Consider the following 57,671-nt stretch of genomic DNA (forward strand, 5'->3'; position numbering starts at 1 on the left):
TATGTAGAGCGGGCACATCCGCCGCCGCGCCGGATGCGAAAGCCCTGCCAGAAACGGCTCAAGCCATCGCTCCAGATCGCTCCGCCAGTCTTCGTCCACCGCCATCGCCGTTGATCCGTCAGCCTACACTGACACACGAGAATCAACGACGATTCCAGCCGGTTCCTTCAACCTGCCAAAGTAGTGCTAATTGGCGATTTTCCCGTCGCTGCCGTTCGAGCGAACAAGTCTGCGAGCGGGGTGCCAGCCTCTGGCTGATCCGATGATTCTGCCCCCCACCACGATAATTGGCCACCTTCGAAGACTGCAGCGCTTTGGCCTCCTAGGCCGCCGAAGTAGTCTGTCTCGATATAGAGCGCAGGGCCCTGAATCTCCTCGAGGATTCTTTCAGCCATCGTCGGCGTAAGGTAGGTGAATCCTTCGATCGCCGGTTCGACGGGATAGCAATCTCGTCGAGGCGTTCCTCATCTAGCGGGATAACGATGAGCCCACATGCGACTTCAGTTGGTGTAGGTGAACCGAACCGTTGCGCAAGGTTCCATAAAGCTTCAGGCGTGCCGATTAGCGCATTGATATGGTGTCACATTGGAACGCTTTGCCAACGATCGGCACGGTGGCCAATGTCCGCTTCCCACCATATTTTGACGATCGGCGCCGCCGCTTCCGGACAGTGCGAATGACCGGAAAGGGGACTTTCCAGCCCGTCCGCTGTTGGTTCGCAGGAGAGGAAAGCGGACCTCGCCGGTAGCACGTACGAGTCGATCTGCTTTTCAATCTTCGCCATTTTATAACGCCCGATGCCGCCCCAGCCACCCGCGCGGCCGCATTCCCCTTCACCTGCAGCTTTCGACCATAGCGTAGCGCTGTCGCGGGTGATGACCACCGCAGCGCAAGCGCGATCCCCGATCCATTCTCGCCCGCGGCGAAGAGATCCTGCGTCAGACCGACCCGCATCGAGTGCGACGATAAGGCCCGTACAGCAGCATAAGTTTCTCGACCGGCATCGCGACGCCGCCGGCATCATAGTTGGCCACCGCGACTCGCCGGTAGATCGCAGTCACCCCCTGCCGTGTTTGGGGCTCCGACCCAATGGTGTACCGCAACCGCCCCGGTGACGCGGGAGCGCCTTCCAACCGTCGCTGCCAGTGCCGGGTGTTACCCGGGATCGCATGATAGGGAACCGGCGCCACCGCAGCGCGGGCCCGCCGTCGATCAACCCCGACCCTGCGAAGCAGCGCCCCCCCCTACCCCGCTCGCAGCACGCCAAGCCGTGATGCGCCGCATCGTGTCCGGGGACAGCCATGCCCTGCTCCCCTCCCCTTCCTGGTCGGTCTTCGAGTGCGGGATCGCCAGAAGTCCGGCGCCGTCCGCCTGCTGTTCCACATCGGCGTCCTGAACCGCGGTCAGTTCGCTGACGCGCAGCCCCGCATCATAGGCAACCGAGATCAGCGCGGCGTCGCGCAAGCCCTGCAGATCGCCCCCGCATGCGGCGAGAAGGGCGGTGAGCATGAAGCTCCCTCCCCCACCCGCGTCCGGCTCGAAACGAATGGGCGCGGCCTGCCGCTGGTGCCCCCGCGGCGACGGCGGATGCCGCGCAGCGTGTTCCGAACCATCGGCGCCGTGACCTGCGAGACGAGGCCGAGCAGGCGGTGGACAGCGGCGATGCTCGCGGTCCGGCGTGCGAGCGTCGCGGGTGCGAGCCCACGGTCGTCGAGCGCCAGAAGATAGCGGACGATGTCCTCCGGATCCGCCGGGAGCGGCCGTCCCTTCGCCGCCGCGCACCACTGGCCGAAGCAATCGAGGTCGGCGCTCATCGCGACCTTGGACGCATCCGCCATGGCGCCGAGCGCGGCGTCGAAGCCGATCCGGCTCACCGGCGCGACGTCCGTCGGCGTGAGCGCGCCGAGCGTGCGCGTGAGCCTCTCATCGGCGGACAAGGGTTCGCGACGGCGGCGCCTGTGCGGAAGCGTCCCCCAATCCTGCCGGATCTCGACGATCGCTTTACGCGGGACGATGTCCGTTGCGTCCGGAGCACCGGCGGAAACGATCGACGACATACCGATTGAGCCGTAGCGCCGCGGCGGGTCTGCGACGAGCCGATCAGGATCATCAGTCATCGTCCGATTGCCCCTCCAGCCGCCGTGCGGCGAGCTTATCCGTTCGCTTCCGCGACTATGTAGTTACCATAATGTCCGACTATGCTGGGTTCTGCCGGAAAGGCGCGGCATTCGGTGTCCTCACGGATCACACGGTCACGGCGCCCGGGGTTCCTGCTGATTGAGGCGTGCATCGCGCTCGACGGAACAGCTGCTTCGTTCCAACTTGAGACAAAGACAATAATAATATTGCGCGCGAACCGGCATGGTTGCGGTCATGGCAGCCAACCCCGGACCGTCAGGACAGCGTCGGCGAAGGCTTCGGGCGCTTCCTGTGGAACGTTATGACCGGCATCGACCTTCCGATGCTGATGTCCGGCGACGAACATATCGGCATGGTGCGCCGTCCCGCCCGGCTTGAGCGGGTCCTTGGCGCCGTCCATGGTCACGGCGGGCACAACGATCTTCGGCCTAGTCGCGAGCAGGTCCTCCAGGTGTTGGTAGGTCGGCTCCCCGGCCGCCAGTCCGAAGGCGTGCCTATAGGCGTGGATCACGACGTCGACGAAGTCGGGATTGTCAAACGAGACCGCGGTCCGCTCGAACGTCTGCTGGTCAAATTTCCACCCCGGGGACCACTGCTCCCATAGCAGACGGCAGAGCTCCCGGCGGTGCAATGCCAGGCATTGCCGTCCCCGCTCCGTCTGGAAGAGATGCTGATACCAGACTACGTGCTCAAGGCTCGGCGGAGCGGGTCGCCTGAGATCCTCGATATCGATGATGTCGTATCCCGCCATCGAGACCAGCCCACCGACATGTTCGGGCCAGAGTGCGGTCGCGACACAAGACGCCAAGCCTCCCCAGTCATAGCCCGCCAGGATCGGTCGCTCGAGCCCAAGAGACGTCACCAGTGCGATCAGGTCGGAGCCAAGCGCGGCCTGCTGGCCGACGCGGGGGGCGTCCTGAGATAGGAAGCGGGTCGGTCCGAAGCCGCGTTGATATGGTCGGATTACCTGCGCGCCCGCGGCGGTGAGGATCGGTACGACCTCATCAAACGCGCGCACATCGTACGGGAATCCGTGCGACAGGATCACCGGCCAGCCATCAGACCGTCCGTCGATTTCGTAGGCGATCGCCAGCACGTCCAACTCGACGACGAAGCTCATGCTCGGCTGCCATCGAGGCTTGCCGAGCCTGCCTGCGAACCAGGCTGGCGGCACGCCGGCGCTGGGTGGTTCGACGAGAACTTCCGTGCCTCGATCAGTAGCGGCATGAGCTCCCACCCCCGAGCCGATAGCCGATACTCGACCCGGGGCGGGCACTCGCCGAAATCGATGCGTTCGATAAGCCGGTCCGTTTCCAACTCCCTGAGATGCTGCGTGAGCATTTTCTGCGAGACGTTCGGAATGTCATGCAGCAACTGTGAGGATCGAAGGGTCGGGTCTGCGTAGAGCCTGAACAGGATCGGCAGTTTCCAGCGTCCTTGCACCATCTTCAGCACGCGCGCGACATGGGCGACGGTCCCATCCGGGCCGAGACACGCGTCGCGATGCCCCGAAGCTACAGGCACCTTTTGGTGCGTACTTGTCTGGTTCATCCCGGCGACCAACCTGCTTTCTCATCAGCGGACAATTCAAGGCGTCTACAATGGATCTGCAACTTTCAGGAAGGGCTGCGCTGGTGACCGGCAGCAGCAAGGGTATCGGCGAGGGCATCGCCAAGGCTTTGGCGAGGGAGGGCGCCGCTGTCGTTGTCCATGGCAGGGATCGCTCCGCGGTTGACCGTATTGCGACCGCGATCCTGGAGGACGGCGGGTTGGCGTACGGGGTGGTTGGCGACCTCACGGACGACGTCCAGGTCGATCGCCTTGTCGAGGATGCGCAGGACCTGGTGGGACCAATCGGAATCCTCGTCAACAATGCGGGCGGCTCCGGATCGAAGAAGGACTGGAGCGCCACCGATGCCGGCACGTGGGCGGCGACCTACGACCGCAATGTCCTGGCGGCGGTGCGGGTGATCGCGCGTTTGCTGCCGGGGATGCGGACGGCTGGCTGGGGTCGCGTGATCAATATCTCCAGCGGCGCGGCCACGATGCCGCCTGCAGGCGGACCCGACTATTCGGCTGCAAAGGCGGGCATCAATGCCATGACGGCTTCGATGGCGAAGGCCTTCGCAGCCGAAGGCATCACGGTTAATGCCGTCTCGCCCGGGACGATACGGAGCGCCCGGCTGGACGAAGCGTTCCGGAGCGTCGCGTCTGACCAAGGCATCGCGGCGAAGGATGCGGCGTGGGAGGATGTCCAGCGCGGCGTGCTGCCGCTGTTCGCACAGGTCCCCACGGGCCGCGTCGGCGAGGTTGAAGAGCTGGCCGACGCGGTTGCCTTCCTCGCGAGCCCGCGCGCGGGCTACATCACCGGGGTCAATCTCCCGGTCGACGGGGGGTTCGCCTCGCTGGTCTAGCCTCGATAACCAGCACCGGCGACGGGTTTGGGGTGCCAGGATGGCGCGCGTTATCCGGTTTGCTGTCGGCATGTCCGCGGCGCTCGACAGCGGGTCGCCCCGGTGCGTAGAGCTGAACTCCCATCGCGATCTGCTCTGGGTCCTGGCGGACCAGGCAGATCAATGGCCTTCACCGCGTACTGCAACCCGCTTGCCGCCGTCGCGTGAATGATCGTCAGGCCCGGAATAGGCGTCGGCGCGCTGGCCGAGCGATCGCCGTTCGACTCCGCACGCCAATGCTCGGCGGAGAGACGGCTGTCTCCTTTGCGGACATGAATTCGCTGGACCTCACATGGAAGCTGGCTGGCGGGTATGGGCGAACTCGAGCGGATCGAACAACGCGCTCAATGTTCAGCCGCGCACCCATTCGACTCATACGAAGGGTATCTGTCGATATAACGTCCGCATCAGTTCCGGGATCGGCGGTCGTCCAGCATCTCTCGCGGCGAAGCGGGGCGCTGGCACCCGCAGGGCTTGGGAGACTGTCATGCCCCTGATCTTCGTAAACGCGCCGGTGGGCACGTTCACCGATGCCGCGCGTGACGCGCTGGCGGAGGAATTCACCACCATCGGACTGCAGTCCGAGGAGTTGCCTCAGCATCCGTTCGACCGGAGTACCTGCTGGATCTACTTCCGCGACTACCCTGCGGACCGGATCTATCACGGCGGGAAGCCTGGCGGCACCAAGCTGATCTCGCTTGAAGTCAACAGCTTCGCCGGGCTGCCGACCACGCGGGGGAAGCTCTCCCTCTATAAAGGGTTCACCGAGGCGATCCGCAAGCACGCCGGCATCGCCCATGGCGAGCGCGTGCCGGTCTACGTGGTCGTGCGCGAGGTCGAGACTAGGGACTGGGGCGTATTCGGCGAGACAATCACGATCGACGAGGTTCGCACGCCCCATCCCGACACGCCCGCCATCTGAAGGTCATGCCCCCGATCCCAGCCTCGAGGAAAACCATGAAGGACTTCAAGGAAAGGACCGTCGTCATTACCGGCGCCGCCACCGGCATCGGTTACGCGCTCGCAAAGCAGTTCGCCGAGCGCGGCGCGAAACTTGTGCTCGCCGCCCGCCGCCTGAACCGGCTCGAGGAGGCGGCGGCGGCGCTTACCGGAGCCGGTGCCGAGGTGCGCGTCCTCGAATGTGACGTGACCCGGCTCGACGACGTGGTGCGGCTCGCGGACGCCGCGTGGGCGGAATTCGGCCGCGTGGACGTCATCGTCAACAACGCCGGCGTGGGCCCCATCCGGTCGAAGGTCATCGATGCGCGGCGCGAGGACGTGCAGAGCGTCCTCGACGTGAACCTGTTCGGCGTCTGGAACTGCGTCTCGGAATTCGGCCGGCGATTCGTCGCCCAAGGCACACCCGCCGCGATCTACAACGTCGGCTCGGAGAACTGCTTCTTCAATGCGGTGCCGGAGGGCGCGGGCTACGTCGCTAGCAAGCACGCGCTCCTCGCCATGACCGTTGCGCTCTGCGAGGAGGTCCCCGACCACATAGAAGTGGCGCTGATTGCGCCGGGTCTGGTTCGTTCCGAGCTCAGCAGGGAGACGACCGAGGGTATGGACACCGACGCCTACGCGGCGCTGGTCCTGAAACAGATCGAAGCCGGCGAGTTCTACATCGTCTCCCATGCCTACAACCCGGTGCGGATCCACGAGCGCATCGACGCCCTCGACCGCGCCTATGCCGCCTATGCACCGCGTTATGACGGTGACGACGAGTTCGACGTCCGGACCCTCGGCGCGAGGCACGACTGGTACCCAGACCTGCCCGAGCCGTCGAAGCTAAAGGCATCGTGAGGCCGTCGCCGAGGAGAGGGCAGATGAGCGAAGTGATTCGACCGGCGGCCCATCTCACCTACGACGGCGCCGTCGTCGCCTTGAACGCCGCGATCGCAAAGGCCCGCGAGATCGGCGTGCCGGAGAATGTCGCCGTGGTCGATGCCAGTGGCAACCTCCTCGCCTTCGCCAGGATGGATGGCGCGCGGTTTCTAGCGCAGCATTCCTCGATCGCGAAGGCGCAAACGGCAGCGTCGCTCCAGATGTCGACGGGTCAGCTTCCCGCACAGTTCGGCGTTGATCTGGCGCTCGCGACCGGCAACAGGTCGATCAACCTGCCAGGCGGACTGACAATCGAGCACGACGGTGCGATCATCGGTGCGATAGGCGTGAGTTCGGGGCCGGATCCGGACGACATAATTGTTGCGGAAGCAGGTCGCGATGCCGTGCTCGCAGCGCTCAGCGGGTGACCGTCGGCGGGAGCTCGGTAACGTTGTTTTCGGCGAACCGCATCTCCCTGGAGAGAAGTACGATGAAGTCGATCACCACCCGGACCCGCAGCGGCAGGTGTCGCCGAGACGGGTAGTCGATGTAGATCGGATATCGGCGACAAGGGTAGTCCGGCAGGAGCTCCACCAGCCGCCCGGCCGCGATGTCCTCACTGGCGAGGAGCACGGATATGCAAGCGATCCCGTGTCCGGCCAACGCTGCGCGATGGACCGCGGCGGCATTGTTCGAACTGAATCGGCCGCGGACCGCAACGGAAATCTCCTCTTCTGCGGCTGGGTCGGCGTCGCGGAACCACCATGTGTCATCGTTGCCCTCGCGCTGGTGGACGATGCAGTTATGCCCGGCGAGCTCGCTTGGATGGGCCGGCGCGCCATGCGCCTCGATGTATCCGGGCGAAGCGACCAGCCTCGTGCGCGTGGAGCCGATCCTGCGCGATATGAGCGACGAGTCGGCGGCATCGCCGACCCTGACCTCCAGGTCCAGTCCGTCCTCGACGAGGTTGCCATAGTGGTCGCGCAGCACGAGATCGATCGAGAGGTCGGGGTGCGCGTCCAGCAGCCGGTCGATGTTCGCGCCGAGGAAGATTCCCAACGGCACGGACACGGCGACACGGACTTGGCCAACCGGCCTGCCGCGCGTCTGGGCGGCCCAGGAGAGGAGCGTATCGGCCTCGTCCACCAGCTCGCGCGCCTGGGGGAGCAGCTGGCGCCCTTCCCCCGTCAGCGTGACCGACTGCGTTGTCCGGTGCACGAGCCTGGTGCCCAGCCGCTCCTCGAGCGCTGCGACCTGGCGGGAGATCGCAGGCTGCGTCATACCGCGTTCTGCCGCAACGGCGGAGAACGAGCCGGTCTCCGCTACGCGGAGGAACGAGCGGAGCGTGGCGATCAGGTCCATGGCGGGATCGTTCGCGATCGGGGGGCTGACTGCGGCGGGAACCGCCCCTGGGTGACCGGCTGCGCCGCCGGATATCGTGTGCAACCTTCTTCCATGAGCAACCGCGGTTCTGTGGGTCGCCGTGGCATCGGGCCTGCGACATTCTTGGCCGAGGATAGGATGGGACCTGTGCAGTCAGAAGGCCCAAGGGGCCAAGACAGCAATATCCCGACAGGAGTGGGCAATTCTCCCGGCCACGAGGTGATCGCCGCAGGACATGCGCAGGATTGGGCCATAGACCGCGAGCTTCCGACAGCCCGTTGCGCCTCGAACGGCCCTCATCCGCCATCAGCAAGGAGCTACCTATGAGCAAGATCCTCCTCGTCACAGGCAGCAGCCGCGGTCTCGGACGCAATGATGTAGCTGACACCTCCTCCTTTCCGCGGTTTGCGACATGCTGCTGACTTCGCTTCTCGAGCCCTGGCAGCTGCCTGGATCGTGAACCTGTCGACCGGGCTGATCGGACTCTCGGCGCCCGGCCGGTCGGTCCAAGCATCCGTAAAGGGCCGATCGAGGTCATGTCGGTCTACATGGCGAAGGAACTCGGCACGGGCGGCATCGCGGTGAACACCGTGGCCCCGGAGCCATCGAGACCGATTTTTTTGGCGGCACGGCCCGCCCCCCTCCCCCGAGTACAAGGACATCTTCGCAGGCACGACGGCACTTACACATGGTAGTCAGCGCGACAACATCGGTCCTATCGTCGCTAACCTGTTCCCCGAGTCCAACCGTTGGATAAGCGCTCAGCGGATCGAGATGTCGGCCGCGGGGGTATCTGATCCGTCCGGGGTTGGCGCGTCCCCGACGACGCGCCGACCCCGGGTCTGTCTGAACCGGCGCCGGAGGTAACGACCGCCAGCGCCCAAACCGCAGCGGAGGAACTGATGGATCGAAACGCAGCTACTCCATGGCCGATGTCCGCGGCGGCGTCCGTAGTGGCAGTGCTGCTGGGGCTATCGAACATGCCGACGCCTTTCTATGTCCGTTGGCAGGCCGCAATCGGCTTTTCACCTTCCATGCTGACGTTTCTGTTCTCCGCCTACATTGTCGGGCTTTTGGCTTCGCTTGCGTTCACCGGCGGGCTCGTTGTGCGGCTGGGGTCGCGTTCGATCCTACTGCCGGGATGCATTCTCTCGATGGGAGCCTGCGCCTTGTTCATCGCGGCGCGCTCGGAGTGGGTGCTTATACTGGCGCGGCTCCTGTCCGGTCTTGGTGTGGGAATGGGAATCACGGCCGGTATCCCGTGGATAGTCGAGCTCGGTGGGAGGCGGTGGGCCGCGGTGTCTCTTCCGCTCGCCTCCGGCGCGGTGGCTGCGGGTGCGGGTCTCGGCCCGTTGCTGGCTGGCGCGCTCTCGCTAGTGATCGGGCGCCCGATCCAGACCGCCTTCGGCTGCGAGCTTGCGCTACTCTCGACTGCTACGATGGTCGTGGCCCTCCGCGTGGGCGGCGGAGGTCCACGCGTGCGCGGCGCTGTGAGTTCGCGACTCTTGCCCCGGGTCAACCCATCGGAGGTGCCGCACCTCATACGGGCAATCGCGGGTTTCGGCTGCGCTCTTGGGGCGACCGCTTTCCTGTTGTCTCTCGGCCCATTGGTCCTGAAGGTCGCAGCGGGGGTGGACGACCCATTGATGGCGGGCACTATGGCAAGCTCGATGTTCCTGTCCGGCGCGGCCGTCCAGATCCCCGGGCGCCATATGACCGCCAGAGGGCTGTCGCTTGTCGCGGGCGCCGCCATCCTTCTCGCTTCGACCGGCATTGCCATGTCCGTTCTCCTGGGATCACCCTACCCCCTCCTCGTGGGCGCGTTGCTCGCCGGGGCGGGCTACGGACTGGCGCAGCTCGCCGGGCTGCGACTGATCTCCAAGCAGATCGAGGACTGGCGGAGACCGGAGGCGAACGCGCTGCTCAACATCGGCGCCTACATACCCTGCGGTCTGCTACCCGTCCTCACCGGCCTCGCCGTCGATGGCTATGGCCTCGCTGCGGGAACGCTTTTCTTCGCGGCGCTCATCATGGCGGTCACAATTGCCGTGACGGCGATCGTTTGGAGCGGCGTGCCGTCCGCCGCATAGCGGTTGATGCCCTCATACAGAGCGTATCGGAGGATATAACGTCGATCTCAGTTCTGTCTGTCGAACGTCGCGATACCTTTGCGCCAGACTTTCAGCAGAGGAACTTCGATGACGACGATGCGAGCTATACAGGTTCGAGAGCCCGGCGCACCGTTTGAGCTGGTGCAGCTCGAGCGGCCGGTTCCGGGGCCCGGCGAAGTGCTGGTGAAGGTCAAGGCATGTGGCGTGTGCCATAGCGATTCGATTGCCAAGGAGGGATATGCGCCCGGCATTCCCTATCCGATAACTCCTGGGCACGAGGTGGCGGGCGTCATCGAGGCAGTCGGCGATGGCGTAGTTACCTGGACCGTTGGGACGCGCGTCGGCGTGGGTTGGTTCGGCGGTCACTGCGGTCACTGCGAACCGTGCCGCCGCGGCGACCTGATCGACTGCCAGAACATCCGGATTCCTGGCCTCAACTACAACGGCGGCTATGCCGAATATATGGTCACGCCAGCCAATGGCCTCGTCCGGATCCCTGACGATCTGGCGACCGAGGACGCCGCTCCACTGCTCTGCGCCGGCGTCACGACCTTCCATTCGCTGCGTGAGAGTGGAGCCCGCCCAGGCGATACCGTCGCCATCCTGGGCTTGGGTGGTCTCGGCCATCTTGGCGTCCAGTTCGCCCGGAAGATGGGCTATCGGACCGTCGCGATCGCTCGCGGCGCCGATAAGGAGGCACTGGCTACGGAGCTGGGCGCACATATCTACATCGACTCCGCTACGAAGAAGGCCGCGGAGGAACTGTCGAAACTGGGCGGCGCGAAGACGATCCTGGCGACCGTGCCCAATGCACAGGCGGCAAGCGAACTGATCCCCGGGCTGTCGGTCCGCGGGGTGATCATGATCATCGGTGTCGGCGGCGAGCCGATCCAGGTCAGCGCGCTCGACGTCATTGCCACCAACCGGGCGGTCCAAGGGCATGCGTCGGGCGCGGCGATCGACTCTGAGGACACGCTGAACTTCAGCGTGCTTTCGGGGGTCCGGCCGCGCATCGAGGTCATGCCACTTGATAAGGCAAGTGAGGCCTACGATCGGATGATGTCCGCCAAGGCCCGCTTCCGGATAGTACTCACGACCGGGAACTGACTTCCCCGATACGCTGGCCCGCCCCCACCCCGCCAGCGTCGCTGCGGGTGGCTCGCCTCCTGGCGCAATCGCCACCCGCGGCACCCCAAGCGGGGCAGACAATATTCTGTCGCGCCACCGGCGTCCGATCGACGCTCCCGCGCAGTTGGACGGAGAAGATCAATGCCAAGCTCGTCGCAACCTTCCCCCGCCGACGCCCAAGGCCATCGGATTGGCATCGCCGGTCTCGGCAAGATTGGTGCGGCGATGGCGGCGCGCCTTGCTGAGCGCGGCTGCGAGGTGATCGCGTGGAACCGCGATGCGTCCCGTGTGCAGGCAGCCGGTCTGGACTACGCAAACAGCCCATGCGCGCTGGCGGACGCCTGCCACGTGGTGATCACGAGCCTTTTCGACATCGATGCCGTCAAGGCGGTCTACGGCGGCTCCGATGGGCTCACCGCCTGCGCCACCGATACCCTTTTTATCGAGATGAGCACCGTCAGCCCCGCTAGTCAGCGCAGGCTCTCGCTGGAGGTGGCCGCCGCCGGAGGCCGCTTCATCGAATGCCCGGTCAGCGGCACCGTCAGCCCGGCGCGCTCCGGGCAGTTGCTCGGGCTGGCGGGCGGCAGCGAGGATGATGTCGAGGCAGCGCGTCCCACGCTGGCGCATCTATGCAGGCGCATCGTGCACGTCGGCGAAATCGGCGCCGGAGCCCGCACGAAGCTGGCGGTGAACCTTCCCCTCATCGCGTTCTGGCAGTCCTTCGGTGAAGCGATGGCGCTCATGCGCCACGTGAGCGACGATCCCGACTGGCTGGTCGAGCTCTTTGCGGACACAGCGGGCGCCCCCGCCGTCATGAAGGTGAAGGCGGAAGCTCTCGCTGCCACTTTGGGCGGCCACGACACGGTGGAGCCGGCCTTTGACATCGACGCGATGCGGAAGGATCTGAAGCTGGCGCTCGCCGAGGCGGCGGCAGGCTCGTTCACGATGCCAGTGGCGCGGTCGACGCTGACCGCTATGGACGAGGCGTCCGCAGCCGGCTGGGGCCGACGCGACTGCGCCTGGATGCCGGCGTTCTGGGCCGGGAAGGCCGTGCGCGACTAGGCGTGATCACATGAGCTTCTCCGAGCATTCGCCCGCGCTGCTCGCCGTCGCGATTGTCGTTCTTCAGTTCTCGAAGGCTGTCGCTCCCCTGCCCCACCATGTTCGCCGCCGCCGGCTTGCTGCCGGCGCTCTTGGCAGTTACTCCCAAGATCGGCCTGAACCCTGACGTGGCTCTCGCGCTGTTCTTCGCGTCGGCCCGCTGAGACGGCGTTCGATTTTCCCCTGGTCACGATCCGCCTACACTGCTTGAGGGCCTGCCGCTCTACGCTGGGCGCGATCGTCGCCCCACCAGATCGGTGGCCACGGCGGCGATCCTGGCTCCCCGCTGCTGCGCGCGCCGGGGCTCGATGGCGAAGATGGGCTCAACGACGAGCTGGACGAGGCACGCTCGCAGGTGGCTGACGCGGCCGACGCCAGGATAGCTGCCCTCCGTGACAGCGGCGACCTCGGCGCGGGTGCCTGCCTCATCTGCTGGAAAAGCGCGACTGCAAGGAGACTGTCACGACGCGCGGCGATCATTCCCGCGTCGAGGAGTGCCGGATCAGTCGCTCGGGCGCGTCAGCCTATAGTCGCGCGCCGACATTCCGAACCTGTTCGCGAAAGCCGTCGAGAAGTGCGAGGAGGTCGGGAAACCGCAGGCGGCTCCGACCTGCGAGATAGAGAGGTCAGTCGTGATCAGCATCCTGCTCGCGGCGTCGAGCCGGATGCCCGTCAGAAAGCGGTAGGGCGTTTGTCCCACCTTGCGCGCGAAAAGCCTAGCGAAGTGGAACTTGCTGATGCAGGCCTCGGCCGCCAGCTGCTCGAGTGTGAGGGGCATGGCGAAGTGCGCCGACATAAACTCTATCACGCGCGCCAGTCGTTGATCCGAGAGATCTCCGGGACTGCGGCCGGTTCCGTCGGCAGCGTGGGCATGCCGCGTGAGCATATGCACCGCGAGCCATGCGGCCGCCGTTTCGGCATAGAAATCGCCCACTCCCTGCTTCATCGCGTCGGCGAGTGCGAACGCGATCTGGGTGAGCACGGGATCCCGACCGACCACGGAATGGAATGCGGGGACCGCCGAGGACTGGCCAGGCCGGCGTAGATGGTCAGCCGCCGCCTCTAGTTGCGCGAGTGGATAGTAGACGAGCGCCACCTTGAAGTCGCCATCGACCGGCTTCGGGAACCGGTAGCGGGTCTGCTCTCCGGTCCTGTGGATGTTGATCGAGCCCGGGCCGTGCGCGTCGTAGCGCCATTTGCCTCCGGTGAAGAACTCGGCCGAGTACCGCCCCGATATTGTGATGCCGACGCGCGGGTCCGTCGTGGCGACGGACTCATACGGCTCGCTAGACGCCACGCCGGAATGCAGGTCCAGCAGCAGCGAGCGCCAGCCCACATCGCGGCTGGAGACGCGATGCCGGGTTGGGATCACCGACATGCAGCGCAGGGTCTGGGCCGCGATTGAGGGAGCCGAGGCTGCGTCAGTCATGACTGCGGAACCTCGCGGGATTACCGGGCTCCGTGCCGTTCGATATGTCGGCTTTTTCCATATAATCGCCTTCCATGTGATCGGATCCTTTCAGACTCACAAGTCCAAAATGCTCCTAGTTCCCTCGCAGGCGGTGCAGCACGCCGTCGGTAAACAGGAACCGCACCGAGATCATCAGTCAGTCATCACCGGATGAGGCGCGCCTCTCCGCATAACGGACAACGAAGGCATCCCAGACACGCAGCCATTCCGAACCGGTTCGTGCGGTCTTGAAGTCAGGGAAGCCGCTCCGAAGATGCGCCGGCCATAAGGTCGACCGACCACCCTGCCCTCTTTTCGAGGTCGACTGCGCGAAATGCCGCTTCCTATGAGCCGAAGGAGAGCGGCTGGGTGTCGTCCTTCGGACGCTTCGCCGGCAGCGACATGGCGCACGGAGCGGAGTGCAGGAAGGCCGGGACCGGCTCTTCGTCGTGGACCCTCAGGAAAGCGTCGAGGGCAGTTGGGAGCCGGCGGTCGCGGCGATCTTGCGGACCTTGTCCTCGCCGCCGTCTAGCATCGCCGACGCGTACGGGTGGCCGAGCGGCTTCTGATTGTCCCCGTTCATCTGTCGGTCCTCCCCTCGACCCTGCCGGGGGCTGCTGTGCCGTTCAGACAACTGGTTTGCATCTCAATTGCAGGGCCGTTGGCAGTTTGCCCCGGATCTCGGGCCCGAGAGCGGCAAAACGGCGGAAGATCTCGGTTCCTTTGAACGAGGATCCTGCGCCGTCGTCGCGCCCCCTCCCCCCTCTTTCCCAAGCCGCGAGCGGTTAGCGAGCCGGATTCCTGGGGATTCAGGATATCGGGTATGCCCCGAGATCATCGGTCGCTCATCATCGGGTCCGGGCATCACATGATCAGCTGACCCAAGTCGCACCGCAGCGCGTTCCGGAACAAACCGGCTCGGACATTATCGGTGTTGTTGTAGGATTGAGGGGCTCGGCGTTGCTCGAAACTGCCAACGCAGGTAGAACGCAACCTCATTCTCACAAGAGCGGACCAAGATGGCCACTGACCCCTCTGTAAGCACACTAGAGGAGCCCATCGATGGCGGCCTCGACGTCTTGCATCGCAAGGCACTTACGATCCTTAAGCGCATCCGCGATAGCGCGCTCGATCCTGAGACCGGGCAGAAGCGTGCGCCGACTTTCGCCATCTCCAAGGCGGCGGCGCTCGTCAGTCGGACCGCGTCGGCCATTCGCGAGGCGGAACGTGACGGACGGCTTCCTGCACGGGACCGGACAGCATCGGGTCACCGCATACAATATTCGCTCGAAGAGCTTGACCGGATGCGCGAAGTGTTCGGCACCCGACCCTGGCGCGACCCAAGCGACACACCAGCCATCATCTCGGTGTGCAACTTCAAAGGCGGCGTCGGCAAGTCGACGATCGCGCTGCATCTTGCGCAGCATTTCGCGATCAACGGCTATCGCGTCCTGTTCATCGACTGCGACAGCCAGGCATCTTCGACGATGATGTTCGGCTATCGGCCCGACGTCGACCTGAGCGAAGACGATACCCTTTATGGGCACTTCCACAACCCGGAACTACTTGGCGTCCGGAAGATCATCCGCAAGACGCACTTCCATGGTCTCGACCTGATCCCGGCAAACCTGCGTCTCTACAACCTCGAATATGAGATTGCCGGCTACCTTGCGCGCAACCAAAACCTGGCGATCATCGACCTCATCGCTGAAGCGATCGAGTCGGTGGTCGACGACTATGACGTCGTGATCATGGATCCGCCGCCGGCGCTCGGCATGGTCTCGATGGCGGTGCTGCAGGCAGCCAATGCCATGGTCATTCCGGTGCCACCGAGCCTGGTCGATTTCGCGTCGACGGTCTCGTTCATAGACATGGCGCGAACGACGATGAAGCAACTTGAGGAGCTCGCGGGGCGGGGCCGTCCGGTCTACAACTTCATCCGCCTCGTCGGCAGCCGCGTCGACGACAGCAAATCGATGCACCGCGAGATCCTCTCGATGATGCAGCACGTCTTCGGAGGATCGATGAGCAGCTCGGTCATGAAGACCAGCGCCGAGATCGATAATGCCAGCTCCAGGATGAAGACGGTCTTTGAACTGGAGAAGCCGGTGACTTCCCACGCCGTCTACGACCGGTGCCTGAAGCACCTGAACGAAGTGTGCCGAGACATCGAGAAGGAAGTGCTGAGGACCTGGACAAGCCGGGCGGGGGACCGATTTTGATGTTCAGTTGCCACGTGGCAACTGCGCCAATAAACTTGCCTTTGGCTGCCGCATCGATGCCCCGGATTTGCTCTTGTTGCCACGTGGCAACTTCTTGAAAAATGGTTATAAAACAGTGATATATGCGAACCACGAGGCGATTTTGATGATGGCCACGCATGCGGGGCTTTTGCCATCCCAGCGGCTTAGTTGCCACGTGGCAACAAACAGCCTGAACGTCTCATTCGATCGTCGTGATACAGCAGCGGAGCGCGCCAATGAGCAAGGGTAACAAGGGCTTCGGCTCGATGTTCACGGAAGGTCTCGACGACGAAGCGGCGCTCGACCGGGCGACTCCCGCCGAAGGCATCATGGCGAGCCGAAGCCAGACGCTTGCGAGACTTGCCACGGGCAAGACCGTGGCCGATCGGACCGAGTGGGTCGACCCCGCGCGCTGCCGTCCGTGGCGCCTCCACAACCGCGACCTCGACCATCTCAATGAGGTCAGCTGCCGCGATCTCATCGACTCCTTCCTCGCGGCCAAGAAGCAGCGCATCCCGGCCATCGTCCGCCGGATCAAGGACGACCCGGATCATGACTTCGAGATCGTGGCCGGCGTCCGCCGCTGGTGGACGGTCAAATGGCTGCGCGAGCATCACCACCCCGAATTCGACTATCTCGTCACGATCCAGGCCGTTTCGGACGAGGAAGCGTTTCGGGTCTCGGACGTCGAGAACCGTTCTCGCAAGGATATTTCCGACTGGGAGCGTGCCAAGGAATATACCCGGGCGCTGGCCGAATTCTATGACGGCTCGCAGATCGAGATGGCGCAGCACCTCAATCTCTCGCGGTCGTGGCTGACGCGTCTCCTCGACGTCGCACGGTTGCCCGAGGAAATCGTCGCCGCATTCTCGGACACGCATGACATCACCGTCCGTGTCGCACGCGATTTGAAGCCTCTGACCGGCGACGCCCGCGCTTTCAGGCTGATGCGGGACGAGGCCGAGCGCATCGAGGAAGAGCGCCGTGGAAAAGGTGTTCGACTGACCGGGCCGGAGATTGCGAAGCGCCTTGTCCGAGCGACGGTCGAGCCCGTCCGAAAGTCGGGCGGCGAGCACGAGATTGAGGGCAAGAACGGAAAGACCATCCTGCGCTATACCAAGGCGAAGGGAGGTGGGATCACCATCAAAGTTCCGCCACGCACAGGTGCAACAGCGGCGGAACTGCTCAAGGCGATCGAGCGACTGTTGTCGTAGCGCTGACGTTAACAGCGCGCCTGGGGACGTGGGCGTCAAATCACCAGGCGTGGCGGCGCCACTGAGCGACACAGATGAGCACCAACGCCTGCCGGTTAGGTGACCTGCCAGGTGCGTCAAGCGATTAACGCATGATCTGCTGAGCGGAAAGTCACTCTTCCACGAAGGATCGATCGAGGACGCGAACTGATGCCATGGCAGAGCATAGCCCGATCAACGGGCCAGCCTCGACGCGTTCAATTCGGCGTCGCCTGAACGAGGGGTTCGTCGAGCCCTTCGACCGGCAGGGGAGGGGGCACCGGTGTTGAAGCGACGTTGCTTCCTGGGGCGCCGCATTGGAGACGATGGGCGGGAGTGGTCTCCACAGCGGCTGAGCGAAACGCACCGATCTTGACCGAACGCCGGAGCTGGATTTTTGGAGGGCGCTAGGGGGGGCATGACCGAGCGGACGGAAGGCGCCCAGCCGACAGTTTTTTTCGCCTCTGGTTCGCGCGCGCGTCGGCAGCCGCCAGGCCCTTTGCGATACTGCGACACAATCGCCACGCCGATCGCCGTCACGCTTGCTCCCAGCTTCCGGACACGCGAGCATCAGCGGCTGTCACGGCGCAGCCGGCTGCAACGCTCGCTAGCCGTCGCACGGGGAGTATCTGTCAGCAACATGCTGGCTCGTGGCGCAGGTGGCAGCGCTTGTCCCGACGTCGCACCGCCGCAGCCCGTGGCTTCACTGACGTGACGGTGATCGTCAGAGCATGGTCCTGCTGCCGACCGCAAGCCGGCTTCGCATCCGCCGTGCGTGAGGGCCGATCGTGCGCAGCAGCTTCGCCCGCACCCTGCGGCGTGACGTCGAGCCGCCGGACGACCGCCGCTGCAAGAAGACCTTGAACGGCGAGTTCGAGACGCGGGAGGCGGGCGAGGAGCCAGAGGAAGCTGGTGCGATCAGGCGGCCGGCACGTGAACTGGAATGACGAAAAGTGGGACGAAGCAGCCGTTCGCCGGCGCTGTATTGCGCGACCGCTGTTGGAAGAAGCGGACTTTGCCGCTCCTTGCGAAGGGCCGCGTCCGCTCTTCGCTCCAACGCGTTTAAAGCGGACCAGCCAGTCAGTCCCGATTTGCACGCGCAGAAACCGCGGTCATATAGACGCCAGCTCACTGCAAGATCGCAACACGAAGCCGTCCCGGTTGCTCGATCGTCGCTCTTGGTGCCCGACCTGCGCGCACGCGCCGAGCACCGCAACACCAACGTGCACGCAACATCGGTGCTGTATCACGGGCAGCCCGCGCCGGCGGGCGCGCTTTGATCTACCAATTACCAACCATCTATCTACCGATAATGTTGCCGGCCCAACGCCGGTATAATGCATTAATACTGCAGCCAAACATCGTGTGATTTGCGCGCGCCTCCCGTCGCCCGCTAGACCGCAATTCCTGCAATCAACCGCGCGAACGCGAAAGGAACCGATAGAAAGTTCGATTCTTAAAGGCCTGAGCGCCGCGGATGGCGGCGCCGTGACGCCGCCGCCTCTTTTGCAAAGCCAGCGCGAACCCACGGCCGCGTGCCTTAATCAACCAACAATGTTGCGACAGTCAACCGTCCGGCAACCTGTGCAAAGGTTAACGGCGATATGGACGTTACTTACGCGCAACCCGCAACCACACTACAACTTTGACGCGTGCAACAATCAATTATAAGCTTCCGGCAAGCACCGCGTGAGCGCGCAACGCCAGAGACGGCGGCACCAGCCTCGGACATCACCGCGAGGGCAGGGCAGCATGCGCGCTACCGGTCTTCAACCTCGAAGCACCGAAATGGCATTACACTACCAACAATATCGCATGCCTCAACCTCCCATAGCGCTTGCATGGAGCACCCAAATCGCATTACGAACGCCTGCAAATCGCGATGCGGCGACGCGACGAAGGGGACGATAATGACCCGTTTCTGCCGCGCCCGCATCAACCCTGTTCGTCCGCCTGGAGGCTCGATGCCCGTTATTGCCTATGTGTCGCCGAAGGGAGGCGTCGGCAAAACCACCGCGGCGCTCCTGCTTGCCGGGGAAATCGCCGACTCCGGCGGCAGCGTCCGCATCGTGGACGCCGACCCCAATCAACCGCTCTATGAATGGTCCAAGCTCGACGGTCGACCGGAAGCAATCAGCGTCGTCGCATGCCGAAGCGAGAACGAGATCATCGACGAGATCGAACGGGGCGAGGAGGAAGCCACCTTCACACTCGTTGACCTCGAAGGCGCCGCGACATCGGCGGTAACATTCGCGATCAGCCGCTCCGATCTGGTGCTCATCCCCTGCAAGGGATCGCATCTCGACGCGGCGCAGGCGGCACGCGCCATCCAGCTCGTCCGGTCGACCGCCCGCGCAGTCAAGCGGACGATCGACTATGCGATCCTTTTCTCACAGATCCCGCCAGCGCTGCGCTCGTACAATTTCAAGGACATCGAGGCGCAGTTTCTCGACAATGACGTGCCCGTGATGCCGGTGACCATCTTCAATCGCGAAGCCTATCGAACGATCTTCTCGACCGGAGGCACGCTCCGCACGATCAGCGCCGGCGGCGTCGGCAACCTCAACACCGCAATGGAAAATGCAGAGGCCTATGCGCAGGCGGTGATCGAACGGCTGCGCGCACATAAGGCCAATAAGGAGAAAACCGCATGAGCGAGCGCAAGAAACTCGATTTCGGTGGGCTTGAGGAGAGGGGAGGGCGCCGCGAACTGGACCAGCTTCGCGACCTCAGCGAAGATCTTGGTTTTCCCTCCCGCGAACCCGCTTCGCGGCCGACCCCGGCTCCGCGCGGCGCACTCGGCTTTCGCCGACCGGGACGTCCGCCCAGCGACCGTATGATTGCCATCAACGTGCGCGTCTCAAACGAGACCGCAGAGGTGATCTACCGCCTGCGCGACGAAAAGCCCCGCCAGTCGCTGGCCGACGTGATCGACATGCTGGTGGAATTCTATGTGGAGAACGCCGACCGGCGCTGATGTTGCCGCGGCTCAAACGAGCCCGGCACCATCCGCCTCCTCATCGTCCCTCTCGTCCCCCAGCCACGGGAAGGTGTCGCCAAGCGACGCCATCTCCGCGTCGAACGAGGCGAGCAGCGCATCGAGGCCGCCATCCGTTGCGGTGCCGGTCAGGCGCGGCGGGCGCCCTCGCCGCGGGGGAACGAAGCCGCAAGCAACCGCGATGTCCGGGGCCGCATAAACGCGCCAGCTCCTTCGTCCGCTGACCTCGACGAGCAATTCCTCGTCCGCCGCGCGTGCCAGCAGCTTTCCCGCACCCGACAGCCCGAGACCGAGCCGCCGAGCGACCTGCGCCGGGGTTAGCACGGGCATGCGCAACAACAGGCCGGCCAACGGCACAAGTGCTCCAGGGCGGCGCTGGCGCCGCAACACAGCTGCCGAACGCCGCATTTCGCTCTCAAGCATCCGCAGCGCCTTCAGCCCCGCATCCGCGGCGCGCTCGAGATCACCAATCATCCTTCTCGCCGCGGCAACCGCGTCGCGCCGGCTCATCCGCATCGCACGATCGCCGGCAACGAGGCAGGGGAGGGGGGCCGTGCTGAGCCCGAGCCGCTGAACGAGGCCCGGCACCGCAAGCCAGCATCCCAAACCGTCATCGGCCCGCGCATAGCGATCGACCAGCAGGACCAATTGCGAAATCCGCGGCAGCCCCTCCCAACCATCAGGCGGATCGAAACTGTAGGGGAGATCCTGCCGCCAATGCTGCCCCCGGTTTCGTCGCAAGGCGTCCCGCCACCCGGCGAAGCGCGCGAAATCATCGATCACTGTCGAGCGGGGAGGGCGATCCTGCAGTGTTACACCACAACCCCACGAAAAAATGTCGATTTCGTCGATTTCGGCACCTTGAAGCCTAAGGCCGCGCCAATAGCCCGACCAACACGCCCGCAAATACCAAGGCTTCGCCGCGGAACTGACGGAAATCCGGGCGTCAAGCCGTCCGATCGCGGAAGCGGCAGCTTCGATTGGCCGCGCCAGATTTTCGATGTCCCATGCGGACGAGAGCGATCGTTTCGAAGCGAGCATCCGGCCGATTATATCTTGAAAACTTCGTTCCAGTCTATGTTGCCATGAACGCTGAAGCTCGGGAGCATGGTCGGTCTTGCGCGCTCCTACAGGAGCGCGCGCGCGGACCCGAGCGGCCGTGACATACAACGCGCGCATCGAGACAGATCAACGCTGCCCTGCCGTCCCGAAGCGGTGATGGCAAAACGCGACCTCCGCCGAATGCGCACCTGTTCCGGCTGCACGCCCGTTTGGGCTGCATATTCAGTCCGATCGCCTCGCTGATCGATCCTTGAGGGGGATCAGAATGGCTGATGCTTCCGATTTCGGCCTTGAACACGCCATCATGCTGTTGAGGCAGCAACCATTGCGGGGCCGCTGTTCAGGAGGGTGTGGCTCGGATCCGTCCTGGACAATCTCGCGGCAGGGCTGATGGTGGGGCCGTTCGGCCTGGGCTTGCTCGACGATCCCGAGGTCTTGCTCCACACTGCCGAACTCGGCGTCGTCATGTTCCTGTTCATCATCGGGCTGGAGATGCGGCCCAGCAAGTCGTGGAAGCTCCGAAGACAGATTTTCCGACTCGGCCCGGCGCAGGACATCACATACGGCTTCGAGCTGACGCTCGTCGCGCTGGCGGCGGGCCCTAGCCTTCCGGTCGCCACGATGGGTGCGATGGGCTTCGTCCTGTCCTCCACGGCCGTCATCATGCACTTGCCCGACGAGGAGGGGGAGACATCGTCGGCGGCCGGCCGGTGGTTGCTCAACCAATCTTCCGGATCATTGCAGGGGCGGGTGCGCGCAAGATGCTCACTGCCGCCGCGCTGCTGATGGTGCTCGGCTCGGCAGTGTTCATGCAAAGCGTCGGGCTATCGATGGCAATGGACATGAGATCCTCATATGCATCGACAAACCGGAAGCGGCAGACGGGATCGTGGCGCTGTGCCGGTCGGAATTTGCGATGGCCAAGCTCTATGTACGCGCGTTCAACCGCGGCGATGCGTTGCGCCTGATCAAGGCCGGCGTGGAGTTCCAGATTCACGAGACGTTCGGGTCCGCGCTGGCGTTCAGCGAGGCCGTTCTTGGAGGGCTTGGCTTCGACCAGGCGCAGACTCAGGGGACGATCGAAGATCGTCCGCGCGCGCAACCAGGAGCGCGTCGAGATCGAATTGGTCGCCGGCCTCGCGGCAGGCCGCAAGATTGCTCCGCGGCATTGCGGAAACGCCGGACCCAGCCCCTTCTTCAAAACGCGATCTGCTGCCGCCGAATAGCACACCGAGCGATCGCGCCTCGCCGGCCTTTCAAAACAATTTGTGCTACAAATTCTTTACTGGACGGCGAGGTATGTTATCGACTGGCTCAAGGTCAAAAAGACCAGCAACAGGGGGGGGACTGCGGCATTCGTCGGCCGGACCTTTCCCATATTTCGGGAGAGTGGAGAATGCGCGCGAACTTTCGGCGGAAAATGAGCCTGCTGTGCGGCGGCGTTGCCGGCATATCGTTCGCCCTGATGCTGGCCATCGATCCGGCAGCGGCGCAGAATACGCCCCCCGCTTCTTCCCAAACGGCGACACAGCCCCCCGCCGACACGCCCACGGGAACCGCGGCCCCCGAACTGCCCGGTGGTGCCGAAGACATCATCGTCACGGGTTTCCGGGCCTCCCTCAGCAGCGCGCTCAACCAGAAGCGCAGCGAGACGGCCGCCATCGACAGCATCGTCGCCGAGGATATCGGCAAGTTTCCCGACGCCAATCTCGCCGAATCGATGCAGCGCCTGCCCGGTGTCGCGCTCTCCCGCGGCGACGGCGGTGAGGGCAAGAACATCTCCGTGCGCGGCCTTGGGGCGACCTTCACCCGCGTGCGCATCAACGGCATGGAGGGCACGTCGCAGACCGGCGCTTCGGACATCTATGGCGCGGGCAATTCGGGCCGCTCGTTCGACTTCAACGCCTTTCCCACCGAGATTTTCTCGTCGCTCTCCGTCCGCAAGACGCCGTCGGCCGACGTGGAAGAGGGGTCGCTTGGCGCCACGGTCGACCTGAAGGCGCCGCACCCGATGGACTACCGGCAGGACTTCGTCTTCACCGCGACGGGCCGCGGCATTTATAATCAGGTCAGCAAGAAGGTCGATCCGCGCGCTTCGGCGCTGATCTCCAAGCAATTCCTTGACGGCACGTTCGGCGTCCTTGGATCGATCGCCTATTCCAAGCGCAATCTTCGCGAAGTGGGCTATTCGGCTGTCAACATCCTCCCGGCCTATATCGACGGCGGCTTCTGCTCACCGATCGGTTATGCGCCGCAGAATCCGGGAAACAACGCCGCGCGCGGCACCACAGCGACGAACTGCAGCACCAACAATCCGCGGACCAGCACCGTCGAGGCCTATAACAGGATCCAGAGCCTGCGCGGCATCACCAACCAGCCGGGCGGCGGCGCCTTCCTGCCGCGCATCCCGCGCTATGTGAATTCGGAACAGGATGCGGAGCGCATCGGCGCCACGCTCAGCCTGCAATGGAAGCCGGATGAGAATACCGACATCTCGGTCGACGGCATCTACTCACGCTTCGAAGTCGAGCGGCGCGACAATTATATCGGCGCGATCTCCTTCGGCCGCACCGCCACCAATGGCGGCAAGCCGATGACATCGGTGCGCGACATCGAGTTCGATGACAACGGCTCGCTCGTCTACGGCCTTTTCGATGGCGTCGATGTTCGCTCCGAAGGGCTGGTCGACCGGTTCGTCTCCACCTTCAAGCAGGCGAACCTCAACTTCGAGCATCGCTTTACCGATCGGTTCAAGGCGTCCGGCATCATCGGCTATTCGCACTCGCGCTTCTACAGTCCGCAGCGCTTGCAGACATTCATGGACATCATCGATGTCGATGGCTTCTCGATCGATTTCCGCGACGGCGGCAACGTGCCCATCATCGGTTTCGGCGCGGATGTCTCCGATCCCAACAGCTTCCGCTACGGCCCCAGCCCCGACGGCAACTTCACCGTTATCGGCGGGTTCAGCACCGCAGGCCGGCCGCTGACGCAGGATACCAAGAACAAGACCTTCGAGCTCAACCTCGATTACAATGTGACCGACAATTTCACGCTCAAGGCAGGCGGCCAGTTCCGCGAAAGCGATTATCAGGTCCGCGGCCGCAACCTGATCCCGAGCCTGGTGCCGGTGCGCGCGCTGCCGCCGGGAACCTCGCTCGCCGACATCACCCGGCAGATCTCCAACTTCAGCAATCTGCTCGGCAGCGGACCCGATTCTTTCGCGGCGATCGACTCCGAGAAATGGAAGGAAGCGTTCGGCTTCGACGATTTCGAATATTGCGGCGTCGAATGCGGCGCGGCGCGCTCGGGTGTCCGAGAGCGGATCAAGAGCGGCTATCTGATGGTGACGTTCAATACGGAGGACATGCTGCCGATCTCGATCCGCGGCGACGCGGGCGTGCGCTACGTGAAAACCGAGCAGTTCTCGTCCGGCTACATCCCGGTCGCGGCGCCGGCGGGCGCGCCCTTCCCGACGGTGGGGCGCCTCGGCGAAGTCGATCGGTCCTATGATGACTGGTTGCCTTCGGTGAATATCGTCGCGGAACTGACCCCGAAGCTGCTGGCACGGTTCTCGACGGCGAGCGTGCTGTCCCGCGCTGAACTCGGCCTGCTGACGCCGACCGCCGGCGTCACCGTCGCGACGCGGACCGGCAATGTGAACAACCCGTTCCTCGATCCCGTCCGCGCCGACACGATCGATGTCGCGCTGGAATGGTATTTCGCGCCGGGGTCGCTGCTGTCGGTCGCATACTTCCACAAGGACATCAAATCCTACATCCAGCAGGTGTCGGCGCAGGTGCCCTACAGTTCGCTCGGCCTGCCCGATGCACTGCTGGACGGAACCCCGTCCACCCCCGCTGACATCTTCACCGTCAACCGCTCGACCAACACGCCAGGCGGGCCACTGAACGGCGTCGAAGTCAACGCGCAGTTCCCGTTCCGTTTCCTGCCCGGCCCCTTCTCGAACTTCGGCGTTCTGGGCAGCTACACCTTCGTAAAATCCAAGATCGAGTATATTATCTCGCCGATATTGAGGACGACGGACGATCTGATCGATCTGTCCAAGCACGCGGCCAGCGGCACGCTCTATTATGAAGACTCCAAGTTCAGCATCCGCGGCACGGCCAGCTATCGCGGTGCGTTCAACCGCGCCATTCCGTCGGGCGCCAATGACAGCGACGTCCGCGCCAACAAGTCGACGCTCTTCGTCGACGGCTCGGCCTCATACAACCTCACCGAGAATATCCGTATCATCGTCGAAGGGCAGAACCTGACCGACGAGCGCAACACGCTCTACATCGACAGCCGCCGCCAGGATCCGCTGTTCGAAACCCGGCAGGGCCGCACCTTCACCGTCGGTGCCAGCGTCAAGTTCTGACGCGCCGCCGGGTGGCAACCGCGCCCCGATCCGATCCGGACCGGATCGGATCGGATCGGGGCGACCGGGTCTATTCGAAAATCAAACCCTGGCCAGCACCGGCCTTCAGCGGCGCCCCCTTGCGCAGCATCGCGATGACTTCCGCGCCGGCGAGCAGCACCGGCCCATAGCCATGCGCGGCGCGCACATGCCGCGGCCGGAAATAGTAGAAGGCAGGGTCGAAGCCGACACCGGTGCCGACGCACACATCCTCCACCTCGCCGGCGTCGTTCACCTTGGTCGAAACGCCATGCCAGGCGAGCATCGCTACCGGCGCATAGCTGCGGCGGTTCAGCCAGCCGCGATTGACCGCGCGCGCGATGCCATAGGCGTACATCGCGCTCGCCGAGGTCTCGAGATAGCTGTCGTCGCGGTCGAGCAACTGGTGCCACAGGCCGACGCCCGACTGGGTTCTGGCGAGCCCGGCCGCATGCGCGCGCAATTGTGCGAGGATCGCCGGGCGGCCGGGGTGGTCGGCGGGCAGCACCTCGAGCAGTTCGACCATCGCCATCAGCGCCCAGCCGTTGGCGCGGCCCCAGTGGAAGGCGGGATGCGGATCCATCCCCTCCGCCCAAGCATGCATGTAAAGACCCTTCTCGGGCACGAACATGCGCTGCGAAAATTGCTCGATCTGCCGGACCGCATCATCGAAATAGCGCCGCTCGCCGGTAAGCGCCCCCATCTGCGCAAGCCCCGGTACGCTCATATAGAGATCGTCCAGCCACAATGTGACGGGGAGGGGGCGTTCGCGCGCGAGCGTTCCGTCAGCAAGGCGGAACTGCCGGTTCGCGATCCAGTTCAAATAGACGTCGATCTGCGGACGCACATTGGTCTTCGCGAGACCGGCGCGCTGTGCCTTGATGAGCGCAGCGGACATCGCACCGCTGTCGTCGAGCCGTCCAGGGGCCAGCATGTTGCGGATCGGCGTCGCCGCGGGTGCAAGCTTTGACGTGCGATAATGGGCGGCGATGTCAGCGACGAAGTTGATGCGGTCGGCAGCATAGCGGGTGTAGCGCGCATCGCCGGTCACTTCGCCCGCGAGCATCGCGCCGGCATAGGTCACACCCCATTCGTAGCTGGTGAGGATGAAGCCGGGCTTGAATTTCGCCCCCGCAGCCGCGCTCGCCACTGGCACGGCACGACCTTCGGCGTCGGTGAGCATCATCGGCGTCTCCCGCTCTATATAGCCGAGCACACGGCCCATCACCGTTTTCACCGCCTCTTCGGACGGGCGGGAGTAGGGCGTCGGATATTCGGGGGACAGGCGCGTCGGCCCATCGGTCGCGACGTCCACCACGGCGCGACTCATCGGTGCGGAAAGGCCGGCCTGTGCATATGCGCCCTGCACGGCCGGCATGACCGCGATACAGGACGATATCGCAGCACTGGTCCGGAACGCCCTTTTCATCATCCTCATCCTCGTCATTCTCGTTGCAATTTGTCATATAACATCATGACTGCCATCGCATGACAATCCAGCCGGCCAATGAATTTGTCGGATCTGGATATGGGAGAGAGAGTATGACGACCGTCGTCGATCGCCGGACATTCCTTGCCGGGAGCGTGTTGCTGGCGGCGGGTGCTCATGCGCGCCCGCCCGAAGATGACGGGTGGGGCGGGGCAGGCGCCATATTGGAGCGGGTACGCGCACCGCGCTTTCCGGCCAGGATCTTCGACATCCGCCGCTATGGGGCGCCACCCGGCGGCACCGTGCTCGCAACGCAGGCGATCGCGGATGCGATCACGGCCTGCGCCAGCGCGGGCGGCGGCCGCGTGCTGATCCCGGAGGGGCGATGGCTGACAGGCGCGGTTCGGCTACAGTCCAATGTCGAGTTGCATGTCGCCGAAGGCGCAACGCTCGCCTTCAGCCAGGATCCCGCACACTATCCGATCGTCGCCACGCGCTTCGAGGGTGTCGAGCTGATGGGCTATTCGCCGCTCATCTACGCGAGCGATGTCCGGAACGTCGCGGTGACGGGCGCGGGGCTGATCGACGGGCAGGGGCGGTCCTGGTGGTCGTGGAGCGGCGGCGCACGCTATGGCTGGCGGGAAGGGATGCCCAATCAGCGGCCGGCACGATCCCGGCTGTTCGCGATGGCGGAGGAGGGGGTGCCCGTCGCCCAACGCCGCTTCGCGGACGGAAGCTATATTAGGCCGAGCCTGATGCAGTTCCAGCGTTGCAGCGACGTGCTGATCGAAGGCGTGACGCTGAAGGACTCGCCCTTCTGGAACGTGCATCCGGTGATGTGCCGCAATGTCATCATGCGCAACGTGACGGTGACTGGCCACGGCCCCAACAATGATGGATGCGATCCCGAATCGGTGGACGGCATGCTGATCGAGGGCTGCATCTTCGATACCGGGGATGACTGCATCGCGATCAAGTCCGGCCGCAATGCCGATGGTCGCCGCCTCAAAAGGCCGACGCGGGACATCCTGATCCGCGGCTGCACGATGAAGGCTGGCCATGGAGGGGTCGTGATCGGCAGCGAGGTCTCCGGCGGCGTCGAGAATGTGTTCGCCGCGCAGTGCCGGATGAGCAGCCCGGACCTCTGGTATGCCTTGCGCTTCAAGACCAACGCCGTCCGCGGCGGACGCATCGCGCATGTTCGCGCGCGCGACATCGACGTAGGGCAGGTCGGCAAGGCGGCGCTGACCTGCGACTTCAACTATGAAGAGGGCGCGCGGGGCGCCTTCATTCCCGAACTCGACGATGTGGTGGTCGAACGGCTGACCGTCGCCAACGCCATCCGCGTGCTCGATTGCCAAGGATTGCCCCAGGCACCGGTAGGCTGCCTCACGCTGCGCGATTGCCGCTTCGATGGCGTGACGCAACCCAGCATCGTCAAGCGCATCGATGCTCTCACGCTTGAGCGCGTCGCGGTCAACGGAACGCGCGTCAGCGCCCTCTGAGCGCCGTCCTCATTTCCGGGCCGGGCAGGGGAGGGGGGCTGACTTCAGCGCAGCGCCGGTGGTCTCGTGCGCGCGATCCACGGCGAAGCGTTCTCATAGGCGTGGCCCAGTTGCAGGACGGCGAGATCTGCATTTCTCCGGCCGATGAGCTGGATGCCGATCGGCAGGCGCTGGGCTCCGCCGAAGCCTGCCGGGATCGCCAGCACCGGCAGGCCGGCCATCGTTGCCGGCAGCGTGACTTCCATCCAGCGGTGATAGGAGTCCATCGCGACGCCGGCGATCTCGCGCGGCCAATGCTGTTCGACGTCGAACGGAAAGACCTGCGCGGCAGGGAGCGCAAGGAAGTCGAAGGTCTCGAACGCCTTGCGGAAGGCTTCGAAGATGCGGGTGCGGCCTTCCGATGCCTTGGTGAGCTGCGGCGCGGTCAGCGCCATGCCGCCTTCCACCTCCCAGATCGCCTCGGGCTTGAGCAGCTTGCGCTTGGCGGGATCATCGTAAAAGCCCTGCAGATCGGCACCCACCGACCAGTGGCGCAACGTCACTGCGGTGCGCCACATCGCGCCGGCATCCTCGGACAGGCTTGCGCCTTCGACCTGCATGCCGATCGTGCGGAAGGCGGACAGCGCCTGTTCGCAGGTCTGCGTGATCCCGGCTTCCATCGGCAGCGCGCCGCCGAGGTCGCCGAGCCAGCCGATGCGCTTGCCCTTCCAATCCCGGTCGAGCGGCTGCGCGAAGATCGCGGGATCGTCGGGCTGCGCGAAGGGCGCGCGCTTGTCGGGGCCGGCCTGCACCGACAGCAGCAGCGCGACATCGGCGACGCTGCGCGCCATCGGCCCCGACGTCGCGAAATTCTGCCAGAACAGATCGCTGTTCGGGATCGAGGGAACGCGGCCCCATGAGGGGCGGAAGCCGAAGATATTGTTCCACGCGGCGGGATTGCGCAGCGATCCGCCGAAATCGCTGCCGTCCGCCACCGGCACCATGCGCAGCGCCAGCGCCACCGCGCCGCCGCCGGTGCTGCCCCCGGCGGACTTCCGCGGATCGAAGGCGTTGCGCGTGATCCCGAAAACCGGGTTGTAGGAATGCGATCCCAGCGCGAATTCGGGCACATTGGTCTTGCCGACGAAGATCGCCCCGGCCTCGCGCATGCGGCTGACGACCAGCGAGTCCGCCGCGGGGATATTGTCCTTCAGGATCGGCGAGCCCTGGGTGGAGGCGATGCCCTTGACGGGCGCCGTATCCTTTACCGCGTGCGGAAAGCCGTGCAGCACGCCCACAAACCGGCCCGCGGCGGCGGCCTCGTCCATCGCCGCCGCCTGCCGAAGCACGGCCTCATGATCGACGCGCGACACGATGGCGTTGAAGCGCGGGTTCAGCGCATCGACATGCGCGAGATGCGCGGTCATCAATTCGCGCGCGGACACATCCTTCTTCCGGATCGCCTGCGCCAGCGACACCGCGCTCATCTCCAGCAATTCGCTCATCGGTGCCGATCCCTTGGTGGCGGCCAGCGCGGGGGCGGCGACGAGCGCTGGCACGGCGGCGAGCACGGTACGACGATCGAGGCTCAGAGGCGTCATCGCGGGCAAGTTTCGATCTCCAGTCACAGATGCGCGTCGTACCAGGCGAGGATCCGCCGCTGCATGTCGAGCTGATGCTCGAACTCGAATATACGGTGGGGCTCCCGGGGGTAGGCGATCATCGTCGCATCCTTGCCCAGCAGCCGCAGCCCCCGATAGAAACCCAGCCCCTGCCCGATCGGAACGCGCCGATCCTCCTGCCCGTGCAGGACGAGGACGGGAACGGTGACGCGATCGACCGCGCGCATCGGCGAGGATGCGTCCATCTGCGCGATGGCGGTCGGCGGCAGCCCGAAATAGGAGGTCACGAAATCGGGCGTGTCCATCGCCATCGCCGCGTTGAACTGGTCGGTCAGCGCGGCGCCAATCACCGCCGTCTTGAAGCGCGTGTCATGCGTCACTGCCCAGGCGGACATGAAGCCGCCATAGCTCCAGCCGCCGATCCCGATCCGTGCGGGATCGCTGATCCTGCGCGCGACCAGCATGTCGACGCCATCCACGACATCCTGATAGTCGCGCGTGCCCCAGCCCCTGGTATTGCCGCGCGCGAAGGCGCTTCCCTGCCCGGAAGAGCCGCGCGGATTGGGCAGCAGCACGACATAGCCATGACTGGCGAGCAGTTGCGCCCAATCGATCCAGCTTCCCTGCCAGCCGATGTTCCAATTCTCGTGCGGCCCGCCATGCGTCAGGACCACCGTCTTCGCGGGCTTGCCGGCGCGATGCGCGGGCGGCGTCACCAGCACGCCGTAGATCGGCTGCCCGTCGGCGCTGCTGGTCCAGCGGACCTCCTCGACCTTGCCGAGCGCGCGGCCGCGGATCTGCGGGTTGATGTCGGTCACCAGCCGCAGGCTGCCGCGGCGCTGGACCCAGATGTCGGCGGGCCGATCCGCCTGACTGCCGACCAAAGCGATGCTGCCATCGGCCGCCGCCGAGAAATCCTTGATCCGCCCGTCGAAGCGGATCAGCGGCTTGAAGCGACCGGCCGGCAGGTCGACGCTGAACAGCACGTCGCGCGTATTCACCGCCGTGCGTGCGCGCAGCGTGCGATCGTCACCGCCCCATTCCACCTCGCGGATCGTGCCGTCGAGCGATGCGCCGAACTGTTGCACGGCCCCGCTCGCGACCTCGGCGACGAAGGCACGGATGCCGATCAGCCCCTCTTCGGGCGCTGTGAAGGCGAGGCGGCTGCCGTCGGGCGACCAACTGCCGGTGCTGTAGACGCGCTTGAACACTGTGCGTTCGACCGTGCCGGTCGCGGCATCGATCAGGAGCAGGTCCGAATGGTAGAACAGGTCGTTGGGGCCGCCGGTCGCCGCCGCGCGCACCGCCAGGCGTTTGCCATCGGGCGACCAGCTCAGATCGGTGACGTCGCGACCGGCGATCGCGATCCGCCGCACCGCGCGCGATGCCGGATCGAGCAACCACAGCAGCGTGGTAGCCTCCGCCGCGTCGACCTCCACGGCGTCACGTTTGGCCGCGCGCGCGGCTTTCGCTTCGGCGGATGGCGGATCGGGGGCGAGCAAGGCGATGCTCCGCCCGTCCGGCGACCAGCGATAGAGGCGGATGTCGCTGCCGATATCGGTCAGCCGCTGCGCCTCGCGGCCCGAGGCCGGGATCAGCCAGAGCTGGCGCGACGAACCCGGATGATCGGTCAGGAAGGCGATACCGGAGCCGTCAGGCGACCATTGCGGACTGCCCTCCAGCGCGGTGCCGGCGGTCAATCGCCGCGGCGGTGCGCTGCCGTCCGTCGGAACGACCCAGATCGCTGACCGGGTGGGGCGGTGGGTCGCGATCGTCGGCTGCGTGACATAGAGCAAATGGCGGCCATCCGGGGAGATCTCGACGTCGGTGACGTCGGTCAGCCCCATGATGTCCTCGGGCGTGATGGGCGCCAGTTCGGCCGGTGCGGCGGCGCCCTGTGCCCATGCCGCCGGCCCCGCGGATCCGGCCGAGAGCGCCAGCGCTGCCGCCAGCATGCCGGTCCGCAACCATCCCTCACGGTGCTGGCGACATGTCATGATAGGCTGCCTGCCGGCGTTCAGAACTGCAGCCGCGCGCCGATCGTCATGTAGCGACCGATCACGTCATAATAGGGCGAGAAGCCCGAACTCGGCGGCGGATCCTTGTCGAACAGGTTGGCGATGTCGCCGAACAGCTCGAAATGCTTGCCGTCGCCGATCGGAATCTTCTGGCTGAGCTGCAGATCGACATAGGCATAGGCGGGGATATGGTTGTTCGCCAGGGTCGGGATCGTGCCGTTCCAGTCGCCCGACGAGATGTAGCGCGCGCGCACCAGCCCGCTGAAGCTGTCGCTGGCATAGGCGATCGAGGCATTGGCGCGGATGCGCGGCACGCCGTTGACGAACGCGCTGCCCTGCGTCTTCACATAGTCGATCTTGGTGATGCCATCGTCGGTGCTGAAATTATTCACCCAGGTTCCGATGAGCCGAAAGGTGAGGCGGCCATTGGCGGCATTGTTGACCGGCATGGTATAGGCCAGTTCCGCGTCGATCCCGTCGGTCTTGAACTCCGACAGATTGACCTGCGACGATGTGATGCTCTGGATGAGCCCCGCGCTGTTGCGGTTGATATAGCGGCAGAGGCTGGTGTTGCCGGCAAAGCAGCGATCGACGATGTTCTGCGCACCGATCGTGGTGATGACGTCGCGGATCGAGATGTTGAAATAGTCGATCGAGGCGGTCAGCCCGCGCAACGGCGCGGCGGTAAAGCCGGCTGTCCAGGTGTTCGCCGTTTCGGGGTCGAGAACGGCGTTGCCCCCGCCATAGACCAATGTGTTGTTGTTGCCGTTGGACGGGTTCAGCGGATCGAAGATGCCGATATAGCCGACCGTTGCGGACGAATAGAGTTCGCTGATATTGGGTGCGCGGATGTCGCGCGATCGGGTGACGCGGCCGATCAGGCCGGGGAGGAATTCGTTGGTGGCACCCAGCTTCCACGACCAGATCGAGCCGCTGGTGCTATAGTCGGAAATCCGCGCCGCGCCGTTCAGCTCCAGCTTGTGGAACAGCGGCACATCCTTCAGCACCGGCACGACCAGTTCGGCAAAGGCTTCCTTCACATTGTAGCGCCCCGAATAGCCGCTGAAATAGAAGGTGTTGAACGCCTTGGCCTCATCGAGTTCGCCGATCGATGCCGAGGTCGAAAGCCGCCGGCCTTCGGCACCGACCGCGATTGAAACCGGGCCCGCGGGCAGCTCGAACGGCTCGCCGCGCAGCGAGACGCCATAGGTATCCAGCTTGTCGATGCCGTTGAAGCGCGGCGTGCCCGTCACATAGTCGATCGCCGCCTGGCTGGGCGCGCCTTCGCCGAACAGGTTGATCGGCACGCATCCGCTGTTCGCATTGGTCAGCGCCACGCGGCAAACCGGCTGACCGGTCGCCGGATTGATCACGGAATCGACCGCGTTGGCGAAGTTCTGCGTGATCAGAAAGCCGGGCGTGCGCATCTTGTTGCGATATTCGCCGTGGCTGTAGTAGCCGCCATAGCGCCAACGGCCGTCGGCGAAACTACCGTCGAGCGCGATCGTACCCTGGATGCTGCGCCTGTCGAGGTTGATCCTGCTGTAGGACAGATCCGCGTTGTAGCGCGCCATCGTGAAGCTGGTCTGGCCCGCGTCCGCCAGGGTCTGGCGGATGGAATCGCTCAGGAAGGCATTCTCGGACCGGATCGTCACGCTGTCGAGGTGGCTGCCGAACCAGGTATAGTCGTTATAATAGCGCGAATAGTTGAGGTCGGCGCTGATCTTCAGCGTGTCGGTGAGGTCATAGGAGGCCTTGGCCATCGCCGCGTAGCGACGCTGCGGCGTGATCAGCGGGCTGCGCTCATCGTCCGAGGGACCTTCGCCTCCGATCATGCGCGTGCCGATGACGGTGCCGATGTCCGGCGTGCGCAGCGTGCCGTCGGGATTGAAGCCCTGGCCGCGCAGCACGCCCGAGGTGATGTAGCCGCCGATCAGCCGCGTCGCATGGCCGACATCGGGGGTGAGCAACTGGTTGTTGATGTTGGCGAAGCGGCCGGTGTTCTTGCGCGCGGTCTTGGTGAGGATGCCGTCATTCTCGACGAACTCGCCACCGATGACGAAGCGGCCGCGACCGGCCGCGAACCGGGTGCCATATTTGCCCTCGAACATGATCTGTCCGGCGTCACCGCGTGACGAGATGCCGGCGGACGTGCCGAGACGCAGACCTTCATAATCGCCGATGATCAGGTTGACGACGCCGGCCACCGCGTCCGACCCCCAGGCCGCCGAGGCGCCGCCGGTCACGATGTCGACATTGTCGACCATGATCGAGGGGATGATGTTGAGATCGTCCGTGACGAGTCGACGGCCATTGACCAGGATCAGCGAGCGGCTGTTGCCGAGACCGCGAATGTTGACGGGAAATCGGCCCGCATCGGTGTTCGTGCCCGAGGTCTGCGGGGAGGAGGACGCCTTGAACTGGGGCAGGTCGGCAAGTGCTGCGCCGATATTGACCCGACTGACCGTCCGCAACTCCTCTTGCGACATGCGCAGCAGCGGGGTCGGCGATTCATAACCGGGGCGATCGATGCGCGAACCGGTGACAACGATCTCGTTCGCTTCGACCGGCGCGGCTGAAGCATAATCGCTGGGTTCGTCATCGCGCGCTTCGCTGGCGGGCGGGGAAACCTGCTCCTGCGACGATCGCGCCGCTGCGGCGTGGATGGTGATGATCCCGCCGCCATCCGCCTTGCTTGCGGAAAGGCCGGTGCCCTGCAGAAGCAGCCGCAGCCCCTCGTCGACCGTGTAGCTGCCGCGGACGCGATTGGTGCGCTTTCCGCGAATGACGGTTCCGCTGGCGAGAATCTGGACGCCGGCCTGCTTGGCGAAGGCGGGGATGCCGCGCCCGGCGGGCTGCGCCGGCACATCGATCGGCCGCCGTTCCGCTGCAGCCGCCGGCGCGGCGCTCGCGACCATTACGATCGCGGCACACCCCGCCATCAAGCTTTGCTGAACCGTCAGGCCGAAATTGGATCGCTGCATGTTTCTCACCCCCAAAGGCCTTCGATTGCTTGAGGCCTCAAGTGAAGAGACGGACGGCACGGCGCTTTCCGATGCGATGTGACGAAAAAATGACGCGTCGGTTGCGGTCTGATGCCCTGGCGACGGCGCAAGTCATTCGAACTAGCGGGAAAGATGAATTTCGTCGCCCCGCACAATAACCGTCGCGCCGAGCGTCGCCCCCACCGCCCGTGCGAACTCCTCCGGCTGGTCTACGCGGAAATAGCCGACCATCGGCTCCTGCCGCAGGTTGGGGCTGTCGATCACCAGCCGCCGGCGGTTGTAGCGGTTCAACTCGTCCGCCGCGAAGGACAGGGTCTCGCCGTTCAGCGCCAGTTCGCCCGTGCGCCATGCCAGCATACGCTCGGCCCCCTCGGGCGCGGTCTCCACCTTGATCATAGGCGCCGCGTTGGCGACGAAGCCTTTCGATCCGGCGGCGATGCGCGTGCGGCGATCCTCTTGGCCGTCGATCCAGACTTCGACGACGCCCTCGGTCACGACGACGTTCGCGCCATCATCATAGCGACGGACGGAGAAGGCGGTGCCCACGGCCTGAACGCGCACATGCCCGGCCTCGACGACGAACGGGCGTGACCGGTCATGCGCGACCTGGAACCATGCCTCCCCGGTCTTGAGCGCCACCGCGCGGCGCTTGTCGCCCATGCTGACGGCTATGTCGCTCGCGGTGTTGACCGAAGCGACCGATCCGTCGGGCAGCGGAACGCGGCGGATCTCGCCGACGCCCGTGCCGATCTCGATCGCCGCGGGGGACAGCAGGTAGACACCGGAAATGCCCGCCGCCGCCAAGCCGGCAGCCATGCCACCACCGACGAGAAACCCCCGCCGAGACCATCGCCTTGAGGGCGCTGGTTCGGGTTCCGGCACCGCCGTGGCTGAATCGGTCAGGGCGCGTCCGCGATTGAGGTAGGCGAGCGTCGCTTCGGCGCGCAGCAGCGCACCATGACGGCGCGGATCGGCGCCGAGCCAATCATCCAGTTCGCGCTGCGGCTCTGCGTCGAGCGGCCCATCTTCGAGACGGATCGCCCAGCGCGCAGCGGCGTCATGATCATCTGCGCTGTTCGTCACCGTCCGTCTCTCTCATCCTCGTTTGTGGCGCGCCGGCCGGACTGTCGTCCGCCGCGGCGATCGCCTTCATGATCAGCTTCAATCCGCGCACTGCCTGCGCCTCGATCGTATGTTCCGGCAGCCCCATGCGCGCCGCGATCTCGCGCTGCGGCACGCCCTGGATGCGGCGCAGTTCGAAAATCTCCCGGCAGCGGTCGGGCAGCCCGGCGATCAACTGCCGCACCCGGTCCAGTTCCTGCCGCGCGCTGACGCGGCGTTCGGGGCCGGGATCCTCGTCGGCGAGGGTCAGCGCCTCGGCCTCGGTCAGGCTGTCGATCCGCACAATCCGGTCGCGGCGAACGCGATCAAGCAATACGGTCCGGGCTGTGGAGAAGAAATAGGCGCGGCCGGTGCGGATGTGCGATACGTCGTCAAGCCGCGATATCTTTACATAGGCATCCTGAACGATGTCGTCGATTTCGCTCTCGGGCACGGCCATGCGCCGGAGCCGGGCACGCAGATCCCCCTCGTGCGGGACGATATTACTTCCCACCCAAGCGACAATCTCGCGCCTATCACGTCCCAAATGTCTGTCCGTCTGTTTCGGCCGCTATATCCAGGACGATCGGTAGCAGCATTTCCGATGGGTGATTGCCCCGGATGTGCGAATTTTTTGGCACGGCGCGGGGATAGGCCCCGCCGGGCTCATAATTTTGCCTGGGTGGACCGCGGCGTCGCCAGCAGAAGATTGGTTTCGGAGGCGGTGATGCCGGATACGAGGCGCAGACGCCGCAACACTGCGTCCAGATCCGTCAGGCTCTCGGCCGAAATCTCCAGCACCAGATCCCATTTGCCGTTGGTGGTGTGGATCGCACCGATCTCCGGGAAGCTCGTGAGCGCGTCGATCACCCGCGCGGCCATGCGCCCCTCGACCTCGACCAGGGTCACGCCGCGGACGGGCATCGCGACGGCATCCGAGCGCAGGATGACGGTATAGCCGATGATGTCGCCGCGCGCCTCAAGCCGCTCGATCCGGCTGCGCGCGGTGGCGCGCGAGATGCCGAGTTCGAGCGCGAGGTCAGATACGCTGCGCCGCGCATCGTGGCGCAGGCAATTTATCAAACGTCGATCGAGATCATCCATCTTTGATCAATCTGGGCTGTTGGGGTTTCCAAAGTGATAGAAAGCTCTGCGATTTTTGGCAATTTGCAGCGTTTGGATCGCCAGCAGCGCTCGCTACCATCGCTGCAGGCGGAGGCTGATGGGCACCTCCATTCGGCCACTCCGCCTTCCCTCAATGCGCGTCTCGCGGCTGCCTTCCCGGGCGGCCCCTCCCTGACAGATTCAACAGGATGTGCCGACCACATGACCGCTCAACTCAACATCGTGCCCTTCGTCAGCGTCGACAATATGATGAAGCTCGTCCGCTCCGTCGGCATCGAGCGCTTCCTCCTCGAACTGTGCGACTATGTGGAAGAGGATTTCCGGCGCTGGGACCGGTTCGACAAGGTCGCCAGGCTGGCCACCCATTCGGTGGACGGTGTGATCGAACTGATGCCGACGTCTGATGGCGAGGCTTATGGCTTCAAATATGTCAACGGCCACCCGAAGAACGGCAAGGGCGGGCGGCAGACGGTGGTGGCGTTCGGCGTTCTCGCCGATGTCTCGCACGGCTATCCAGTGCTGCTCAGCGAGATGACGATCCTGACCGCGCTGCGCACAGCCGCGACCTCCGCCGTTGCCGCCAAATATCTGGCGCCCAAGGGCGCGCACACGATGGCGATCATCGGCAATGGCGCGCAGTCCGAATTCCAGGCGGTCGCGATGAAAGCGCTGCTCGGCATCGATCACGTTCGCCTTTATGATATCGATCCTGTCGCGAGCGAGAAGTGCCGACGCAACCTGCAGGGCAGGGGGATCGACGTTCGGGTCTGCGCCAGCAGCTATGAAGCAGTGCACGGCGCCCAGATCATCACGACCGCGACGGCGGACAAGCAACTCGCGACCATCCTCTCTGACAATATGATTGGCTCGGGCGTACATATCAACGCGGTGGGCGGCGATTGCCCAGGCAAGACCGAGTTGCATCGCGACATCCTGCTGCGGTCCGACATCTTCGTCGAATATACGCCGCAGACGCGCATCGAGGGCGAGATCCAGCAGTTGCCGGCAGATCACGAGGTCACCGAGTTGTGGCAGGTGATGACCGGCGACCGGACCGGCCGCGCCGATCGCGATCGGATCACCTTGTTCGATTCCGTCGGCTTCGCGACCGAGGATTTCTCCGCGCTCCGCTACGTTCGCGATAAGCTGCGTGGCACCGGCTATTTCGACAATCTCGATCTGCTCGCCGACCCGGACGAGCCCCGCGACCTGTTCGGAATGCTATTGCGTGCCGAGGCGCTGGCCATGGCCGGCTGAACTCTTGCCGCCATTCCGAAGGGATCGTCAGCGACGGTCCCTCCCCGGCAGCCCCCGCCAGCTACATGCTACCAACATTGTCGCAATTTGATCGCCGAGCATATGCGAAAGTGACCGATCGTCAGGCCTCGATCAGATCGAGCGTGTTCTGGATTGCCCGCGGCACCGCGCCCTTGGGACGCTGGCTGAAGGTCACCAATGTTTCCGTCGGCTTGGCACGGACGCGGTCACCCTCCACCACTTCGCGGATCGAAATCTCGTAGCGTGGCAGGCTGTCGGCGCGCTCGATCTCCATCAGGTGCTGCTTGAAGCGACGCATGACGCTGCGGCTGCCGACCGTCTTGTAGAGTTGCTCGAGATCGATTTCGAATGGCCGCTCGGCGACGTGCGACCGCGCGATCTCATAAAGCCGGCGCTCGATCAGGCCGAGCTGAAAATATTCATGGTCATAGCTGTACATCGTCGCGTCGCGCTCGATCGCCCGGAACAGGAAGTCACACAGGCGGACCTTCACCGCGCGCAGCTTCTCGAAACCCTCCGGCGCATCGTCATACAGCGCCTGCGCATTTTCGATCCAGGAAAACCAGCCCCGATGCCCGGCACCGCCGGTCTTGAGGTTGGTCTGGATCTGCGTGCCCTGCAGCCGCGACATTGCATCGGTGAAGCGCTGATAGTCGCGCTTGCCCGGGTTCGGTGTGCCCGTGGCGCGGAAAAAATCATGCGCGGTGAAGATCATCTCCTGCGTGTAGGATTGGCCGCGGAGGATCTTCTCGTAGATCAGCGAGGCGACGTAGAGAATGATCTCCTTGTCGTACATCGTGGCGATGCCGCCTTCGCCGGCACGGATCGTGATCGTCGTATTGCCGATTCGATGTTCGATCACGCCGTTCTTCGGCTTCTTCTCCAGCGAGAAAAAGGGGAAGTCCATGACGCTGCGATCGCCGTGAATATCGCCGCGCAACGGGCAATCCAGCGGAAGATGGCCCTGGAGATTCTCGACGTTCGTGCGGGCAGTCGCCATCGTGCGCCTCATTGTTGATGAACGCCTTCTAACCACATCGGACGCTTTCGAACACCGCCGCTCGCGGAAACGCACCCAAAAGCACTAGAATCGCCTCGCCCTGCGCCTTGCCTTGGAGGAAACCGCACCCGAAAACACCCTCCGACGCCCATAAACGCACCTAAAAGCACGGCCGACGCGGCCCGTTTCTCGCCTAAAGCCTAAATTCCGTAGTGTTTTCAGGTGCGATTTTGAGCCGATGCTGCGGATTAGCCACATAGCGCTCGTGCTTTTGGGTGCGTTTCGACCGCCGGGCCCCTCACTGAGCCCTTTTTCTCCTCGTTTCAGCCCAGGAAAACCGTTCGATCGGTCACCGGCATGAGAGCCCATGTTTTCAGGTGCGGTTTACGCCGCCGCCTTCTGGGCCTCCCTCAATCCGTGATAGGTGCGGCCCAGATGCAGCGCGCCACCTGCCGCCTTCGCGGACATGCCACGGAGATAGGCGCCCGGCTCGCGTACTTCCCCGGTCCAGTTCTTGTACACCGCCGCGATCACCGCCGCGGCCGCCCCCTTTTGCCCCATCAGCCGGCACGCTTCTCGCCAGGCGCCGATCGCGATGCGGTTCTGCCCCACCAGTTGCTCCGCGACGCTGACGATCCGTCCCCATGCCCGCGGCCCGGGCTCGAGATCCCAGAGCAATTCCGGACATGCCATCGAGATAAAGCCCGGATCTACCCCATAATGCTCCAGATCGGCCTCGACGTTGCTCAGGGGAGCGAGCATTCCAACGTCCAACTCGCCGCTACTCTGATCCGGAAAGCTGATACTTGTAACTGCGTTAGCAGTTTTGAGGTGGGTTGTAGTTGTAGAGTCGGCGAATTTGGGTTCAGCCTTGGGTGAAATATTCATAGGTTCTAATGCGCGATCGCCACGCGACGCCAACGCGTTGTCGACATCCTTCTGAAGCGCTTCGATTTGACAAGCCATCTGATCGATGCAGGTCTGAAGCAGCCCGGGATCGCGAGAGCCACGCGCGTGGACAACCGCCATCGTCACGAACGCGATCACAGCGTCCGCGTCCACATCCAACGCCTGCGCATCGACCGTCTCCGCCAAGGTTCGGGCTTTCCTCCGGAGCGACGCGAGTAGGCGACGGAGTCGGTCGATTTCCTTGTCGATTGCCGCCCCTTCCGCAGCGATTGTGTCGAACTCAGCCGCCCGCGCGCCGATCGGGCTCAAATCGAAGCCATAGGCCCAGACGATCTCGCCGTCGGAGTTGCGTGCCCCGCCACGATGGCCGTTCGCGCTGTCGCGCGGAACGATGAGCCCCAGCTCCACCGAGCGCCGGATATAATTCTGCAGCTGGCGCACGCCGACGCCGAGCGTCACCGCCAGCGTCTCGTTGCGAACCCAGACGATCGGGGTCTTCCCCGGCCGCCAATCCTGCGGTCGGGAATGCGCGACCAGTTCGTCGAGCAGACCCACCAACGCGCGCGGAATCCCCATATAAGGCGCCGCGCGCTTGAGCTTGCCCAGCAACCGCGCCGGCGAGACATCGGCCTCGCCGTGCCACTCGGCGGCAATCCGCTCGGCGGCTGCACTGAACCCGTCGTAACGGCGCAAGCCGCTCGAACGTTTGAGCGCAAGACTTCCCATTCGACACTCCCTGGCGGAGAGCCGTTCGGACATAAGCATCCGTGGCGCGAGACGCGCTTTCGACTTGCTGAGATCGGGCGAGTGGCGTAGAACCGTCTTTGCCTAGGTGGTTCAACCAATCACCCGAAAGACCCGGCCTCGCGCCGGGTTTTTCATGTCCTCACTGCGTCCCCTTCGCGCGATTGACCCCTCATGCGCGGACCGCGGCGCGAGCACGGTCGGCACATGCACGGGGCGATCGGCCTCAGCCGAATCCCCCCGCACCAATTCTTTCGAGACTGTTAATGAAGCCGGCGACCGGCGCGAGCGCTTCGATTCGTGCTTTCGGGGACGTTTCGGTGCCGACTCGGCACAAATATTCGTGCTTTTAGGTGCACTTGCTCGTCAGGTCAGTTTGCCGGCGCCGGCGGCACATCCAGACGGCCGATGCGGCGCATCACATTGTCCGCCTTCTGCGCGATAATATAGTCGAGCAGCAGGACCGACATCGCGTCGGCGACGGTCAGCCTGATGTTCAGGCGGCTCGCCAGCGCGCGTTTGGCCTCAACCAGCAAGTCAGCGCTTTCGCGCGACATCCGGATGAACAGCCGCACCGAACCGCGGGTAGCGATCGTGACGAGATGGTCGCGCACGACGTCCCCATCCAGCGCGACCAGCCGCGGCGCGCCGGTGGGGACGAGGCCTTCGAGCAGGCTGGCCAGCGACTGGTACCGCAACGTCTCGTTCGAGCGGAGCCGCAGGCATTCGGTCGTCAGCCGGAAAAAGCCTTCCGACACGTCGAACGTATAGCCCCGAGTTTCACCGCTCATCACCGAGCCCCGACCTCACCAGAACGCCGGCGGAGGCGGGCGTCACCTTGAGGCCTCTAGGCTGCCACGCGCTGTTCGGCCAGCGATATGAAGGGTCAGGGGGCTGTCAGGCGCCGAACGTCCGGTACGATACGCAGTTGGTGTCGACCAGATCCCAGTCGATATCGATGCCCAGCCCCGGCCCTTCGGGCACATGGATATTGCCATCGGCATCCATCAGATCGCGCAGGCTCTGCTTCATCGGGAGCTGGAAGCTGTCCTCCGGCACGAAGAGTTCGAAATATTCGGAGTTGCGAACCGCACAGGCGACGTGGAGGTTGGCCACGTCCATCGGCCCCATCGTCGTCGTGTGCAGTTCGCAGTTGATCCCATGCGCCTCGGCGAGGTGACACACCTTCAGCGTGCCCGTGATGCCGCCCTTCCACGATACGTCCGCGCGAACCATGTCGAGCGCATCGGCCTTGATCGCCTGGGCGACCCCCCAGGGGCCGCCCCGCGTCGTCTCGGTGCCGACGACCGGGATATCGACCGCGGCGGCAAGCTTGGCATATTTGTCCAGCTCATAGTCACGGAACGGCTCCTCGAACCAGTAATAGCCGAGTTCCTCGAGGTGCCGGGCGACGCGGATGGCCTCCGGCAGCGTATATTCGGCAACCGGATCGGTCATCAGCACCATCTCCGGACCCACCGCCGCGCGCACAGCGGCGTGGATCTCCATGTCGATCCGGCTCGGGCCGCAGGGATGGACCTTGTACGCCTTGAAGCCGCGCTCCTTGTAATGGAGCGCCTCGCGGACATAATCCTCGATCGTCGGCAGCCAGAGGCTGCTGGCATAGACGGGCTGGGTCGTTCGGTAGCTGCCGAGATAGCGGTGCAGGGGCAAGCCCGCGGTGCGTGCGGCCGCATCCCACAAGGCCACGTCGATCGGCCCGGGCAAAAAGACCGGGAAGAAGGCGCCGTGGCGGTCGATATTCCAGAAATCGTGCCAGATCTTCTCGCGATCATGGATGCTGCGCCCGAGGATGACGGGGGCGATCACGTCCGCGAGATAGGCGTCGGTCACCGCGCCCGACCGCGCCGCCCAAAAGGTCGCGATCCCCTCGATCCCGTCCGACGTGGTAACGCGCCCCACGCCATAGCTCCACGGCATCGGCGCGGCACCTTCGCGCTCTTCGTCGAACAGCCCCTTGGGACGCTGACAGATCCAGGTTTCGAACTTCTCGACGCGCACTTCGCTCTCCTGCAAACCTGTATTACAGGATAGAAAGGCCAGGCGGGCAGGGCAAGCCCTATGTGTCGCTTCGCGCGAAGCGCGGCGCCAGGATTGCGGATAGCGCATCGTCGAAATGCCGGGCCATCGCCGAGGCCGCGCCCACGGGGTTGCGCGCAGCGACCTCGCACACGATGGCTTCGTGCAGATCCTGGACGTGTTTCAGTTCAGGCGTCGCCGCCCAGCGCTCGATGCCCGCCAGCATCGACGCCTCGATCAACTGGCGGAGCGCCTCGATCAGCAACGGATAGAGCGGGTTGGCGGTGGCGCGAGCCAGCGTCTTGTGAAGCTGGAGATCGAGGTGCGAATAGCGCGCGCCATCGGCAAGGCAGCCGCCCATCTCGTCGACGATCGCGCGCAACTCGACGACATCCGTATCACTGCGCCGTTCGGCGGCAAGCGCGACCATCGCGATCTCAATACCGCGGCGCATCTCCAATATGTCCTGCGTCTCGGCTTGGCCGATCAGCACGGCATTGCCCAACACCCGCGACAGCATCTCGCCATCCACCGGCACGATCGTCGCACGCTTGCCGACCGCAAGTTCGACCAATCCCGTCGCCGCCAACGTCCGCATGGCCTCGCGCACCACCGGGCGGCTGACCCCCAGCGTCACGCTGATATTGGTCTCGCTCGGCAAGCGGGCGCCCGGCCGCAATTGCTCGCTCGCAACATGGTCGCGCAGATAATCGATGACCTGCTCGACCAGACCAGCGGCCTTTGCGCCAGCTTCGATGCCGCCTTCGTCCACCACCGTCTCCTTCCGCCAGTTGGTCTAACGGCGATACGCACCGGCGGGCAAGCAGCCTTGCCTACGGCAACAAAAAGCCACTTGCACCGCCGCGCGCGGTGCTGGTAATAACCTGTCTTACAGGATCTTGACATCCGCGACAGACGGATCGATTGGAAGCGAGGGGAAATGCGCCCGGTTCAGCCTTCGGCGATCGAAAGCAGTGCTGCAGTACCGGCCGGGCGCTATCGCTGGCTGATCTGCGGTCTGCTCTTCGCCTCAACCACGATTTGTTACATCGATCGCCAGATTTTCGGATTGCTCAAGCCGGTACTCGATGGGGAGCTCGGCTGGTCCGAAACCGATTATGGAGACATCGTCGCGGTCTTCTCGTTGCTCTACGCCTGCGGCTATCTGTTCGGCGGGCGACTGATGGATTGGATCGGCGTGCGGCGCGGGCTTACTCTTGCGGTGGCCGGCTGGAGCATCAGCGCGGCGCTGCACGGGCTGATGGCGAGCGTGATCGGCTTCAAGATCGCGCGCGGCGCGCTGGGCTTGAGCGAAGGCGGGAATTTCCCTGCATCGATCAAAGCGGTGCGCGAATGGTTTCCGGCGCGCGAGCGGGCGCTGGCAACCGGGTTGTTCAATGCCGGCAGCAATGTCGGCGCGATCGTCACGCCGATTAGCCTGCCCTTCATCGTCGCCGCCTTCGGGTGGCGCGCCGCATTCCTGATCGCCGGGGCGCTCGGGCTGCTCTGGGTGGCTGCCTGGCTGCGCTTCTACGAACTGCCGGAGCGCCAGAAGCGGCTTTCAGCCGACGAACTTGCCTATATCCGCTCCGGCGAGAGTGTGGCCCCGGTCGCGCGCCCACGCTGGATCGCGCTGTTCGGCTATCGCGGCACCTGGGCCTACGCGCTGGGCATGCTGCTCACCAGCCCGGTCTGGTGGTTCTACCTCAACTGGGTGCCCGGCTTTCTGCACCAGCGCTTCGGCATCGACATGATGGCGTCGATCGCGCCCCTGGTGGCGATCTACCTGATCGCCGATATCGGCAGCATTGCGGGCGGCTGGATCTCGTCGCGGCTGATCAAGCGCGGCATGCCGGTGCTGCGCGCGCGCATCGTCGCGATGCTGTGCATGGCATCCTGCACCGTCCCCGTGGCACTCGTCTCCGGCACGGGGTCGATGTGGCCGGCGGTGCTGCTGATCGCACTCGCCGCCGCGGGACACCAAGGGCTTTCCGCCAATCTCTACACGATCGTCTCGGACACCGTTCCCGCAACCGCCGTCAGTTCGGTGATCGGTATCGGCGGCTTTGCCGCCGGCGTGATGGGGATGTTCGTCGCGATGGCGATCGGGCGCATCCTCGATGCCACGGGCGGCAACTACATGCTGCTCTTCATCGGCGCGGCGATCGCCTATCCACTGGCGGTGGCGCTGATGGCACTGATCCTGCGCGGCCCGCGCCCCCCCGCCGCCCATTCGAACTCGACCCTGATGATGGAGCCGCAATGACCGACCGCGACCTTTTCGACCTGTTCCGGGCGGAACTCTATACCCCCGTGGTCGGCGACATCCTCGATACGCTGGGCTGCTATCACCAGTTCCTGCCGCAGCCGATCCAGCCGATGCGCACGGAGATGAAGCTGATCGGGCGCGCGATGCCGGTGCTCATGATCGACGTCTATGGCGAGCAGGCGGAACCCTTCGGCAAGCTGACCGAGGCGCTCGACCAGATGGAGCCCGGCGACATCTACCTCGCCAGCGGCGGCGCGATGCGCTGTGCCTATTGGGGCGAGATCCTGACCGCGACTGCACGGATGCGCGGCGCCAATGGCGCGGTGATCAACGGCTTTCACCGCGATACGCCGCAGGTGCTCGATCAGGATTGGCCGGTGTTCAGTCGTGGCCGCTTCGCGCAGGATTCGGGGGTGCGGACCAAAGTTATCGACTATCGCTGCCGTATCGAGGTGGGGCCGGTGACGGTGCAGCCGGGTGATCTGGTGTTCGGCGATCTCGATGGCGTCATCGTGATCCCGAGAGAGCATGAGACCGAGGTGGTCGAGCGTTCGCTCGAGAAGGTCCGCGGCGAGAAGCTCGTGCGCAAGGAGATCGAGGCCGGCATGTCGAGCACCGCCGCCTTCGCGAAATATGGCATATTGTGACGATCGCCTTCCGCATCCATGCGGCCGACAATGTCGCGACCATGCTCGACGATGCCGCCGCCGGCGACACTGTGGGGCTGCGCGGCGAGGCGTGCGACACCGTCACCGCGCTGGAAGCGGTTGCGCACGGCCACAAGATCGCGCTTTTCGCCATCGCCCCGGGCGAACCGGTGGTGAAGTTCGGCATCCCGATCGGCCGTGCCGCCGCCGCCATTGCCGCCGGCAACTGGGTGCATCTCCACAACTGCGAAAGCAGCTTCGACGAACGCTCGGGCGGCTTCGACATGGTGACCGGCGCGGCCAAGGACATGGCATATGACTGAGGTGTTCGACCGCCAATGGACGGGCTGGCTGCGGCCGGACGGGCGCAAAGGCGTCCGCAACCTCGTGCTGGTGATCTACACGGTCCAGTGTGCCGCCCATGTCGCGCATGCCATCGCGGCGGGTGAAGACGATGTGCAGGTCATCGGCTTCCCGGGCTGCTACGACAATCAATATGCAATCCGGCTGGTGCTGTCGCTGGCGCGACATCCCAATGTCGGCGCGGTGCTTTCGGTGGGGCTGGGCTGCGAATATACCCAGCCCGCGCGGATCGCCGAGGCGGTGCAAAAAAGCGGGCGACCGTCCGATGCCTTCTTTATCCAGGAGGTCGGCGGCACGCGATCGTCGACCGAAAAAGGCAAGGCGATCGTGCGCAACCTGCGCAACCGCATACATGCCGAAACCCCGCGCGTGCCGATGGGCTTCGCCGACCTCACTCTGGGCGCCGAGTGCGGCGGGTCGGACGGGACGAGCGGGCTGGTCGGCAATCCCGTGGTCGGGCGCCTGTTCGACCACGTCGTCGATGCCGGTGGTTCGGCGATCTGCGAGGAGATCGTCGAGATGATCGGACTGGAGGAGATCATCCTCGCCCGCGCGGCGGACGATCGCGCCCGTGCCGAACTCAAGGCAGCCTACGACAAGGCCGAATGGTACTGCCGCGAAGTCCGGCAATATTCGGTGTCGCCGGGCAATTTTGCCGGCGGGCTGACCACGATCGAGGAAAAGAGCATGGGCGCCTTCGCCAAGAGCGGGTCGCGCCCGATCCAGGGCGTGATCAAGGTGGGCGAGAGCCCGCCATGGCCCGGCATGTGGATCATGGATTCGGTGCCCGATCCGCACTTTATGCAGTTCGGCTACACCAACCCCAACGACACGGAGGGGATCATGGACCTGATCTCCGGCGGCAGCCAGATCGTGCTGTTCGTAACCGGGCGGGGCAGCGTGATCGGATCGCCGGTCTCGCCGCTGATCAAGGTGACGGGCAACAGCCGCACCTATGCCCGCATGATCGAGGACATGGATTTCGACGCCGGTCGCGTGCTCGCCGGCGAAATGGCTTTGGATCAATGCAGCGACGAACTCGGCGCGATGGTCGCGAACGTGGCGTCGGGAACGCCGAGCAAGCCTGAGGAACTGGGCCACAGGGAGTATTTCGTGATGTACAAGCACCAGGACACGCCGGATCTCGAACGGGGGTGCCGCAGTGCCGCTTGATCCAGCACAGGCATTCCGCCTCGATGGCGAGGTCGCACTGATCACCGGCGGCGGCTCGGGGCTGGGTCTCGGCATGGCGCGCGCGCTCCACGCCGCGGGCGCCGAGGTCGTGCTCGTGGGTCGCCGTGCGGAAATGGTTCAGGCGGCCGCCGAAGAACTGGGCGACCGCGCCCATTGGGAAGCCGCCGACGTCACCGCCTTCGACACGCTGCCGGCGTTGGTCGAGCGGGTGGTCGCCAAGACCGGCAAGGTCTCGATCCTCCTCAACAACGCGGGGATCAACTTCAAGAAGCCGGCGATCGATACCGGCGTCGAGGAATTCTCGACGATGCTCGACACGCATGTGCTCGCCGCGCACGCGCTGACCCGCGCGGTGTTGCCGGGCATGCTGGCGGCGGGGCATGGCAGCATCCTGTTCACCGCCTCGATGACGTCGATCATCGGCATGCCGGGCGTGATCGCCTATTCAGCCGCCAAATCCGCCTATCTCGGCATGGTGCGCGCGCTGTCCGTCGAAGTGGCGGGGCAGGGTGTGCGCGTCAACGCGATCGCCCCAGGCTGGATCGAATCGGCGATGCTCCGCAAGGCGCTCGACGGCGATCCGGCGCGATCCAACCGCATCCTCCAGCGCACGCCGATGAACCGCTTCGGCGACCCCGAGGATATCGGCCTGGCGGCGGTCTATCTCTGCTCGCCTGCCGCCAAGTTCATCACCGGTGTTTTGCTGCCCGTCGACGGCGGCGCCTCCCAGGGATTCTGAAAAGCTCATGACCACCGAAGCGCCGCTCGCGCCGCATCCCGACCGCCTGCTCCCCGCCGATCCCGAAACCCGTGCGATCGCGCGCGAACTCTACCGGTCGGTCAAGGACCTGCCGATCATCAGCCCGCACGGGCACACCGATCCGTCATGGTTCGCGGAGAACCAGCCTTTTCCCGATCCGGCGAGCCTGTTCATCATCCCCGATCATTACATCTTCCGGATGCTCTATAGCCAGGGTGTGCCGCTGGAGGAACTGGGCGTGCCGCGGATCGACGGCGGCTGGACCGAGACCGATACGCGCAAGATCTGGCGCCGCTTTGCCGACAATTTTCACCTCCTGCGCGGCACGCCGAGCCGGATGTGGCTCGATTATGCCTTCCACGACATATTGGGCATCACCGAACGCCTCTCGCCGACCAATGCCGACCGCATCTACGACCAGATCGACGCGCAGCTGAAGCGGCCCGAGTTCCTGCCGCGCGCACTGTTCGAGCGCTTCCGCATCGAGGCGCTGGCGACGACCGAGAACCCGCTCGACGATCTCCGACACCATCGCGCGATCCGCGCGAGCGGGTGGGGCGGTCGTGTCGTCACCGCCTTCCGGCCGGACAATGTCACTGATCCCGAACATCCCCGCTTCGCCGAGGATCTGCCCGAACTCGGCCGGATCACGGGTGAGGATGTCGGCAACTGGGCCGGCTATCTCGCCGCGCTGGCCAACCGCCGCCGCTATTTCATCGAGCATGGCGGCGCGACTTCGACCGATCACGGCCACCCGACCGCGCATACCGAAAATCTGCCGCAGGAAGACGCCGCCGCACTTTACGGCCGCGTCACTGCCGGACAGGCAAGCTCCGCAGACGCCGAGCGCTTCCGCGGCCAAATGCTGACCGAAATGGCACGAATGAGCCTGGACGACGGCTTGGTGATGCAGATCCATCCCGGCGCGCTACGCGGCCAGAACCCGGCGGTCACCGGCACGTTCGGCGAGGCGAAGGGCGACGACTGGCCCTCATCCACCGAATATGTCCGCGCGCTCAAGCCTTTGCTCAACGCCTTTGGCAACGAACGCGAACTGACCATCATCCTTTTCACACTCGACGAAACCACCTACGCGCGCGAGATCGCGCCGCTCGCCGGCCATTATCCGGCGCTGCGGATCGGCCCGGCCTGGTGGTTCCACGACAGCCCGGAAGGCATGAAGCGCTTCCGCGAGCAGGTGACGGAAACCGGCGGCTTCTACAACACGGTCGGCTTCAACGACGACACCCGCGCCTTCTTCTCGGTCCCCGCGCGGCACGACCTCAGCCGCCGCATCGACTGCGGCTTCCTGGCGAAGCTGGTGGCCGAGCACCGCCTCGACCGCGACGAGGCGTTCGCGGTGGCGGAAGACCTTGCCTATAATCTGGTCAAGGCCGCGTATCGGCTTTGAAAGGCGCGATAAGCCCGCTCTCGCAACATGGGGGAGAGGACTTATCGCTCCGACAACGCTCCAGAAGCACGCCTGATCACTGCTGGAGATCAACATCGGTTCTACATCGACGAGCCATCCGGCATCTGAAGGCTGAGCGAAGTTGCCCCTGCCACCAGATCACGTCTAAATTTGCGAGCAAGGTCAGCAGCGGTCCATCATGGCCGTGTGAGAATCCGGCTAACCGACTGCCACGTCGGCCGCTGTTATGAATATCGATGGAAGGGGCAGCCTTGCCGCTGACAGTTGTCGCCCGGCCAGGGTTGGCCCGACCGAAGTCGCGACGGCCCATTGATCGCGAGGGAGCTTTTCCAGAAGGCCCTTCGCCCAGTCGACTGCCACGGCACCGTCCTCATCGGCGATTTTTCCTGCGCCTCAATGCTGCGCGCTCCGACCAGCACCCTCTCTTTATCCGGTGAGAATTGGCGGGTCGTGTCGAGGGTGCGGCAGCAATGCGAGTAGGCAAGGACAGCCTCGGTGCCGACGACGCGCTCGATAGCGCGTCGACGCCAAATCCTCTCGGATACGGTGGTGGAACCGAACAGCGTTCCGTCCATGTCGAACAGCAAGGCGGACGCCCGAAGAATGATGATTCGTCATCGTTCCAATAATTATGATGCGAGGGTCAGGCCGGCGTGGTGCTGCTGCTCGCTCGCGTGACCATGTTTGCGCTCATCGGCAGGAGGCAGAGCAGAACCGTCATGATCTTCGCGGCGACTGGTCTCTTGCCAACATGTCCAATGTCCTCCTGGCACAGGCCGCGGCCGGCACCCGGGTGATGAATCTGGACGGGGGCGCCACGAACCTTGCCGCGAGCGCCCTTGGCAGCTTTTCGGCGGACGGCTGTTGCCCCGGCTATCGCCTATGGCCACGACGCCCTTCGCAAAGCGGAATGAGCGAGCGAACGGCTCGACTGCGAACCTGATCAGCGATCAAGGGGACAGCGGCTTTGTAGTCGCTCATTTGACCCTCGCTTAGTAGCATGGCGAGCGATTGCCTCTCTCCGCCACACGCGGCGTGGAGCTTCAAGTTGAGGCCTCTTGATACGCCCGATAAGTCGGGGAACGACTTTTCGCTGGGAATGCTGGCCGAGCGGTTCGCTCACCTGGATCGACATAATCGCAGCGGCGTTCCTCCCTCCGCCGGTGCCAACGCTGATTCTCGTAGCGCCAAGACAGCATAAAATAGTCTTACGCTCGCCCACAAACAGTCGCGGCCGAAGATAAGATCAGACGGAGCAACGAAGTGCCTGTCTTGCTTGCCCGACAACTTGGCGGGATGTGTAGGCGCGCCTGTGCCCGGATACGACAGAAACGAGCAGAAGCCTGATGCAGAGGATGGCATAAACCCCGCTTCGTCAATCGTGTACGATTGTGAATCGCCGATGCAGAAAAAAATGCATGACGAGTCAGTTAGTTGTTCAACGCATTGGGATTGGCAGTGCCGTCGGCAAAAGCTATCACCGAATCGTTGGGGGAGATTTCATGACAAAGATCAGTACGATCGCTGCGAATGACCAGGTTCTCAGCAAGGACGGGGAAACCCTATATGCTGCTGGAAGCGACGGAAGGGTTCGCGTTTACGATGTCGATACGGGAACGCTGAAGGCGACTTGGAAAGTCGGGACGACTCTCGGCGGCATGGACGTTTCCCAGGACGGCAGCTTCCTGATCGTCACGGAACATACGCCAGTAGCGAGCACCGTCGGCCAGTACGGAGACACCAGCTACACGGTCACGACCCACCGGGTCGACACACGTACCGGCGCGGTCATCAACTATAATTTCCGTACGAGCTGGCTCGACTACAGCTTCCACGATGCGTCGGTGTTGACCGGCAACAGGGTATTGCTGACGCAGCAATTCCAGGGGTCTGGTTGGATTGACCTCAAACTGCTCGACCTGACGACCGGTAGATACACGACGTTGGGCACGAGTGTGCGGCAAAATAGCGTGATCTCGACAGATCCGACGGGGACGCGTGTGTTGATCGGAGAGGCGAACATCTCCGACGCGCCGCTCAACCTCTTTGATTTTTCCGGTAACGTCCCCGTATTAATTGGGACAGGTTACGGATCAGGATTTAACAGAGGCGTGCAAGCGTTCAGCGCCAATGGTGCGTTTTCAGCAAATGGCACCGGTTTGCTCATTTTCGACGATCAGATGAATTTCGTCCGAAATCTGAGGAACGACCTGCCGCGTGATCAATATGGATATCCGCCGGCCATAGCCGGCATGGCCTTCGATTCAGAGGGTCTCAATCTCTACATGCTGGACGTGAGCGGCAAGACGATAATCCAGATGTCGACAGTCAGTTGGACGATTGTGCGCACATACGCACTTGATCAAACTGTAAATTTGCCAGAGCCATATGGCTTATCTCAAAATTTTGGTAATAACCTGCTGTTGACCAACGACAATAATTATCTTATCTTCGTCGCGGCGGATGGCATTCATCGGGTGTCCACGGCGGTCATCAACGGCACGTCCGCTAGCGATACGCTCACCGGCGATGCCGGCAACGACCAATTCTACGGCCTTGCCGGCAGTGACCTCCTCGACGGCGGGGCAGGCAATGATCAACTGATCGGCGGCGATGGCAACGATGAGCTGAACGGTGGTGATGGTAACGACGTGCTCCATGGTGGCGCGGGCAATGACACGCTTCGCGGCGGAGCCGGTGATGATGCGATCGACGCCGGCAGCGGTGACGATGTCGTGCTCGGGGGCGATGGCAACGATGTCGTGACGCAGCGGGACGGGCAGACCGGTCTTGCCGATCTCGGCGCGGGTGACGATCTCTACCGCGTCCTCGGTTCCGAACGCGCCTCGATCAGGGCAGCTGGTGGCACCGGTATCGACACGCTGGAAATCTCCAACACCTATTATGCCATCTTAGGGTCCTCGGTCAGCGGTTTCGAAAATCTCATCCTCAAGGCCGACGGCAACTTCCAGTACTTCTCCGGGTTTCAGTCTATCACGCTTGAAAAAGCCGGATCGACAGCGCACTATAATCTGGTCAATTCGGCGAACCCGCTGGTTGATTTGACGCTGGCTGGCCAAGTCCTGCACCTTATCGTCTCCAGCCTCCGGACGATCACCGGCAGCAACGCGACGGATATCGTGTTCATTGGGCAGGGATCGGCCATCGGTGGCGCGATCGCGCTGGGCGGCGGCAATGATGAATTGACCATCAATCTGCTGTCCGGTGGTGCCGCGCCGACATTCAAGGGCATAGACGGCGGCTCGGGTCGAGACATGTTCAACGTCATCGGCAGGGACGATGTCAACGTCGCCTACAGTCTTTCCGGCGTTACTGGCTTCGAAACGCTGGGGGTGAACGTCGGCTATGTGACTGCGCCAACGATCGCGCTTTCGAATGTCGTGGATGTGAACCGGATCCTCGTAGGCGAGAATGCCCGCTTCACGCTCTCGGCGAGCACCCTGCACGACACGTTGTTGAGCGGTGGCCTGGGCGGTTCCATCACGCTCGCGGCAGGCACGGTTGTCGACCGCTACGGCTTTCCCGAGGACGGCCCCTACAACCACTCCACCGACCTTTGGATGCGGGACGAAAGCCTATCCGTAAGGCTGACCAATCGCGGAACGATCGAGGGCGCGGTCAAATTCTACATCGGCGACGATGTCTATGACGGTCGCGACGGGCAAGTCGGCGGCAGGATCTATGGCAACGGCGGCAACGACACGCTTTGGGCCGGCGCAGGCAATGATGAACTCGATGGCGGAGCCGGCGACGACCAATTGCTGGGTGAGGCTGGAAACGACACGTTGTTGGGCGGGGCTGGTGCCGACATTCTGACGGGCGGCGACGGCAATGACCTGCTCGACGGCGGAGTTGGCAACGACAAGCTGTCGGGCGGGGCCGGTACCGATACGCTGATGGGCGGCGACGGCAATGACCTGCTCGATGGCGGGGCGGGCGACGACCAGTTGCAGGGCGGAGCCGGTGCCGACACGCTGATGGGGAGGGACGGCAGCGACCTGCTTGACGGAGGGGCTGGCGACGACCAGTTGCAGGGCGATGCCGGCGCCGACACGTTCATCGGCGGCGCTGGTAACGATGCGCTGGATGGCGGCGACCATGACGACACGCTCGTCGGCGGCGCGGGTGCCGACACGCTTACCGGCGGCGCGGGCGCGGATCTGTTTTCCGGCACGCGATACGAGATGGCTGGGGACATAATCACTGATCTGTCGCTGGGCGACAGGATCGATGTCACCGATGCGCAACTTGCGAGCTTCACCTATCAAAGGGTTGGCAATGTCCTGACCTTTGGTGCGTACAGCCTTACGCTCGGTGGCGTCATCGGCGGCCAGTTGATCACCGAAGCGCCGTCCGGCGGCGGCGCGGGTGTCGTGTTGCGCCTGGCCAGCCGTGACAGCCAGTTGACCGATTTCACCGGAGACGGACGCGCCGACATTCTCTGGGCGAAGGCGGGCGCCGTCAGCAGTTGGACGGTCGACGCACGCGGCTTCAACGAGAATGCAAGCTTTGCCGGGGTCGATGCGAGTTGGCGGCCGGTCGAAACGTTCGACTTCAACAGCGATGGTCGATCCGACATCCTGTGGCGCAACACCAACGGTGCGATTTCGGTGTGGACGTCGAACGGCAAGGGCTTCGCGGCGAACAGCTATTACATGGCAGTCAGCAGCGCCTGGCAGGTGGCGGCGACCGGCGACATCAACGGCGACGGCAGGGACGATATCCTCTGGCGAAACGCGAGCGGGGCGGTTTCCGTGTGGAGCGGCACGGGTAATGGCTTCGTTCAGAACAGTTTCTACAGCGCGTCGGCCGGCACTGCTTGGCACGTGACGGGGCTGGGCGACGTCACGGGGGATGGCAAGGAGGATCTGATCTGGCGCCACGACAATGGCACCGTCGCGATCTGGAACGCGACAAGCACCGGATTGACCACCGTCGGCTTTCTCGATGGCTCCACCGGCACTGCATGGGATGTGGCGGGCATCGCCGACTTCAACGGCGATGGTAAGGACGATCTGCTGTGGCGTCACGACAATGGCGGGATCGCGATATGGCAATCGACTGGCACAGGCTTTACCAAAAGCGCGGTCATCGGTTCGGCACCCCTGAGCTGGGACGTCGCTCAGGTGACCGACTTCGACAATGACGGTCGCGCCGATATCCTGTGGCACAACAGCAATGGCGCGATTTCGGCCTGGCGGTCGACCGGCAGCGGCTTCCAACAGAATGTCCTGTACAGCGCCGGGCCTTCGACGGAGTGGAGCATCATCGCGCACGATACCGTGCCGCCTGTGCTCTAACCTTCCGGTGGGCCTGGCGACCGAAGATTGCGGTCACGCCGGGCCCATGTGCTTCACTCGCTTGCTACCATCCTCGCAGCCACGGCACGCGCAATCACATTAAACACTCGACGCTAGACGATTTACGCTTTGCAACCGTGCCCGCATCACCCGCGGCAAACAACGGGTTCGAATTTGGTGCTTACCACTTTAAAGCCACTACAGCGCGTTCCGGCCCATTCACAGCCATAAGGAGCGAGCCGCGGCCCGTCGCCGTCGTGGAAGAACTCACTGATCGGCTTAATCAGTGCAGCGTCGGGAGGCGGACGGCCATCGTTGCGCCAGTTCCATCGGGCGCGGCGCCGCACCGCCCGTGCCTATCGTATGACTGAGCGACGGATCATGATCTCGCAGCTACGTGGCGCTGTGCGCCGCCTAAGGTACCCGCCCGGCGTGTCTTTTTAAGGCGATAGCGCAGCCCCCTCGACAATGTCCCCAATGGCACTTTACCGACGGTAAAGTGCCATTTGCGGGAAATGTGCGTGCCCGGCGAAGAAGGGGGATTCACAGCCGAATCGGTCTGTGCTTGGAATGTTCCCATGTTCCAACCCGACTTGTTCACCGCGCCCAGCCCGAACTCAGCCCGGTCGCCGGTCGCGGCTGCGGCCGAAGCGCCGGTGAGCGTGGCGTCGATCATCGATCGGCTGACAGCGATATGTGAACGCCCGCGCTATTGCTTCATGGTGCTCAATCTCATCGGCCAGGTTGCCGATGATCGCGGTGTCGCGGGTCCGTGGGTGCGCGTCGGCGAACGGCGCGTGCTTATCCGGGACTGGCTGAGCGACGCGCAACTGCCGCTGGCCAGGCGTGATCCCCGGCGCCTCGCGATCGAGGCGGAGATTCGTGCGGATGTCGCGCGGGAAAATCGCGCGTCTATGGACAAGGCTGCGCTCGAACGCATGATCCATGATCGGCTGCGCGCGCGCATGCGCCGGTCCGGTCAGACCAACATCAGCCGCGCGGTATCCGAATTGCTCAGGGCCGGCCTCGTCCGGCGGCATTATGCCGGCTATCGCATCGACCATGAGAATCGCGGCGCCGGCCGGACCGCGATCTACACCATCACTCGGGACACGCTGGCTGCGTTGCGCGCTGCGCCGCGCGTTTGACAGCCCGCACGAACCATCAGGCCCAGTAGGGCTGCCACGGATGCCGCAGGCGCATCAGTGCCTCTAGGTAGAAATAATCGCCCCAGATGCAGGCCTCATCTACGCCGGCCTTGTTGGGCATGTGATACACGGCGTGGAGCAGCAGCGCATTCGAACCTTCGAGAGGCGCCAAATAGGCGTCCCCCAGACGGACGACGATCGCGGTCGCCCAGGCCTCGTAGGTCTGGCGCAGATTCTCCGTGAGCGGCAGCGCCTGCGCGAGTTCGAGCAGGCCGCACGCGGCGATCGCCGCGGCGGAACTGTCGCGCAGAGTCTTGTCGTCGTCGGTGAAGATCAAATCCCAGCAGCAGATGCCGTCGCTCGGCAGGCGATTGAGGAAATGATGCGCAAGGCGGGCCGCGATGTCGAGATAGGCGGTCCTGCCGGTGTGCCGCCACGCGAGCGCGAAACCATAGATGCCCCAGGCTTGCCCGCGCGCCCAACTGCTGTCGTCCGAATGGCCCTGGTGCGTGCAGCCATAGCGTGGCTTGCCGGTCCTCGTGTCGACATAGAAGGTGTGGAAGGTCGAGGCGTCTGGCCGCACCAGCAGCGCGGCCGCCTGCGCGAGATGACGGTCAGCAGCGTCTGCGAACTCCTGTACCCCGGACTCGCGGGCTGCCCAGTAGAGCAAAGGCACGTTGAGGTTGCAGTCGATGATCATCCGCCCGCGCTGTTCGGGATCCTGCATGTCGCCCCACGCCTGGATGACGTTGGCGACCGGATCGAAGCGCTTGAGCAGGAGCCTCGCCGCTTCCAGCCCCGATGCCCGCGCCATTCTGTCACCGGTCAGTTGATAGCCGGCGCAGCAGGAGAGGGTGTAGAGAAAGCCCAGGTCATGATGATCGACATAAATGCGCCGCTCGATCCTGGCCGCGAAGGATTGCAGGTTGCGCTCGGCCGTGGCGCGATAGCGCGGCTCGCCGCTCAACTGCCAGCCAAGCCACAGCATCCCCGTCCAGAAGCCGTTGGTCCATTCGACATTGTCGATCGCGGCATAAATGCCGCTCTCACTGGCGGGGGCCGGAAAATAGTCGCCGAACTGGGGCAGCATGCGATCGAGACGGGCGAGCGCCGCCGCCAGTCGCGCGTCCAGCGCCGCCTTGTCCAGCGGGTCGGTTAGGCGCGGGGCGAGGGGCTCGCAGGCGATGGACGTCATTGGGCGGGAGTCTCCAGGGGGCGATGGCGCCCGGTGCGTTGCCGCGGCCGATATTCGGGCGGCGTCG

At 64.4% G+C, this 57,671-nt stretch carries 48 protein-coding genes and 1 pseudogene (1 of these 49 running past the window's edge); 25 read left to right on the plus strand and 24 right to left on the minus strand.

Features of this window, described 5'->3' with window-relative positions; translation table 11 throughout:
• Positions 1–580: 580 nt before the first annotated feature.
• The 5 genes from FHS96_RS17065 to FHS96_RS17085 all read right to left on the minus strand — a co-directional run bounded on the left by FHS96_RS17065 (position 581) and on the right by FHS96_RS17085 (position 3,702).
• The gene (locus tag FHS96_RS17065) at positions 581–883 is read right to left on the minus strand and encodes a hypothetical protein (protein WP_429594138.1); all 303 of its coding nucleotides are present in this window, start codon (positions 881–883) and stop codon (positions 581–583) included.
• A gap of 329 nt (positions 884–1,212) precedes the next feature.
• Positions 1,213–1,464, minus strand: a complete 252-nt coding sequence (locus tag FHS96_RS17070; RefSeq protein ID WP_429594142.1) for a site-specific integrase — start codon at positions 1,462–1,464, stop codon at positions 1,213–1,215.
• Positions 1,446–2,117 (minus strand): hypothetical protein, encoded by a 672-nt coding sequence (locus FHS96_RS17075; protein WP_429594145.1) that lies wholly within the window; start codon positions 2,115–2,117, stop codon positions 1,446–1,448. The genes FHS96_RS17070 and FHS96_RS17075 overlap by 19 nt, the downstream gene beginning before the upstream one ends.
• A gap of 254 nt (positions 2,118–2,371) precedes the next feature.
• Positions 2,372–3,259 carry an alpha/beta fold hydrolase gene (locus FHS96_RS17080; RefSeq protein ID WP_429594148.1) on the minus strand — a complete coding sequence of 296 codons (888 nt, stop codon included), beginning with the start codon at positions 3,257–3,259 and terminating at the stop codon, positions 2,372–2,374.
• A complete protein-coding gene (locus tag FHS96_RS17085; RefSeq protein WP_429594151.1) occupies positions 3,256–3,702 on the minus strand; it encodes a winged helix-turn-helix transcriptional regulator in 447 nt (148 codons plus the stop codon). Before FHS96_RS17085 ends, FHS96_RS17080 begins: the two co-directional genes overlap by 4 nt.
• A gap of 38 nt (positions 3,703–3,740) precedes the next feature.
• Between FHS96_RS17085 and FHS96_RS17090 the strand changes: the two genes are divergently transcribed.
• From FHS96_RS17090 to FHS96_RS17105, 4 genes are all read left to right on the plus strand, one after another.
• On the plus strand, positions 3,741–4,553 hold the full coding sequence (locus tag FHS96_RS17090; RefSeq protein WP_429594154.1) for an SDR family NAD(P)-dependent oxidoreductase: 813 nt from the start codon (positions 3,741–3,743) through the stop codon (positions 4,551–4,553).
• Between the two features lie 526 nt (positions 4,554–5,079).
• On the plus strand, positions 5,080–5,514 hold the full coding sequence (locus tag FHS96_RS17095; RefSeq protein ID WP_429594157.1) for a hypothetical protein: 435 nt from the start codon (positions 5,080–5,082) through the stop codon (positions 5,512–5,514).
• 35 nt (positions 5,515–5,549) lie between these two features.
• A complete protein-coding gene (locus tag FHS96_RS17100) occupies positions 5,550–6,392 on the plus strand; it encodes an SDR family NAD(P)-dependent oxidoreductase (RefSeq protein WP_429594160.1) in 843 nt (280 codons plus the stop codon).
• Positions 6,393–6,415: 23 nt separating this feature from the next.
• Positions 6,416–6,841: a GlcG/HbpS family heme-binding protein gene (locus FHS96_RS17105; RefSeq protein WP_429594164.1), complete on the plus strand. Its 426-nt coding sequence runs from the start codon at positions 6,416–6,418 to the stop codon at positions 6,839–6,841.
• Here FHS96_RS17105 and FHS96_RS17110 read toward each other — a convergent pair.
• Positions 6,831–7,775, minus strand: a complete 945-nt coding sequence (locus FHS96_RS17110; RefSeq protein WP_429594167.1) for a LysR family transcriptional regulator — start codon at positions 7,773–7,775, stop codon at positions 6,831–6,833. The genes FHS96_RS17105 and FHS96_RS17110 overlap by 11 nt on opposite strands.
• Positions 7,776–8,749: 974 nt before the next feature.
• Between FHS96_RS17110 and FHS96_RS17115 the strand changes: the two genes are divergently transcribed.
• From FHS96_RS17115 to FHS96_RS17125, 3 genes are all read left to right on the plus strand, one after another.
• On the plus strand, positions 8,750–9,886 hold the full coding sequence (locus tag FHS96_RS17115) for an MFS transporter (protein ID WP_429594170.1): 1,137 nt from the start codon (positions 8,750–8,752) through the stop codon (positions 9,884–9,886).
• A 108-nt stretch (positions 9,887–9,994) separates the two neighbouring features.
• On the plus strand, positions 9,995–11,014 hold the full coding sequence (locus FHS96_RS17120) for an alcohol dehydrogenase (protein WP_429594173.1): 1,020 nt from the start codon (positions 9,995–9,997) through the stop codon (positions 11,012–11,014).
• A gap of 162 nt (positions 11,015–11,176) precedes the next feature.
• Positions 11,177–12,097 carry an NAD(P)-dependent oxidoreductase gene (locus tag FHS96_RS17125; RefSeq protein WP_429594175.1) on the plus strand — a complete coding sequence of 307 codons (921 nt, stop codon included), beginning with the start codon at positions 11,177–11,179 and terminating at the stop codon, positions 12,095–12,097.
• A 541-nt stretch (positions 12,098–12,638) separates the two neighbouring features.
• Here the strand turns inward: FHS96_RS17125 and FHS96_RS17130 are convergent.
• Together FHS96_RS17130 and FHS96_RS17135 are read right to left on the minus strand one after the other, a co-directional pair.
• Positions 12,639–13,565 carry a helix-turn-helix domain-containing protein gene (locus FHS96_RS17130; RefSeq protein WP_429594178.1) on the minus strand — a complete coding sequence of 309 codons (927 nt, stop codon included), beginning with the start codon at positions 13,563–13,565 and terminating at the stop codon, positions 12,639–12,641.
• A 380-nt stretch (positions 13,566–13,945) separates the two neighbouring features.
• Positions 13,946–14,169, minus strand: a pseudogene (locus FHS96_RS17135) (replication protein RepA); the annotation flags it as partial.
• A 436-nt stretch (positions 14,170–14,605) separates the two neighbouring features.
• On the opposite strand from FHS96_RS17135, the gene FHS96_RS17140 reads away from it, so the two are divergent.
• The 6 genes from FHS96_RS17140 (at position 14,606) to FHS96_RS17165 (ending at position 20,038) form a co-directional block, all read left to right on the plus strand.
• Positions 14,606–15,808 (plus strand): AAA family ATPase, encoded by a 1,203-nt coding sequence (locus tag FHS96_RS17140; RefSeq protein ID WP_429594181.1) that lies wholly within the window; start codon positions 14,606–14,608, stop codon positions 15,806–15,808.
• Positions 15,809–15,815: 7 nt separating this feature from the next.
• On the plus strand, positions 15,816–16,079 hold the full coding sequence (locus tag FHS96_RS17145; RefSeq protein ID WP_429594185.1) for a hypothetical protein: 264 nt from the start codon (positions 15,816–15,818) through the stop codon (positions 16,077–16,079).
• On the plus strand, positions 16,066–17,043 hold the full coding sequence (locus FHS96_RS17150; RefSeq protein ID WP_429594187.1) for a ParB/RepB/Spo0J family partition protein: 978 nt from the start codon (positions 16,066–16,068) through the stop codon (positions 17,041–17,043). The genes FHS96_RS17145 and FHS96_RS17150 overlap by 14 nt, the downstream gene beginning before the upstream one ends.
• 806 nt (positions 17,044–17,849) lie before the next feature.
• Complete coding sequence (locus tag FHS96_RS17155; protein WP_429594190.1) at positions 17,850–18,008, plus strand: hypothetical protein; 159 nt, start codon at positions 17,850–17,852, stop codon at positions 18,006–18,008.
• A gap of 1,017 nt (positions 18,009–19,025) precedes the next feature.
• Entirely contained in the window at positions 19,026–19,715 is a 690-nt protein-coding gene (locus tag FHS96_RS17160) for an AAA family ATPase (RefSeq protein WP_429594194.1), read from the plus strand.
• Complete coding sequence (locus tag FHS96_RS17165; protein WP_429594197.1) at positions 19,712–20,038, plus strand: hypothetical protein; 327 nt, start codon at positions 19,712–19,714, stop codon at positions 20,036–20,038. The genes FHS96_RS17160 and FHS96_RS17165 overlap by 4 nt, the downstream gene beginning before the upstream one ends.
• A gap of 12 nt (positions 20,039–20,050) precedes the next feature.
• Here FHS96_RS17165 and FHS96_RS17170 read toward each other — a convergent pair whose 3' ends face one another.
• Complete coding sequence (locus FHS96_RS17170; protein ID WP_429594200.1) at positions 20,051–20,800, minus strand: hypothetical protein; 750 nt, start codon at positions 20,798–20,800, stop codon at positions 20,051–20,053.
• Positions 20,801–21,469: 669 nt separating this feature from the next.
• Here FHS96_RS17170 and FHS96_RS17175 point away from each other — a divergent pair.
• Complete coding sequence (locus tag FHS96_RS17175) at positions 21,470–21,907, plus strand: cation:proton antiporter domain-containing protein (protein ID WP_429594203.1); 438 nt, start codon at positions 21,470–21,472, stop codon at positions 21,905–21,907.
• Here FHS96_RS17175 and FHS96_RS17180 read toward each other — a convergent pair.
• Positions 21,840–22,322: a hypothetical protein gene (locus tag FHS96_RS17180; RefSeq protein ID WP_429594206.1), complete on the minus strand. Its 483-nt coding sequence runs from the start codon at positions 22,320–22,322 to the stop codon at positions 21,840–21,842. The genes FHS96_RS17175 and FHS96_RS17180 overlap by 68 nt on opposite strands.
• A 195-nt stretch (positions 22,323–22,517) precedes the next feature.
• Here FHS96_RS17180 and FHS96_RS17185 point away from each other — a divergent pair, with 195 nt between their 5' ends.
• On the plus strand, positions 22,518–25,502 hold the full coding sequence (locus FHS96_RS17185; RefSeq protein WP_429594209.1) for a TonB-dependent receptor: 2,985 nt from the start codon (positions 22,518–22,520) through the stop codon (positions 25,500–25,502).
• 70 nt (positions 25,503–25,572) lie between these two features.
• Here FHS96_RS17185 and FHS96_RS17190 read toward each other — a convergent pair whose 3' ends face one another.
• Positions 25,573–26,838, minus strand: a complete 1,266-nt coding sequence (locus FHS96_RS17190) for a glycoside hydrolase family 88/105 protein (RefSeq protein ID WP_429594212.1) — start codon at positions 26,836–26,838, stop codon at positions 25,573–25,575.
• Between the two features lie 224 nt (positions 26,839–27,062).
• On the opposite strand from FHS96_RS17190, the gene FHS96_RS17195 reads away from it, so the two are divergent.
• Positions 27,063–28,454 carry a glycoside hydrolase family 28 protein gene (locus FHS96_RS17195; protein ID WP_429594215.1) on the plus strand — a complete coding sequence of 464 codons (1,392 nt, stop codon included), beginning with the start codon at positions 27,063–27,065 and terminating at the stop codon, positions 28,452–28,454.
• Positions 28,455–28,498: 44 nt separating this feature from the next.
• On the opposite strand, the gene FHS96_RS17200 is transcribed toward FHS96_RS17195, so the two are convergent.
• The 6 genes from FHS96_RS17200 to FHS96_RS17225 all read right to left on the minus strand — a co-directional run bounded on the left by FHS96_RS17200 (position 28,499) and on the right by FHS96_RS17225 (position 37,283).
• Positions 28,499–30,034: an amidase gene (locus FHS96_RS17200; protein ID WP_429594218.1), complete on the minus strand. Its 1,536-nt coding sequence runs from the start codon at positions 30,032–30,034 to the stop codon at positions 28,499–28,501.
• 23 nt (positions 30,035–30,057) lie between these two features.
• Positions 30,058–32,052, minus strand: a complete 1,995-nt coding sequence (locus tag FHS96_RS17205; protein ID WP_429594221.1) for a S9 family peptidase — start codon at positions 32,050–32,052, stop codon at positions 30,058–30,060.
• Between the two features lie 20 nt (positions 32,053–32,072).
• Positions 32,073–35,015 carry a TonB-dependent receptor gene (locus FHS96_RS17210; RefSeq protein ID WP_429594224.1) on the minus strand — a complete coding sequence of 981 codons (2,943 nt, stop codon included), beginning with the start codon at positions 35,013–35,015 and terminating at the stop codon, positions 32,073–32,075.
• Between the two features lie 183 nt (positions 35,016–35,198).
• Positions 35,199–36,161, minus strand: coding sequence for a FecR family protein (locus FHS96_RS17215; protein ID WP_429594226.1), 963 nt, complete (start codon positions 36,159–36,161; stop codon positions 35,199–35,201).
• Positions 36,142–36,693 (minus strand): RNA polymerase sigma factor, encoded by a 552-nt coding sequence (locus FHS96_RS17220; protein ID WP_429594228.1) that lies wholly within the window; start codon positions 36,691–36,693, stop codon positions 36,142–36,144. The genes FHS96_RS17215 and FHS96_RS17220 overlap by 20 nt, the downstream gene beginning before the upstream one ends.
• Before the next feature lie 152 nt (positions 36,694–36,845).
• Positions 36,846–37,283, minus strand: a complete 438-nt coding sequence (locus FHS96_RS17225) for an Lrp/AsnC family transcriptional regulator (protein ID WP_429594231.1) — start codon at positions 37,281–37,283, stop codon at positions 36,846–36,848.
• A gap of 222 nt (positions 37,284–37,505) precedes the next feature.
• On the opposite strand from FHS96_RS17225, the gene FHS96_RS17230 reads away from it, so the two are divergent.
• Positions 37,506–38,561 (plus strand): ornithine cyclodeaminase, encoded by a 1,056-nt coding sequence (locus tag FHS96_RS17230; protein WP_429594234.1) that lies wholly within the window; start codon positions 37,506–37,508, stop codon positions 38,559–38,561.
• 121 nt (positions 38,562–38,682) lie between these two features.
• Here the strand turns inward: FHS96_RS17230 and FHS96_RS17235 are convergent, their stop codons facing one another.
• The 5 genes from FHS96_RS17235 to FHS96_RS17255 form a co-directional block, all read right to left on the minus strand.
• Entirely contained in the window at positions 38,683–39,582 is a 900-nt protein-coding gene (locus tag FHS96_RS17235; protein ID WP_429594236.1) for a replication initiator protein A, read from the minus strand.
• Between the two features lie 384 nt (positions 39,583–39,966).
• Complete coding sequence (gene repC, locus FHS96_RS17240; RefSeq protein WP_429594239.1) at positions 39,967–41,217, minus strand: plasmid replication protein RepC; 1,251 nt, start codon at positions 41,215–41,217, stop codon at positions 39,967–39,969.
• Positions 41,218–41,606: 389 nt separating this feature from the next.
• Positions 41,607–42,026 carry a hypothetical protein gene (locus FHS96_RS17245; protein ID WP_429594242.1) on the minus strand — a complete coding sequence of 140 codons (420 nt, stop codon included), beginning with the start codon at positions 42,024–42,026 and terminating at the stop codon, positions 41,607–41,609.
• 106 nt (positions 42,027–42,132) lie between these two features.
• Complete coding sequence (locus tag FHS96_RS17250) at positions 42,133–43,257, minus strand: enolase C-terminal domain-like protein (RefSeq protein ID WP_429594244.1); 1,125 nt, start codon at positions 43,255–43,257, stop codon at positions 42,133–42,135.
• A 58-nt stretch (positions 43,258–43,315) separates the two neighbouring features.
• Positions 43,316–44,047, minus strand: a complete 732-nt coding sequence (locus FHS96_RS17255; RefSeq protein ID WP_429594247.1) for a FadR/GntR family transcriptional regulator — start codon at positions 44,045–44,047, stop codon at positions 43,316–43,318.
• 168 nt (positions 44,048–44,215) lie between these two features.
• On the opposite strand from FHS96_RS17255, the gene FHS96_RS17260 reads away from it, so the two are divergent.
• From FHS96_RS17260 to FHS96_RS17295, 8 genes are all read left to right on the plus strand, one after another.
• A complete protein-coding gene (locus FHS96_RS17260) occupies positions 44,216–45,541 on the plus strand; it encodes an MFS transporter (protein WP_429594249.1) in 1,326 nt (441 codons plus the stop codon).
• Complete coding sequence (locus tag FHS96_RS17265; protein WP_429594252.1) at positions 45,538–46,191, plus strand: RraA family protein; 654 nt, start codon at positions 45,538–45,540, stop codon at positions 46,189–46,191. Before FHS96_RS17260 ends, FHS96_RS17265 begins: the two co-directional genes overlap by 4 nt.
• Positions 46,188–46,514, plus strand: coding sequence for a UxaA family hydrolase (locus FHS96_RS17270; protein ID WP_429594255.1), 327 nt, complete (start codon positions 46,188–46,190; stop codon positions 46,512–46,514). Before FHS96_RS17265 ends, FHS96_RS17270 begins: the two co-directional genes overlap by 4 nt.
• Positions 46,507–47,727 (plus strand): UxaA family hydrolase, encoded by a 1,221-nt coding sequence (locus FHS96_RS17275; protein ID WP_429594257.1) that lies wholly within the window; start codon positions 46,507–46,509, stop codon positions 47,725–47,727. The genes FHS96_RS17270 and FHS96_RS17275 overlap by 8 nt, the downstream gene beginning before the upstream one ends.
• Positions 47,717–48,487, plus strand: coding sequence for an SDR family NAD(P)-dependent oxidoreductase (locus FHS96_RS17280; RefSeq protein ID WP_429594260.1), 771 nt, complete (start codon positions 47,717–47,719; stop codon positions 48,485–48,487). Before FHS96_RS17275 ends, FHS96_RS17280 begins: the two co-directional genes overlap by 11 nt.
• Before the next feature lie 7 nt (positions 48,488–48,494).
• The gene (gene uxaC, locus FHS96_RS17285; RefSeq protein WP_429594263.1) at positions 48,495–49,919 is read left to right on the plus strand and encodes a glucuronate isomerase; all 1,425 of its coding nucleotides are present in this window, start codon (positions 48,495–48,497) and stop codon (positions 49,917–49,919) included.
• Positions 49,920–51,442: 1,523 nt separating this feature from the next.
• Positions 51,443–55,261: an FG-GAP-like repeat-containing protein gene (locus FHS96_RS17290; protein ID WP_429594265.1), complete on the plus strand. Its 3,819-nt coding sequence runs from the start codon at positions 51,443–51,445 to the stop codon at positions 55,259–55,261.
• A 578-nt stretch (positions 55,262–55,839) separates the two neighbouring features.
• Positions 55,840–56,409, plus strand: coding sequence for a hypothetical protein (locus FHS96_RS17295; RefSeq protein ID WP_429594268.1), 570 nt, complete (start codon positions 55,840–55,842; stop codon positions 56,407–56,409).
• A gap of 16 nt (positions 56,410–56,425) precedes the next feature.
• Here the strand turns inward: FHS96_RS17295 and FHS96_RS17300 are convergent, their stop codons facing one another.
• Both FHS96_RS17300 and FHS96_RS17305 read right to left on the minus strand, forming a co-directional pair.
• Positions 56,426–57,604, minus strand: a complete 1,179-nt coding sequence (locus FHS96_RS17300; RefSeq protein ID WP_429594271.1) for a glycoside hydrolase family 88 protein — start codon at positions 57,602–57,604, stop codon at positions 56,426–56,428.
• Positions 57,601–57,671: the end of an oligosaccharide MFS transporter gene (locus FHS96_RS17305; RefSeq protein WP_429594274.1), read on the minus strand. The gene runs 1,186 nt beyond the window's last position; only the last 71 of its 1,257 coding nucleotides appear in the window; its start codon lies off the right edge, out of view — the gene reads right to left on this strand; it ends in the stop codon at positions 57,601–57,603. Before FHS96_RS17305 ends, FHS96_RS17300 begins: the two co-directional genes overlap by 4 nt.

Source organism: Sphingomonas zeicaulis (assembly GCF_050433225.1).
In the GTDB taxonomy this organism is placed as follows: domain Bacteria; phylum Pseudomonadota; class Alphaproteobacteria; order Sphingomonadales; family Sphingomonadaceae; genus Sphingomonas_D; species Sphingomonas_D zeicaulis.

What these genes read in the sequence shown, in the direction of transcription:
- FHS96_RS17205 (WP_429594221.1), bottom strand. Translation starts at nt 32,052, where the DNA reads ATGACATGTCGCCAGCACCGTGAGGGATGGTTGCGGACCGGCATGCTG.
- FHS96_RS17165 (WP_429594197.1), top strand. Translation starts at nt 19,712, where the DNA reads ATGAGCGAGCGCAAGAAACTCGATTTCGGTGGGCTTGAGGAGAGGGGA.
- FHS96_RS17125 (WP_429594175.1), top strand. Translation starts at nt 11,177, where the DNA reads ATGCCAAGCTCGTCGCAACCTTCCCCCGCCGACGCCCAAGGCCATCGG.
- FHS96_RS17195 (WP_429594215.1), top strand. Translation starts at nt 27,063, where the DNA reads ATGACGACCGTCGTCGATCGCCGGACATTCCTTGCCGGGAGCGTGTTG.
- FHS96_RS17185 (WP_429594209.1), top strand. Translation starts at nt 22,518, where the DNA reads ATGCGCGCGAACTTTCGGCGGAAAATGAGCCTGCTGTGCGGCGGCGTT.
- FHS96_RS17095 (WP_429594157.1), top strand. Translation starts at nt 5,080, where the DNA reads ATGCCCCTGATCTTCGTAAACGCGCCGGTGGGCACGTTCACCGATGCC.
- FHS96_RS17275 (WP_429594257.1), top strand. Translation starts at nt 46,507, where the DNA reads ATGACTGAGGTGTTCGACCGCCAATGGACGGGCTGGCTGCGGCCGGAC.
- FHS96_RS17100 (WP_429594160.1), top strand. Translation starts at nt 5,550, where the DNA reads ATGAAGGACTTCAAGGAAAGGACCGTCGTCATTACCGGCGCCGCCACC.
- FHS96_RS17200 (WP_429594218.1), bottom strand. Translation starts at nt 30,034, where the DNA reads ATGACGCCTCTGAGCCTCGATCGTCGTACCGTGCTCGCCGCCGTGCCA.
- FHS96_RS17075 (WP_429594145.1), bottom strand. Translation starts at nt 2,117, where the DNA reads ATGACTGATGATCCTGATCGGCTCGTCGCAGACCCGCCGCGGCGCTAC.
- FHS96_RS17265 (WP_429594252.1), top strand. Translation starts at nt 45,538, where the DNA reads ATGACCGACCGCGACCTTTTCGACCTGTTCCGGGCGGAACTCTATACC.
- FHS96_RS17260 (WP_429594249.1), top strand. Translation starts at nt 44,216, where the DNA reads ATGCGCCCGGTTCAGCCTTCGGCGATCGAAAGCAGTGCTGCAGTACCG.
- FHS96_RS17160 (WP_429594194.1), top strand. Translation starts at nt 19,026, where the DNA reads ATGCCCGTTATTGCCTATGTGTCGCCGAAGGGAGGCGTCGGCAAAACC.
- FHS96_RS17290 (WP_429594265.1), top strand. Translation starts at nt 51,443, where the DNA reads ATGACAAAGATCAGTACGATCGCTGCGAATGACCAGGTTCTCAGCAAG.
- FHS96_RS17130 (WP_429594178.1), bottom strand. Translation starts at nt 13,565, where the DNA reads ATGACTGACGCAGCCTCGGCTCCCTCAATCGCGGCCCAGACCCTGCGC.
- FHS96_RS17150 (WP_429594187.1), top strand. Translation starts at nt 16,066, where the DNA reads ATGAGCAAGGGTAACAAGGGCTTCGGCTCGATGTTCACGGAAGGTCTC.
- FHS96_RS17230 (WP_429594234.1), top strand. Translation starts at nt 37,506, where the DNA reads ATGACCGCTCAACTCAACATCGTGCCCTTCGTCAGCGTCGACAATATG.
- FHS96_RS17105 (WP_429594164.1), top strand. Translation starts at nt 6,416, where the DNA reads ATGAGCGAAGTGATTCGACCGGCGGCCCATCTCACCTACGACGGCGCC.
- FHS96_RS17210 (WP_429594224.1), bottom strand. Translation starts at nt 35,015, where the DNA reads ATGGCGGGGTGTGCCGCGATCGTAATGGTCGCGAGCGCCGCGCCGGCG.
- repC (WP_429594239.1), bottom strand. Translation starts at nt 41,217, where the DNA reads ATGGGAAGTCTTGCGCTCAAACGTTCGAGCGGCTTGCGCCGTTACGAC.
- uxaC (WP_429594263.1), top strand. Translation starts at nt 48,495, where the DNA reads ATGACCACCGAAGCGCCGCTCGCGCCGCATCCCGACCGCCTGCTCCCC.
- FHS96_RS17140 (WP_429594181.1), top strand. Translation starts at nt 14,606, where the DNA reads ATGGCCACTGACCCCTCTGTAAGCACACTAGAGGAGCCCATCGATGGC.
- FHS96_RS17110 (WP_429594167.1), bottom strand. Translation starts at nt 7,775, where the DNA reads ATGGACCTGATCGCCACGCTCCGCTCGTTCCTCCGCGTAGCGGAGACC.
- FHS96_RS17295 (WP_429594268.1), top strand. Translation starts at nt 55,840, where the DNA reads ATGTTCCAACCCGACTTGTTCACCGCGCCCAGCCCGAACTCAGCCCGG.
- FHS96_RS17080 (WP_429594148.1), bottom strand. Translation starts at nt 3,259, where the DNA reads ATGAGCTTCGTCGTCGAGTTGGACGTGCTGGCGATCGCCTACGAAATC.
- FHS96_RS17300 (WP_429594271.1), bottom strand. Translation starts at nt 57,604, where the DNA reads ATGACGTCCATCGCCTGCGAGCCCCTCGCCCCGCGCCTAACCGACCCG.
- FHS96_RS17090 (WP_429594154.1), top strand. Translation starts at nt 3,741, where the DNA reads ATGGATCTGCAACTTTCAGGAAGGGCTGCGCTGGTGACCGGCAGCAGC.
- FHS96_RS17225 (WP_429594231.1), bottom strand. Translation starts at nt 37,283, where the DNA reads ATGGATGATCTCGATCGACGTTTGATAAATTGCCTGCGCCACGATGCG.
- FHS96_RS17120 (WP_429594173.1), top strand. Translation starts at nt 9,995, where the DNA reads ATGACGACGATGCGAGCTATACAGGTTCGAGAGCCCGGCGCACCGTTT.
- FHS96_RS17235 (WP_429594236.1), bottom strand. Translation starts at nt 39,582, where the DNA reads ATGGCGACTGCCCGCACGAACGTCGAGAATCTCCAGGGCCATCTTCCG.
- FHS96_RS17245 (WP_429594242.1), bottom strand. Translation starts at nt 42,026, where the DNA reads ATGAGCGGTGAAACTCGGGGCTATACGTTCGACGTGTCGGAAGGCTTT.